The following is a 57,671-nucleotide window of genomic DNA, read 5'->3' on the forward strand; positions in this document are numbered from 1 at the left end:
ATCCAGCTAAACTTTGTTCAATAGTCGCAATTTTCGCTAATGAATCTGATTCTTTTTGTTTTTCATTTGCTAGAACTTTCTCTGGTGCACCAGCTACAAATTTTTCATTCGCTAATTTGTTTTGAACTGATTTTAAAAAGCCCTTAATATAAAGTAACTCTGTATTAAGTTTAGCGATTTCAGCCTCAACGTCAATACTGCCACTGATTGGAATAAAATACTCATTCGATTTTACTCTAAAAGATAAAGCACCATCCACTTTCTCAGAAACATATTCTAGTGCAGTAATATTTCCTAATTTGATTACAACCGAATCAAAATAGGTAGAAGTTTGATCATTATTCATCACCTTCAATTCAATTTCATCTTTGAAAGGTATGTTCTTGTCTTTACGAATGGTTCTGACACCTGAAATTACGTCGATCGTATGATCAAAATCTACGATTAATCTAGCATTAAAAGATTTTATTTCTGGCCAAGTAGAAACAATTAAAGCTTCATCAATAGTTCTTTCTGCGATTATTTGCCAAATTTCCTCAGTCAAAAATGGCATAAACGGATGGAGTAATTTTAAATTATTTTCCAGCATTTCTATTGCTTTCGCAAAAGTTACGCTGTCAATTGGTTGCTGGTAACTTGGTTTAATCATCTCTAAAAACCAAGAACAAAAATCGTCCCAAACCAGTTTATAGATCGCCATTAGAGCATCAGAAATTCTATATTTTTCAAAATTATCTTCTATTTCTAATAGTGTCTGTTGCAACTTAGCTTCGTACCATTCTATCGCTACTTTTGACGATTCCGGTTGCGGAATAGAATCTAAAACTTCCCATCCTTGAATCAATTTAAACGCATTCCAAATTTTATTTGTAAAAGCTTTTCCTTGATTACATAATTCTTCATCAAACATAATATCGTTTCCGGCAGAAGCGCTTAAAAGCAAACCTACACGAACACCATCGGCACCAAATTTTTCGATTAACTCTAATGGATCTGGAGAGTTACCTAATGATTTAGACATTTTACGACGTTGTTTGTCGCGAACTAAACCAGTTAAATAAACATTTGTGAATGGTTTTTTACCCGTGTACTCGTAACCTGCAATAATCATTCGCGCTACCCAAAAAAACAAAATATCTGGACCAGTCACTAAATCATTCGTTGGATAATAGTATTTAAAATCTGCACTTTCTGGATCCATAATCCCCCCAAAAACAGACATTGGCCATAACCAAGAAGAAAACCACGTATCAAGAGCATCTACGTCTTGAGTTAAGTCCGCAGTACTTAGTTCATAGTTCTTTGTCTTTTCTCTGGCTAAAGTCAGAGCATCATTTATGTTTTCAGCAACTACAAAGTCCTCCTTCGCGTCACCATAAAAATAAGCAGGAATTTGTTGTCCCCACCACAATTGACGCGAAATATTCCAATCCCGGATATTGTTTAACCAATGTGCATAGGTATTATTAAAACGTGCTGGATGTAATTTTATATCTCCATCAACTAAAACAGATTGAATAGCTGGTTTGACTAAATCCTCCATTTTCAAGAACCATTGATCTGATAATCGGGGTTCTATAACCGCCTTTGTTCTCTCAGAAGTACCCACTTTATTTAAATGAATCTCCGTTTTTGCTAAAGCGCCACTCGTTTCTAATTCTGTAGCAATTTCTTCACGAACGACAAAACGGTCTTTACCTTGATAATGCAATCCAAAACTATTTAAAGTAGCATCCTCATTAAGAATATCAACGATCTCTAAATTATGCTTTTCGCCTAGAGCTTTATCATTCATATCATGAGCGGGAGTTACTTTCAGGCAACCAGTTCCAAACTCAACATCAACATAATTATCTTCGATAATAGGAATTATTCTCCCACAAATAGGTACAATAACTTTTTTACCTTTCAAATGAGCAAATCGCTTATCATTAGGATTAATACAAATAGCGGTATCTCCAAAAATTGTTTCGGGACGTGTTGTAGCAATCGTTAGAAAGTCTTCACTTCCATCAATTTTATATTTTATAAAATACAATTTACCTTGTTGTTCCTCGTAAATAACTTCCTCATCAGACAAAGTTGTTTTTGCTTCGGGATCCCAATTTACCATACGGTAACCTCTATAAATCAAACCTTTGTTGTATAAATCCACGAACGATTTAATTACAGATGCTGACATATCAGGATCCATAGTAAACTTTGTACGTTCCCAATCGCAAGAAGCGCCCAGTTTTTTAAGTTGTTCGAGAATTACGCCACCATATTTATCAGTCCATTCCCAAGCATGTGCCAAAAATTCATCCCGCGTTAAATCATTTTTATTAATTCCTTCGGCTTTTAACTTAGCCACTACTTTTGCTTCTGTCGCGATCGAAGCATGGTCTGTTCCTGGGACCCAGCAAGCATTAAATCCTTTTAGACGAGCTCTCCTAATTAAAACATCTTGAATAGTATTGTTTAACATGTGACCCATATGTAAAACTCCAGTCACATTTGGTGGTGGAATTACAATGGTATAAGGAGTTCGATGATCTGGCTTTGAATGAAAATAATTGTTTTTCATCCAGTAATCATACCACTTATCTTCTATAGTTTTAGCGTCAAATTGTGCGGGAATAATCATATAATGCAACTGTTAAAACCAAAACATTATGTTTGGTGTGATATTTGTAATTGGAATTGGCAACAAAAGTAAATAATTAAGTACAGTATAAAAAGAGAAATAAATATTTGTGCATTAATTAAAACAAAGTATATTTACTAAATGATCCCAAATAAACAAACATGAAAAAAAATATAATTTTACTCGCAATAATACTAATTAGCACTATTAGTTTTGCTCAAAATGGTCCTAAAATCATATTTTCTGCCAAGGATAATACAATAGATTATGGCACGGTTAATAAAACAGAAAATGGAGCACGTGATTTTATTTTTACAAATACAGGTAATGCTCCCCTAATAATTACAAATGTACTATCTACTTGTGGTTGTACAGTTCCTACTAAACCAGAGGAGCCTATTATGCCAGGTAAGACTGGTAAAATTACTGTAAAGTACAACATGGCTCCCGGACCTATTAGAAAAACGATTACAGTTGAATCGAATGCCGTGAATTATGACAACGGTAGAGTTGCCCTGAAAATAAAAGGTGAGGTAGTTTCAAACTAATATTATTAATTCTAAAGTGCTTTTAAAAAAATAATTATAAGCACTTTTTTTTATAAAATATTAGTAAGTTCAAATCTAAACTTTAGGATTACATTATTGCGTTCCACTTCAAGACTAATCCATTTATCGTTTTCAGATCTAAATATAGAGTTAATAGTTTGCAATGAATACTTGATTGTGGACACATTGTTTATTTTAATAATAATATCGCCTTTCTCTAATCCTGCTAACGCTGCTGGAGAACTCTTTCTAACATTCGAGATTTCAAAAACGGGTTTTAGCTTAAATTTATATTTAAAGTCTGACCTCGAATGGTACACTTCAATTCCATTTGACTGAGAGTTTACTGGTACAGTTTCTAATGGAACGGTCTCTTGAACCCATTGTAAGCCATTATGCTGAATATCTACACCACTTTTGTTGTAATTAAAGACAAAGGAGTAATTTCTATTCTTTTTTAGGTACAACTGCTGATTTTGATAATCAAAAACCACATCAAATCTCTTCATAATTTCGCCCCCAACTGATCCCATCCTATCAGCGACCATAGTAACGTGTTTTGTTGAAATGGAATCGGGAAAAGCAGCTATCAGATTTTTAAATTCGAAATTTGCAATTTGAAACTTTTTTATACGCGCTCGTTTACCTTCAATATCGCCACTAAATCCCTTTCCTAAAAAATCACTAAAATTTTTAATTGGAACTTTTATTAGATCAGAGCGATCTTCAAATAACCAAACAGCATCGCTATTGCCGATATCTACGAGTAATTTTACATCAATATCGTGATCATTCAATGTTACTTTACTATTTACATACGGTTTTGATTTTTCGATAGAAATAGGAATTACACTAAACTTTTTCTCAATCCTTTTGCGATTTTTTGGAATATCCTTGTAAACTGAAATACATTTTTTAGCGTAATTAATTTCAACTAAATTATCTCTAAAAAACTGGTAACCAATGATTCCATTAACAGGAATACCTATATGCGAAGACAAATTGAATTCAGGGTCAAGAACAACATACAGCATATGATTTGTAATCTTCAACCCGTCAAATTCTAAAATATTGCTAGTAGATTTTAATCCTTCAACAGCAGTTTGATTACCTAAGCCTTTTAGCAATATTTTTTCGGCATTAAAAAAACGCACTTCTTTTTTATCTTCTAAACTAAATAAAATTGTTTCAGAAACTCCGGTGTCTAGCAGGAAATTCAGTTCAATTCCATTGACTTTGATAGGAACAAAAATTAAATTGTTTATCAACTTAAACGGAATTTTGATCTTAGTACTTTCCTTGTCAAACCTAAAACCTTGTTGTGCAAATACTAAAGTTGCAGTAATAGAAAAAAGAAATAAAAACACTACTCTAATCATTGTTTTTGTTTTTGATAAAAATAATAAAATAATATTATGTTAACTGCAGATTTAACAATTTATACACTTTTAAGTTGCCTAAAATTCAAAAAAAAAATCGCAAATTTGCAATTCAATAATTAATACTATGCCAACAATATCAAGCAAAGGCAGATCAATGCCTGAATCCCCAATTAGAAAATTAGTTCCTTTCTCAGAAATTGCAAAGAAAAAAGGAAATAAAGTATTCCATTTGAATATCGGTCAACCGGATATAAAAACTCCCGAAGTTGCCATGAATGCAGTTAAAAACATCGATTTAACGATTCTTGAATACAGTCATTCAGCTGGAAATGAAAGCTACAGAAAAAAATTAGCTCAATATTACAGCAATCAAGATATTCCGGTAAACATCGAAGATATTATTGTTACAACGGGAGGATCAGAAGCGCTGATGTTTGCTATGGGAAGTATAATGGATCCAGGAGATGAAATTATAATTCCAGAACCATTTTACGCTAATTACAATGGATTTTCAATAGCTTCAGGAGCAGTAGTAATTCCAGTAATTTCATCTATCGAAACGGGATTTGCCTTACCAGCAATTGCTAATTTCGAAAAATTGATTACCGCTAAAACCAAGGCAATACTTATATGTAATCCGGGAAATCCGACTGGATATTTATATTCAAAAGAGGAAATAATGCAACTGGCTGATTTAGTTAAAAAACATGATTTGTTTTTAATTTCTGATGAAGTATATCGTGAATTTACTTATGATGGTGATATTCACCACTCAGTAATGAATATTTTAGGACTTGAGCAACATGCCATCATGATTGATTCTGTTTCAAAAAGATACAGTATGTGCGGTGCTAGAATAGGCTGTATCGTATCTAAAAACAAAGAATTAATGGCTACTGCTATGAAATTTGCACAAGCAAGATTAAGCCCACCAACAATTGAACAAATTGCAAGTGAAGCTGCGTTAGACACTCCACAAAGTTATTTTGATGAAGTTATATCAGAATACAGAGAACGCAGAGATACACTTGTAGAGGAGCTAAATAAAATTGAAGGTGTTATTGTAAGTAAACCTAAAGGTGCTTTTTATTGTATCGCGCAACTTCCTATTGATAATGCTGATGTTTTTGCACAATGGCTTTTAGAAAGTTATGATTTAAATGGTGAAACGGTTATGGTCGCACCAGCAGCCGGATTCTACTCTACTCCTGGAATGGGATCGAATCAAGTACGAATAGCTTATGTTTTGAAAAAAGAAGATTTAATTAGTGCAGTACGAATATTAAAAGCGGCCATTCCAGTTTATAACGCAATACCGAGAAAAGGCTAACAAGAGTTAGAATTTCAAAATTTTTCTAAGTATCGAGTAATTATAAAAAAGCAACAACCTACCAGTTATTGCTTTTTTCTGTTTCAGTGCGTAAATGAAAGGCCAACTCAATATAACTTGACTTATTTTTTAGTCTACACCAAAAATATCTAATAAAAGAAAGTTAATTTTAAGGAGTAGCGGAGCCTTTTTTTATTTTTATAGAAATTCCACAAATTCAATTAATTAACCCTATTATTTCTCCTGTGATCATCGTGCTCCTAGATTAAACTTAGGTAGACCTCACAACATTTGATTCAAAATTAACAAGCATCCATTTAAATAATACAAGCTAAAGAAATTCTTTAATTTTTATTATTTATCTTTACCCCTTAAATAAAATACAATCAATTTAACAGTTGCATTTAATGATAAATAAAGAAGAATTTCAAGACGAAATAGGAGATAATCACGTTAGCTTATCCGCAAAAAATCCACTTAGAGATGATGCATTCGATATTTCTGACGAAGAAAAAATAGAAAAAATCAAAAAAGATTTTGAAAGTATTTTGCAAACGCTTGGAATGGACTTAACTGATGATAGTCTAAAAGGCACGCCAAATCGCGTTGCAAAAATGTTTGTGAAAGAAATATTTGCAGGTTTGAATCCAAAAAACAAACCAAAAGCATCAACTTTTGAAAATAACTATAAGTACGGTGAAATGTTAGTAGAGAAAAATATAATAGTTTATTCTACTTGTGAGCATCATCTACTTCCTATTATTGGTAGAGCACATGTGGCTTATATCTCTAACGGAAGAGTCATAGGTTTATCAAAAATGAACAGAATTGTACAATATTATTCTAAAAGACCTCAGGTTCAAGAGCGCTTAACAATGCAAATTGTTCAAGAATTACAAATTGCTCTTGGAACGGATGATGTAGCTTGCGTAATTGACGCCAAGCATCTATGTGTAAATTCTCGTGGAATCAGTGATATCGAAAGCAGCACGGTTACATCAGAATTCGGTGGAAAATTTAAAGATCCACAGGCTCGTCTAGAATTTTTAGATTACATTAAAATGGATACAAAGTTTTAAATATTTCTAATCTTTGGATAGTAAAAAAGATAAATTAAAGAGAAAAATTACTTACGCAACATCAAAAATGCTCTACTTCAACTTGACGCAGAATCATTTTAATTCGCTCGTTCGAATTAAAAAATCACATTAATTAGTAGTGCATGAGCACAAATAACTGACGAGTTAAATAGTCTCCTAAAATAAAATTGAAATGCCCTTATACGAAACACAGACTTTAAAAATTTACAATTCTTTATCTGGGGAAAAGGAAATATTTATACCTATTCACAAAGGAAATGTTGGGATGTATGTTTGTGGACCTACGGTTTACAGTAATGTACATCTTGGCAACGTTCGTACCTTCATGTCATTTGATGTGATTTTTAGATATTTTTTGCATTTAGATTACAAAGTGAGATATGTACGTAACATAACCGATGTAGGGCATATTGTGGATGATGTAGACGAAGGTGAAGATAAAATTGCGAGAAAAGCACGTTTAGAGCAGCTTGAGCCTATGGAAGTAGTGCAACGTTATACTGTAGATTTTCATGAAATCTTAAAAGCTTTTAATTTTTTACCTCCAAGTATTGAGCCAACTGCCACAGGCCATATTATTGAACAGATCGAAATTATTAAGACTATTATTGATAATGGGATTGGTTATGAAGCTAATGGATCCGTTTATTTCGATGTAGTTAAATTCAATAAGACAAACCATTATGGAGTATTGAGCGGCAGAAATATTGAAGATATGCTTGCAAACACCCGCAATCTTGATGGTCAAACTGATAAAAGGAATCCACAAGATTTTGCGCTTTGGAAAAAGGCAGAAGCACAACATATTATGCGATGGCCTTCTCCATGGAGTGATGGCTTTCCGGGATGGCATCTAGAATGTACGGCAATGAGTACAAAATATTTAGGAAACCACTTTGATATTCATGGTGGCGGAATGGACTTAAAATTTCCCCATCATGAATGCGAAATTGCTCAAAATGAAGCTTGTACTGGTCAAACTCCTGTAAATTATTGGCTTCACGCCAATATGTTGACTTTGAACAGTAAAAAAATGGCTAAATCTACCGGAAATAATATTCTTCCTCGAGAAATTTTGACAGGAGAAAACACAATCTTAAGTAAGGCGTTCTCTGCATCAGTTGCACGATTTTTTATGTTGCAAGCCCATTATAGAAGTATTCTTGATTTTTCTGATGATGCAATTGTTGCTGCTGAGAAAGGTTATAAACGACTGATGGAAGCAGTGAGTGTCTTAAATGATATAGAGTCCTCCGAAAAAAGCTCCATTGCTATTGGTAAATGGAAACAATTGTGCTACGATGCTATGAATGATGATTTTAATACGCCTATTTTAATCGCACAATTGTTTGAAGGAGTGAAGTTTATTAATTTATTAATTGATGGCAAAGAAACTTTAAATGCCATTGATTTAGAACTTTTCAAAAAAGCAATGAACGCTTTTATCTACGATGTGCTAGGACTTGAAAATGAGAAAGTTTCAGGTAGTAACGATGACAAACTAGAAGGAACTGTGAATATGCTTATTGATATGAGAAAACAAGCAAGAGAAAATAAAAATTTTGCATTGTCTGACCAAATAAGAGATCAACTAGTTTCATTGGGAATCCAATTGAAAGATGGCAAAGAAGGAACAACTTTTAGCTTATAATCCCTTGTTTAAAAGTCTATAAAATCGTAAATGAGTAAAATATGATTTCGAAAATTCTCATATTTCCTTTTGTTTTATTAGTTCGGTTTTATCAAGCTGCTATTTCGCCATTTACCCCTGCTGCCTGCCGGTATGAACCTACTTGCTCAACATATATGATAGAGGCTCTAAAAAGATATGGATTATTTTATGGAGGCTACTTAGGATTAAAACGAATTGTAAGCTGTAATCCATGGGGAGGCAGCGGCTACGATCCCGTACCAGAAAATCATTGCAATCATAAACATTAATACTTATTTGCATCTAGGAGTAATTTAAAATCCTATTTTTACTTTTAAAATTAAATTAACATTAAATGACACACGCATTAAACATAGTTTGGAATCCTTCTGAAGGAATTGATTTGGGTTTTTTCATTATAAGATATTACAGCTTAATGTTTGTTGTAGCTTTTGGATTGGGTTGGTATATTATGAAAAATATATTTGATCGTGAAGGCGAATCAATTGAAAAGCTAGATTCCTTATTTATTTGGTCCGTTTTAGCGACCTTGTTAGGCGCTCGATTAGGCCACGTATTCTTTTATGATTGGGAATATTATCGGAATCATCTAATAGAGATATTATTACCAATAAGAGAAAATCCAAATGAATCTTTATTTAACATCGTTGCTGGATGGGAATTCACAGGTTTTCAAGGATTAGCCAGTCATGGAGCAGCGATTTCAATAATTATCGCAATGTATTTTTACAGTAAAAACATTCTACGAAGACCGCAGCTATGGATCCTAGATCGCATAGTAATTCCTGTTGCCAGTGGTGCTATTTTTGTTCGTTTAGGTAATTTTTTCAACTCAGAAATTATAGGTTACAAAACGACGTCGCCTCTTGGTATAAAATTTATTAGAGATCAGTTTACTCCTATGGATGCCGTAAATGCGACGCAGATTCCAAACCCAACTGCTGCTTATGCAGCAATAGCTCATGATCCAAAATTTGCTATATTATTAGAGCAAGTTCCAGCAAGACATCCAACACAACTATATGAAGCTTTTTGCTATGTATTTGTCTTCGCTGTTTTATTTTTATTGTATTGGAAAACAGAAAAAAGAAAATATACAGGATATATTTTTGGTATGTTTCTAGTTCTTTTATTTACCGTTCGCTTTATTGTTGAGTCTGTTAAAGAAAGTCAAGGTGGTTTTGAAAGTGCATTGGGCTTATTTTCGACAGGACAATGGCTAAGTATTCCTTTTGTGATGATAGGTCTTTATTTCATATTTACAGCTAAAAAAGAGATAGCGCGTTTATAATTTAACTCCTAAAATTAAAAAAAGCGTTAACTACATGTCATGTGGTTAACGCTTTTATATTATATAGATATTACTGCTAGTGTATGTAACAGCTAAGTGACAAATAACTTAATATTTTTTCATACAGCAGCTGATCTTAGAAAGCAGAAAAATAATGTTTCAATGGTTTAAATTAGAAATTATAATTGCGTGCTAAAATTTATATTTCCTATAAATCATTGTAACAAACTTCGGGAACTTATTAATTACTTTACAACAAAGTTAATTAAAAGAACGAGTCAAACAGAAATTACTTAATAAATACCCGTTGGGTGTAATTATTCAAAACGTCAGTTCGAGTGTTTTTTGTGCAGTAAAACGGAGCAAAAAATGTATCGAAAACCATTTTTAAAGAAATTTTTCTTGTTCTCGATACATTTTTCTATCGAATAATACTCAAACTGACGAAAAATCACCATCAAATACTAATTACATCCAACCGATTAATAAATATATTTAATATCTATTTATATTCGCTTAAACCTTGTTGTATCATTTGACATTTAAATGGATTAGAGAAAAACCAAAATAGTAAAACAAAAAAAAGAGATTCACCTTGCGGTGAATCTCTTTTATAAATAGTTTTAAAGAATTTTAAGAATCTAAGTGCGCTTTTTCTACTCTATCCTTATCTTCTTTGGAAATAGTATCAACAAGAATCGGTGTAGCAATAAATAGTGATGAGTAGGTTCCCACTAAAATTCCAATAAGCATTGCAAATATAAAACCTCTAATAGATTCTCCACCAAAAATAAACATAATCAACAATACTACTATCATGGTAAGCGATGTATTGATAGTTCTTGACATTGTTGTATTAATCGATTGATTTACAATTTCAGAGAAATTACCTTTAGTTTTTCCAGCTAAGTATTCACGTACTCTATCAAATACAATTACGGTATCATTCATCGAATAACCAATAACTGTAAGGATTGCAGCGATAAAATGCTGGTCAATCTCCATACCAAAAGGCATGAATTTATAACACAATGAATATACTCCTAACACAAAGATAACATCATGTGCCACTGCAGCGATAGCACCTAAACTATACTGCCATTTTCTATAACTGATCATTAGATATAGGAATACCAAAGCCATTGCTCCTATGACAGCCCAATAAGCATTAGTTTTAATATCTTCTGCAACTGTTGGTCCTACTTTTGAAGCTTGTAAAACTCCTAAATTTTTACCATCATACGCGTTTACAAATTTTTCATAAGTCATATCGGCAGAAAAATGCTTTTTCAAAGTAGCAAACAATAGTTTGTTTACTTCTTCATCTGCTTTGCTACCTGCCTCTTGAACTTTAAATTTTGTAGTAATTTTTAACTGGTTGTCGTTACCAAACACCTTCACCTCGGCACTTCCGTCAAATACTTGAGCTAATTCTGCTTTTACAATTTCAGTTTCAATTGGTTTTTCAAAACGTACTTGGAATGTTCTTCCCCCTACAAAATCTACACCTTCATCAAGACCATTAATTGCTAGTGAAGAAAAACTAACAATAACGATAATTGTAGAGATAATATAAGTTATTTTCTTTTTACCTAAGAAATCAAAATTGAATTTAGTGAAAATATTCTTGGAGAAATTAGTAACAAATGTCAAACTATTCCTTTTGCTAATATTCCAATCAATAAAGATTCGAGCAATAAAAATAGAGGTAAACAACGAGGTTACAATACCAATTAATAATGTTGTAGCAAAACCTTTAATTGGTCCTGAACCGAAAATAAATAATACAGCTCCAGTTAAAATGTGAGTTACATTCGCATCGGTGATAGATGACATTGCACCTCTCCAGCTATATGATGTTTTCACAGCTTCCTCAAGAGATTTACCGTCTCTTAATTCTTCTTTAGCTCTTTCATAGATGATAATATTTGCATCTACAGCAGTACCCATTGTTAATACAATACCAGCAATACCAGGTAAAGTTAAGACTGCGCCAAGACTTGCGAGAATTCCAAATAGGAAAAGTAAATTTACTGCCAATGCAATATTTGCATACCATCCCGCCTTACCATAGTAGATCATCATCCAAAGTGATACAATAAGTAATCCTATAATCGCTGAATTTGTACCATTATCAATAGCTTCTTGACCAAGAGATGGTCCTACCACTTCTGATTGAACAATATCAGCAGCAGCTGGTAGCTTACCTGCTCTTAAAACATTCGCTAAATCTTTAGTTTGTGTCACATCAAATGCACCAGATATTTCAGATCTTCCGCCTGAAATCGGTCCACTAGAAACTCCAGGAGCAGAATAAACTACATCATCGAGAACGATCGCGATATTGCTTTTTTGCGTGTATGCTCTTCCAGTTAACTCTTCCCAAGATTTTGCTCCTTGACCATCCATTTGCATAGATACAGCCGGTTTTCCTAATTGGTCAAAAGTATCTTTTGCATCAGTAACAACACCACCGCTCATTGCAGGAACATTATCTCTATTTCCTTTTAAAGCGTATAATTCTACTGCATCAACATCTTTACCTTTTGCATCTTTAATTGGCGTTGGAATACCCCAAACAAATTTAGCATAACGTTGTTCCCCTGATAATAAAATTCTAATATCAGCTCTTTTTAAATATCCGTTAACAACAGCGGTATCTTTTGGTGAAAACAAACCTAATACGGGTCCGCCACCTTGAGCAATAATTTTATCTAATAAAGGATTATTCCCTTTTGAAGCAGTAGCTGAATCTTTACCATCAGACAACAATGCACTTAATGAATCCTTAACAACTGGTTTAGCTTCAGTTGTTTTAATCTCGGTTTTCTTCAATGACTCATTAGCTGCCATTAAAAAATTACCAATTTCATCAATTTTATAAGTTTCCCAAAATTCTAATTGTGCTGTACTTTGTAATAAATTTTTAATTCTATCTACATCTTTTGCACCAGGAAGTTCTACTAAAATTCTACCAGACTCTCCTAATTTTTGAATATTAGGCTGCGTCACTCCAAATTTATCTATACGTTTTCTGAGTACTCCAAAAGCACTTTCTACAGATTCATCAACTTTTCTTGCGATTACTTTTTTTACTTCTGAATCTGTCATTTGAAAATCGACTCCACCCTCACCTTGCAAACTTCTATTTGCAAAAATATCAGGAGAGGCAAGTTTTACAGTTCCTTTTGAATTTGCATCAAAAGCATCGTAGAAAGCATCCAAATAAGTTTGATTCCCTTTTTGATTTGCAGTTGCATCAGCCAAAGACTTATTAAAAACTGGATTTTTAGAATTATTAGATAATCCTTTCAAAATATCTTTAACCGAAATTTGAAGAATAACATTGATTCCTCCTTCTAAGTCAAGACCTTTATTGATTTGTTTATCACTAACTTCATTGAAAGTGAAATTGGTAAAACCAAGATTAAATACTTTCTCTTTACCAATAGAGTCTAAGTATTTCACTTCCTTCTCAGAATCGCCGTTAGCAAAAGATTTTGCATCGTTTTTTACTTTACTTGCAACAAAAGTGAAAGAAAGTTGGTAAATACTTACCAATGCAAATAGAATTGCGAAAAATTTAATTAGTCCTTTATTCTGCATTATTACTAAAAATTAATTATTTTTTATTTATTTATTTTTGCTTTAAACCCTATACAGCAATGCATTACATTCATTTTCGAAATCAAAAGGAAGTGATAACAATTACCTAATTTTTTTAAACCGAGCAAATATATAATTAACGCAAAGATTAACCAATTTATTTGTTAATTAATCTCAAGAAAAAAGACTGCAAAGCTGCAGTCTTCTATTTCTTATGTGTAATTTTTATATTAAAATCGTTTTTAGTGCATCATTCATTTGTCTAACAGCATCTGCGCTTTTAGCAAATAATGCTTTTTCAGTGTCATCAAGTTCAATAGCTAGAATTTCTTCGACTCCATTTTTGCCTATAATACAAGGAACACCAATGCAAATATCATTTTGACCGTATTCTCCTTCCACGAATACAGAACAAGCAATCATTTTCTTTTGGTCATTTAAAATACTATCTACTAAAAAAGCAACTGAAGCTCCTGGAGCATACCACGCTGATGTTCCTAATAACCCAGTAAGAGTTGCACCTCCTACCATAGTATCTGCAGCAACTTTATTTAATTGTTCTTCTGAAAGAAATTGAGAAACTGGAATACCGTTATAAGAAGCTAAACGTGTTAATGGAATCATTGTAGTGTCACCATGTCCGCCAATAACCATTGCCGAAATATCATTAGCAGGTTTGTCTAAAGCTAAAGACAAATAAGTTCTAAAACGAGAACTATCAAGAGCTCCGCCCATTCCTATGATTCTATTCTTTGGTAATCCGGTAGATTTCAATGCTAAATAAGTCATTGTATCCATAGGATTTGAAACTACCACTATAATAGTATTTGGTGAGTGCTTCAATACATTTTCTGCTACAGTTTTTACAATTCCAGCGTTAATCCCTATTAATTCTTCTCTAGTCATTCCTGGTTTTCTTGGAATTCCTGATGTAATTACAACAACATCACTTCCAGCAGTTTTAGAGTAATCATTAGTAACTCCCGAAACTTTTGTGTTAAAACCTGTATTGGTGGCACATTGCATAATATCTAGTGCTTTACCCTCAGCAAAACCCTCTTTGATATCCAGCAATACCACTTCGCTTGCAATTCCTCGATAAGAAATTACATCTGCACAAGTTGCGCCTACATTTCCTGCTCCTACAATGGTAACTTTCATATTTTAAAGTTTATTCGGTTATTTTTTTATGTTTATTTGGTTAATCGTTTATTTAGTTAATCGAAGATCGGTTAAGCAAATAAACAATCAAAGCTATTAAGCGTCAATATTTGCGTAAACTGCATTTTTTTCAATAAATTCTCTTCTTGGCGGTACCTCATCACCCATCAACATCGAGAAAACTCTATCGGCTTCCGCCAAACTATCTATGGTTACTTGACGTAATGTTCTAAAGTTAGGATCCATTGTAGTTTCCCATAATTGCTCCGCATTCATTTCTCCAAGACCTTTATAACGCTGAATTCCTGCGCTTCCGCCCATTCTTTCATTTGCTTGATCACGTTGTAAATCATTCCATGCGTATTCCTTTTTATTTCCTTTTTTAACTAAATACAGAGGTGGAGCAGCTATATAAATATGGCCGTGCTCTATTAATTCCTTCATAAATCTAAAAAAGAATGTCAAAATTAGCGTAGAAATGTGACTACCATCCACATCGGCATCACACATAATAATCACCTTGTGATATCGTAATTTTGAAATATTTAAGGCTTTACTATCCTCTTCAGTTCCTATAGTTACTCCAAGAGCTGTAAATATATTCCGAATTTCTTCATTCTCAAAAACTTTGTGATGCATTGCTTTTTCGACATTCAAAATTTTACCACGTAATGGTAAAATTGCTTGAAATGCACGATCTCGACCTTGTTTTGCAGTTCCCCCCGCTGAATCTCCCTCAACTAAATAAACCTCACATTTTGCAGGATCTTGCTCTGAACAGTCAGATAATTTTCCTGGCAATCCGCCACCACCCATTACGGTTTTGCGTTGCACCATTTCACGTGCTTTTTTAGCAGCGTGGCGAGCCTGAGCAGCAAGAATTACTTTTTGAACAATGATTCGAGCATCATTAGGATTTTCTTCTAAATAATTTTCAATCATTTCAGAAACCGCTTGCGAAACTGGAGAAACAACTTCTCTGTTTCCAAGTTTGGTTTTCGTTTGCCCTTCAAATTGTGGTTCTTGAACCTTAACAGATATGATTGCAGTTAATCCCTCACGAAAATCATCTCCTGAAATATCAAATTTCAGTTTGTCTAACATTCCAGAAGCATCTGCATATTTCTTTAAAGATCTTGTAAGACCTGTTCTAAAACCTTGCAAGTGCGTTCCTCCTTCATGTGTATTGATATTATTTACATAAGAGAAAATATTCTCCGTATAACTGGTGTTATAAATCAACGCAACTTCAACAGGAATTTCTCCTTTATCATTGTCCATAGAAATTACGTGAGAAATAATAGGCTCACGGTTTCCATCTAAATACCTGATGTATTCTTTCAAACCTTCATCAGAATGAAATATTTCAGAAACAAAATTTCCATCTTTATCTACTTCTCTTTTATCTGTAAAAGTAATTGTAATACCTTTATTCAAATAAGATAGTTCACGCATACGAGCAGACAAAGTATCATAAGTGTAATCAACTGTTTGTGTAAATATGCTTGGATCCGGATAAAAAGTTACAATTGTTCCCCTTTTAGTAGTTTCGCCAATTTGTTTTACTGGATATAATGCCTTTCCTTTTTCGTATTCTTGTTCGTAGATTTTTCCATCAGCACTATGCACTGTAGCGCGTAAATGTTTTGACAAAGCATTTACAACAGAAACCCCAACACCGTGAAGTCCTCCTGAAACTTTATAAGAATCTTTGTCAAATTTTCCTCCAGCACCAATCTTGGTCATGACCACTTCAAGCGCAGAAACACCTTCTTTCTTATGAATTCCAACTGGGATACCACGACCGTTATCTTCAACTGTGATGGATCCATCCTCATTTATATCTACAATAATTGTATCACAATGGCCTCCCATTGCTTCATCAATTGAGTTATCTACAACTTCATAAACTAAATGATGTAATCCTCGTACTCCTACATCTCCAATATACATCGATGGACGCATTCTTACATGCTCCATTCCTTCTAATGCCTGAATACTATCCGCTGAATAACTGTCCTTCTTGATTTCTTCGCTCATATTTTTAATTCTAAAAAAATGTAATTTTTGTCTAACACGCAAATATATAAAAACGCAATTTATATAACCGTTAAAATCCTTTTTAAAGACCTTAAGTTATTAACATTTGTTGATACTTGTGGAAAAATAAAAGCCTTCAAGTAGAGGGCTTTTTTGCTACTTAAAAACTAGATCGAAAATATAAAATTATTAGATTTATTTTAGCGATTTTAACATCGACTTGGATATTTGAAATACTAGTTCTAAACCTTTGATTAATGCTTTAAGTAGCGATGTATAATTTTGAAATACTATAATTTCTAAAACTAATTTTTATCAGTAAATTAACAGATAAAACACTCAAGTAATATATCAATTCAATTAAGTACTCCACCATCAATCAACTATTGTTTTTACCTCTACAAAATTTCATTTAAGAAGTTAAGATTATCAGGATTATTACAAACTGCATTTCTATACTTCTCTTTCTGAAACCATAGTTTGCAACCATCTATTGTCCCTTTACAACACAAATCAATACAATTAAAAAACTTTAATTGTAAAATGGGATATTAGATTTTAAACCTAAGATATAGTTCATAAAGAAAATCTGAAGATGATTGCAATAATTACTTCTGGATTATTAAAGGTAAACAAGCAATTTTAGAAAAAATAAATTATACTTAAACTACCTGAGATCAATTTTACAACCAAATAAATTATTTTACTACAAGAAGGTAATTATATTACTGAAAGCCAATTGTTTTATTTTTTTTAACACAAAATTTAAAATACAAGCTTACTTTACTTTAACGCCTTTTAAATAAGTATTAGCTACTTTTAACTTTACTATCTCATTTTCTGGAATTGTCATCAAATCTTGATCAAACATTACGAAATCGGCCCATTTACCAGCCTCTAAACTTCCTTTTTCTTTTTCTTCAAAATTAGAGTAGGCAGCCCAAATTGTCATCCCTTTTATTGTTTCCTCTCGACTTAGAGCATTTTCCATTTGGAATCCATCTTTAGGATATTCTTTACTGTCCTTTCTGGCTACGGCTGCATGGAAAGTTAACATAGGATTTACCTCTTCTACAGGAAAATCAGTTCCAAGAGCAACTATTCCTGCTTTTTGAAGTAATTTTTTATAAGCGTAAGCATTTTTAATTCTTTCTTTTCCCAATCGTTCTTCTGCCCAATACATATCAGAAGTGGCGTGAGTGGGTTGTACGGAGGGAATTATTCCTAGTTTGAAATAATCGAAATCAGCTTCACGCAAAACTTGTGCATGTTCTATTTTCCATCGACGATCTTTCTTATTGGTCAAAACCTCTTTATATATTTTCAAGATAACAGTATTTGCCGAATCGCCAATAGCGTGAGTGTTCAATTGAAAATTAGAAGCTGCAATTTGTTTCGCAACCGCTTTTAGAGCCGGTCCTTTCGCCAACAAAGCCCCAAATTGATTTGGCTTGTCAGAATAAGGTTTGTGCATGCAAGCACCTCGAGAGCCAAGTGCACCATCACCATACATTTTAAAAGAACGCACATTCAAATTATCAGTTTTGTAGACTCCCTTCTTAAAATACAAATCCATATTTTTTTGATTGGCAGTAATCATTGCGTAAATATTGATTTTAAGCAGTTTCGCTTTTTGTAAACTATCCATTAAATCAATAATATCAGGATCTAATCCTGCGTCATTGATGGTTGTCAAGCCATTTTCAAACATTACTTTTTCTGCATCTAATAAAGCTGCTATTTGTATTTTCCGATTCGGTTTTGGAATTATTTTAAATACCAGTTCCATCGGATTATCAACTATAATACCTGTTGGTTCACCATTAACAATTTCGATTTGGCCTCCATCTGCATTAGTATCCTTAGTAATTCCTGCTAACTTTAACGCAACACTATTTACTATAATTGCATGTCCATCAACTCTATTTAGCACTACTGGAATATTAGGAAATGCTAAGTCTAAATCAGCCTTTGTCGGATACTTTTTTATTTCCCAGTCATTTTGATCCCAACCATTACCCACAATAAAAGTTGGATTTTTATCTTTTTGAAATGCTTTTAGACGAGTTACAATTTCATTCATACTTTTTGTTCCTCGTAAATCAGCCTCTTGCAAATTTAAACCATAACCGTAGAAATGACAATGCGCATCAATTAAACCGGGATAAATAAACTTTCCCTTTGCCTCAATTATATTATTAGAATCATACTTTTTAGTAATTTCAGTATCAGTGCCTACTGCTATAATTTTTCCATCTTGAATCGCCATAGCTTCGGCGGTGCTAAAAGAATCATTAACGGTGTAAATTTTTGCATTTTTAATGATAGTGTCAACAGTGATTTTATTTTCTTGATTGCAAGAAAATAATAAAAGTAAAGCAAACAGTAAAGGGATAGATTTCATATTTAGCATTTTGTTTTTGCTAATATAATAAATACTTTATGGTAATATAATAAATACGGCATCTATAATCTTTAAAGTAGAATTATTAACTGTCTATATTTAACACAACTAAAAAGCTCTCAAAATGAGAGCTTTTTGAAAGCTAATTAAATTTGAAATATCTTTAAATTTAAAAAATCAAGAATATCAGACATACCAAAACTACATATTTAACATCATTTTCTAAAATATATGCATGCAACAAAACTTTTTATATAATTCCTGTCTGTTTTTAATTAACTTTTTACATAAGCATCTTCATGTACACTCGCAACTGCTCTACCAGATGGATCATTCATGTTCTTAAAAGCTTCATCCCACTCTAATGCTATTTTTGTGCTACAAGCGACGCTCGCTTCTTGAGGTACGCATAAAGCGGCTGCATCACTCGGGAAATGTTCTGTAAAAATAGAACGATAGAAATACTCCTCTTTAGAATTTGGCGTTTGTAATGGAAATTTATATTTAGCATTCGTTAATTGTTCATCAGAAACCTCTTTAGCCACCACTTCTTTCAAAGTATCAATCCAGCTATATCCCACTCCATCACTAAATTGTTCTTTTTGCCTCCAAGCAACACTTGGTGGAAGCATATCCTCAAATGCTTTACGAAGCACCCATTTTTCCATTGGATGTTCCTTGTTGATCATTTTATCTTGCGGATTGATTCTCATAGCGACATCCATAAATTCTTTATCTAAAAAGGGTACACGCCCTTCAATTCCCCAAGCTGCTAAACTTTTGTTCGCACGCAAGCAATCATACATGTGCAACTTTCCTAATTTGCGAACGTTTTCTTCATGAAACTCTCTCGCATTTGGTGCTTTGTGGAAATACAAATATCCTCCAAAAAGTTCATCGGCACCTTCACCTGATAATACCATTTTGATTCCCATTGATTTTATCACTCTTGCCATCAACCACATAGGCGTTGATGCTCTTACGGTAGTAACATCATAAGTTTCTAAGTTATAAATTACGTCGCGAATAGCGTCTAAACCTTCTTGAATCGTGAATTTAATTTCGTGATGAATTGTCCCTATATGATCTGCAACAATTTGCGCTGCTGCTAAATCTGGAGAACCATCTAAACCAACTGAGAACGAATGCAACTGTGGATACCACGCATCAGCAATATCGCCAGATTCTATCCGTTTTTGCGCATATTTTTTGGCTACAGCCGAAGTTATAGACGAGTCTAAACCTCCAGAAAGAAGTACTCCGTAAGGAACATCACTCATTAATTGTCTATGAACTGCTGCCTCAAGTGCTATTTTTAAGTCGGCTATATTTGTTTCGTTGTCTTTCACTGCATCGTAATCCGTCCAGTCTCTTTTATACCACTGTAAAAATTGTCCCTCTTTACTTGACATATAATGTCCTGGCGGAAACAACTCAATTTTTGTACAATAACCTTCAAGTGCCTTTAGCTCTGAAGCTACATAAAATGTCCCGTGCTGATCCCAGCCGATATAAAGAGGTATAATTCCCATGTGATCACGCGCTACAAAATACTCATCTTTCTCGACGTCATAAATTGCAAATCCAAATATTCCGTTCATTTCGTCTAAAAAGTGAGGCCCTTTTTCTTTATACAATGCTAAAATAACTTCACAGTCACTTTCAGTCTTAAAGTTATATTTTCCTTCAAATTGTTTTCTTAGCGCTCTGTGGTTATAAATTTCACCATTCGCTGCTAAAATTAATTTTCCATCTTCACTAAACAAAGGTTGTTTGCCAGAGGCTGGATCTACTATAGCTAGTCGTTCATGAGACAGAATAGCTTTTTCATTGCTGAAAATTCCACTCCAATCTGGTCCACGATGACGAATAATTTTAGACATTTCTAAGACTTTTGGTCTTAAGGTTTCAGCGTTTTGCTTTAAATCAAAGGCACATACTATTCCGCACATAACTATATATTTTTATAAAATTTACTTATTTTTAATAAGGCAAAGATGCAGAAAAAGTTTAATTTGACAAACACAATTAGTTAAAATAGTTATAATTTAAAACTAAAATAGAGTGCTTACATCTAAATCGTAAGTAAACAGTGAACGAAGCAAAAATATGAAGTAAAAATGAATAAATGATGGAACATATTAAATGCACAACACTATTTATCTTGTGTAATGACTTAACTTTTTACTTCGTCCGAAGAATGTTAGTAAGTCGTTTAACAAGATTTAAATTGAAGTTCGAATTTTTTAAACTAGAATAATTTTCAATTAAGTTTAAAAAATCCTTACAGGGAGTTATCCAAACATTATTTTATTTGATTTCCTGAACTAAATACCTCGTACCGTTAATCTCAAAAGTAAAACCTTCTTGATTACCCATCAATTTACTGCCTAAAGGAGATTGAGGCGAAAGTGCAATTACATTAATACCATCAACAGCTATCTTTGGCAATGCTACGCTTAGATATAAGTAAATCCCGTTTGCCTTAACAAGACTTCCTGAAATAATAGTTTTAGCACTTTTAGAACTATCAATTTTATCTAAGATTATTTTTTGATCTAAAACTTCTCTCAGCTTTCTATTGATTTTTTCTTGCTCGAGATGCATCATTGACAGCGCAGTTTCATGTTTATCACCTGCAGAACCTTTGGCATCATTTTTAGAATCTTCAGTTAAGGCCGCAATCATATCTTTAAAAACATCAATTTTATCTTGAACTAATTGTAAATAGTGGATTTTTATTTTTTCTTTGAAAGTCATTTTATAATAGTTAAAATTCTAAATTGTAGTTGTAAAAAGGATTACTAATAAAGCAAATATCGTGCATTCTACGATTGAAAACCTAATTTAATCGATGATTACAAATACTTAAATTATTTTTAAAACGCTAAAAAAATTAAATGAAAACTTCAATAGGAATTTATAACTTTACCAGTTAAAATTATACATTAACTTTTTAATGATTAAAAAACTATGAAAAAATCAACACTTTTTACTACGACAATCTGCGCTTTAACGCTTTTTTTATCAAGCAATGCCAATGCTCAAAAATTTCCAGATCTTGATAAGAGTCCGCTCGATGCAGCTTGGTATCCCAACGATTATAAAGATGCTAACAAAGCAGCTAGAGTAATTTATGGCCGACCACAATTAAAAGGTCGTAACGTGAGCGAACTAGCTCCAAATGGTAAAGTTTGGAGAACAGGAGCTAATGAAGCTGCCGAAATCACTCTATATACTGACATGTCTTTAGGTAAAACTAAGATCGCAGCTGGAGTTTATACAATGTATACTATTCCCGGAGAGAAAGAATGGACTGTCATTATCAATAAAGACAAAAATGTATGGGGTGCCTACACTTACAATGATAAAAATGATGTAGCACGTTTAGCTATCCCTGTAACAACTTCAACTGATTCTCTTGAAGCGTTTTCAATGGTTTTCACAAAGGCTGATAAAGGAGTAACACTCAACGTAGGTTGGGGAACAACGCGATTAGCAGTACCTTTTACCAACTAAAAATAAAAATTTTAAACTAAAACAGACTATCCACAAAATAGTCTGTTTTTTCATTTAAAAAATTTATAATTGACAATTATACTTCTTAAAAATCAAATTTATAATTGGCACCAAGAATTAATTGAAAACTTTGAACTGGAAAGTTAAGCCATTTTTGATATCCATTGTTAGTTAAATTATTAGCTCTAATGAAAGCAGTTAAGCGATCGTTATAATTATAGCCAACATTAGCATTTAAGTCAAAATAGGATTTTAGAGTTACTGATTCAGGAGCTGTGCTATAAATAATATCAGTGTTTAATTTTAAATCTTTTCGTTCCCCAACATAAAATATATTGGCACCAGCAAACCATTTCTCCGTTATATTAAAATCTAATGTTGATGCTATTTTTATGGCTGGTAAATTCCAAGCTTCACTTTGAAAATCAGTTGTAAAACTGCTAAAACTACCATTGATTCCAAAGCTAACATCTTCAGAAAAATCAGCTTTCAGTTCCCCATAAAAATTTAGGGTTTTTAAGTCATCATAAACCACTTGAAACGAATTCCCAAAAGCATAATTTTCATTTGTATTATTTTCATTGTAATCATTGCTTTTGAACAATGCTTTACTTCTTTCATTCAAATAGGAACCTTTAATATTATAACTTACAGTATTAGATAATTTCCCTTTGAGCCCAGCAAAAAGATCATATTGTTGATCCGTTGGCGCCATAAATAATGTTGGCGATAAAAACGGATTAATATCTACAAAATCTTGATACGTATTTTGTTTTAGATCTCCTTCTGCACCGGCATAAAAAATCATTAAATCTCCAACTACTTTATAAGAAGCATTAAATTTTGGGTAGAGCAATAACTTACTATTGTTGTTTTGGTTATCAAAACTATAAAAGATGGCAGCACCAATATTTAAAGTCCAATCCTCTTTTTGCATTACAAAACTAGGCGAAATTCCTAAATTTGTAAATCCGTATTTTATAGACTGACCGTTGTTGAGATAGTTTTTTTCAAAATTTCCAGCAACATAATCAACAACTAAATCAGTTTTTACTAGATTATCCATGACATTAAATTCAACTGTTGGTTTTGCGTAAAATCTATTTTCTGAAGAGTTATAGATGTCCGTGAATCGATTAAACTGCAAAGTCATTTTATTTAAAATACTTTCATCAAAAGCAATATTGCCACCTAATGAAATAGTATTATAGGATTGTCTTGCGTCAATGCTGCTTAACAAACTTCTTCGATCTTGAGGAGAGAGAACATTACCAAAGTCCGAAGGCAGCCCATACCAGTTGTATATTTGGTTTTTAAATCCTAAATCCAGATTCCATGACACCTCTTTCTGATTAGAACCATACATTAAATTAAGAGATGTATCATAAAATTTATCATCGAGTTCGACCTCTTTTATTCCACCTTGAGATGAATGATGACGAAACATCCCGCCCACATAATCAGTGTTATTTAAATCGTGATTAACAAATAACTCGCCAATAAAGGTTCCATAATTTCCCAAACCAGCGGTTGCGTAATTTTTAAATAAATGAGCTTGCTTTTCTTTTTCAACACCTTCTGCTTTACCTTTAGAAGGCGTAAAAGTAGAAGCGACAGGAAATGAAAAAATAGAATATTTGATTACTTCTTTTTTAGTATTTCCATCGTCATCAAGATCTGCAACTTCTTTTACTTTGGATGCATCCGAAATTTTAGGAGTGTAGGGTTTAACCACATTTACAGTCTCACCTCCTATTTGTTTTTTGTCTTGTGCAAAAGAAAAATGGAAAACGAAAAGAAACAAAATTCCTATAACAGCTTTCGGCAGAAAGAGACTTTTTACAAAATTTGATGCTATAATTTGTTCCGTTTTTATTTTAAAAATTTTAAATGTCATGTTATTTTATTTTACTTTTTAAGTATGTGTTTGTTCTTTTCGCTAAACTTCCCATTCTCCTTTTGCAAGAAATTTTGTTTTGCCACCTATTCGTATATCAAAATCATTGTCTTGTAACTTCCCATCAAAATATATTTGAGAAGGTCTATTTATAAAATCACCTTGATAATTAATAATATTCAATTTAGGTGAATGGTATTTTAAAAGGAAGGCTTGCAAGCAAGCACTTGCACTTCCAGTTGCGGCATCTTCTATTAATTGATTGTTTTCAATGCAAAACATTCTGCTGCTCAGCCTCTCATTTTCTAAACAAAAGAAATAAAATGCACTGTGACTTGTTTTACAATTGACACGCAACCATTCATCCATTTTTACTTTATCTACTGTTAGATTTTCTAACGCTTTTGACGTTTTAATAGGTGTAATTACAAATGCACTTCCAGTAGAAACCTCTTGAATAGGAAATTCAAGATTCATTTCATCACTATTTAAATTAGTAAATGCTAAAAAGTGCTGAGCTGCATGTATATCTAAAAATTGAGGTTGAGCGGCTTGTAACCAAATTAAATCTCCTTCTTGAACAACTGGAATATGACCTATAGGAACTGATAAAGTAATTTCTTGCGGCTTATTTTCAAATACTTTATTCATTAAAACCCATGATGTTCCTATTATGGGATGCCCAGCAAATTGCATTTCATGCTGTGGTGTAAAAATCCGAATTGTAGCCATATTATTTTCTGGATTAAACGCCGTAATAAATGTGCTTTCAGCAAAATTAATTTCTTTTGCAATTTTTAGCATTTCTTCGCCGTTCAACTTCTCAGCCTCTAAAAACACAGCGAGTTGATTACCTGCATATTTATCTTCTGCAAAAACATCAACTATGTAAAAAGGTATTGTCATATTCTTATCTTTTTCTAATGCAATGTTTTTATTTAACTATCGATGAATTGGTTTTAGATTCTTCAATTTTGAATGCTTGCAATGTGTTTTTAGCATCAGCAACTACCTCTGGATAATCCGTGAAATTTTGAATTACATTTTCTAAAATATAAGTTGCCTGAAAACTATCTTTTAAACCATAAAAGTTTTTTGCCATCAACACTAATCCTTTGGCTCCATAGTATTTATAGCTAGAATAGTTTTTTGCTATCTTTTGAACTGACGTATTTGATGCATCATAATTTCCTTCTTTGTTTTTAAAATATGCATCATAATAAAGAGCTTCTGCAGCTAATTCTCCTTTAGCAATTGTCATTACTTTGGCATAAGCAACTTTAGCCTTAGGTTCGTCACCAGTTTCAATTGCTGCACGTGCTATAATTATTTGCGCATCGCTTTTTACTTTATCATCTGATTTAGAATTTGACAAAACTTTCTCAGCATATATTACAGCATTCGAATAATTTTTTTGCTCATAATACGATTTCATTAAATTTGACTGAGCATAGGTTTTATTTTGGGCTACATCAGCTTCATTTTCGAGTCTTAGTAAAATAGCAATTGCTTTATCAGTTTGATTGTTTTTTAGAAATATCTGCGCTAATCTTGACAAAGATTGTTCTGTAAATTCATTTCTAGATTGTGCAATTACATACTCATAATTAGGAATAGATTTGTTTTCAGAACCTTCAGCAAAATATAATTGTGCGAGATTATAGTTCGCTGGCAAAGCATGTATACCACGAGGAAACTGATTAACGTAACTTACAAACCCAGCAACTGCTTGCTTACTATTACCTTGCTGGAACTGCTTCTCTGCTGCTTCATACGTGTCATTATCAAGTTCAACATCAGTAACGGCAACAAAATCTAAAGTACGAACCCAGCTAGCATATTCATCTACTCTACCATTATCTACATAAATTAATCTTGCTGTTGCAACGGCTTCAAGTGCCTCTGGAGTTCTAGGAAAATCAGCAGCGACTTTTTTTAATTTTAATAAAGCTTGATCATTTTTATCAGTATTGTAATACACTAAACCTTGACGCAATATCGCTCTGGAAGTAAACAGTCCTTTTTTAAATTCGACATTTAACCGCTCATAAGTTTTAATTGCTAAGTCGTTTTTATCATTAGCAACATACGTATTTGCTAATTCGAACAAGGCGTCATCTTTGTATTCAGATTTTGGATATAACTGTATAAACGAGTTTAACTCTGTTATTTTCTTATCTGTTTTCGACAAAAATCCGTAAGAAATAGCTTTTTGAAAATAAGCATAATCCGAATCAAGACTTTTTGATTCAATGACTTTATCGTAAGCTTCCATCGCCTCGTTGTACTTTGAAGTTACAAAGCGACAATCAGCCAAACGTAAATAGGAATCATTTAATCTTACTTTATCACTAGCTGATTTCTCAATTTGATTTTGAAAGTAGTTACCTGCTTGATCGTATTCTTTTAATTTAAAATACGAATAAGCAATATTGTAATTATGATTTTTAAATTCTGGCGTTTTTGATGCTTGGTTTGAGCCTGAAAATTGCTTGTAACTCAATAACGCTTCTTTAAAATCATTCAAAACATATTCACATTCTCCTTTCCAGAATGTAGATCGAGTAGTGAAAATTGGATCTTTTTGCTCAGTTGTAGCTTTGGTAAACATTCTTAAAGCATCATTATAATTTCCATCAATATATAATTCTAAGCCTCTGTAGAAAAGCACTTTTTGATAAGCCAGCTTGTTTTCTGCCGACTTATTTTTTTCCAATAGAACCAAAGCTTCCTTGTAGTTCTTTGACGAAATATACGAATCAATAACAAGCTTTTCTATTTCTTGACGGTTTGAATTATTAGGATATTTATTTAAAAAAGCTTGCAAAACTGCAGGTACACTTTGATAAGCATTTCCTAATTCATAGCTCAATTTTGCATAATTTAAACTTGCATCCTCTTGAATGGCTAAATCGAAATCCATTTCAGATGCGTTTTTAAAAGCGTTTAGCGCCTCTTGCTTTTTATTAGTGTTTAAATAACTTTCAGCTAAATGGTAATAAGCATTTTGAGCAACAAAATCCTTACCTCCTACAATTTTATTAAATTGCGAAATTGCACTTTCATATCCTTTCTGTTTGTAATAGGCATATCCTAATTGATAGTAATCAGTGTTATTCCACCTTCCGTTTTTTCCTTTATACGCTACCAAAAATGGAATGGCGGTATCATATTTTTTTAAATTAAAATAGCTTTCACCTATAATTTTATTTAACTCTGATTTTTCAACAGGCGTCGATTTAGCAATTGCTTTTTGACCTAAATCAATCGCTTTTTGAAAATTTCCTAATTTAAAATTCATGTCCGCTTGATAATATGACAGCTTTTCTTTGTATTTTTCCTCCCCCGAAACTTCATCAAAATATTTTGTTGCTTGCTTATAATCATCTCCTTCGTACGCCATAAAACCTAGATAGTATTTAGCTTGGGAGCCATATTCAGTGGAATTTACAACACGATTAAAGTAAGTTGTTGCTTCCTTTTTCTTTTTGGCAGTAAAAAAGCTGTAACCTTTCTGAAAATTGAATTTTTCTTGATCATTGCGACTTAAACTACTTTCGTCAACTTTGTCAAACCATTGCAAAGCTTGTGGATAATTTCCTTGTTTAAAATGATATTGTGCGACTTCGATATACGCCTGATTTTGTTTTACGCTTGTAGGATAATCAGAGACAAATTGCTCCATTAATTCATCGCCATTTAACTGATTTGTTCGAATGGCACAGTTCGCTGCGTAATAGCCACAATCTGATTTTAGTTCTTCAGTAGTAGCACTTTCCTTTACTTTGTTGAAAATAAGCTGTGCAGATGCATACTGTTGATCTTTAAATAAAGAAACGGCTTTGTTAAAATCTTTTAATTCATGTGTGTAGATAATTGATTTTTGTGCTATCATCGCAGCAGCTATGAAGAAAAAAGAAAAGAAGTAGCTCCAAGAAAATTTATTCATTGTGATTTAATTTTTGATAATTCAAATATATCATATTTCGTAGTCTATAACGAACCAAAAATAGGTTTTATTATAAAATTTACTTTACATTTCTCTTTTAAACTTATGATACTTGTACCTTTCATGGTATGAGACTTCTGCCAGACAAATACAATTTACATTTGTTTAAAATCTATTCAATCCAAAAGAATTTATTTTGAATCCAAGCGTTAACTTAGTACTTTTACACGATAAACAAATGCAAAATATGTCACAATCAGTCCTGTCTTTAAAAAATACTACAATCTTTCAAGAATCAAAATCGATTTTAACAGAGGTAAACTTGGAGGTGAATCATGGAGAATTCCTTTATATAATAGGAAAAACAGGATCTGGAAAAAGTAGTTTAATGAAAACTTTATATGCAGATTTACCTTTGACTCAGGGTGAGGGAAGCATTGTAGGATTTGATTTAGCGACTTTAAAAGAAAATGACATTCCTTTTTTGAGACGAAAAATTGGAATTGTTTTTCAAGATTTTAAATTGCTTCCAGATCGTTCAGTAGATGAGAATATGTTGTTTGTACTTAAAGCAACGGGCTGGAAAGACAAAGAACAGATGCAGGAAAAAATTGACGAGGTTTTAAGTAAAGTAGGTATGAAAGACTTTGGTAAAAAAATGCCACATCAACTTTCAGGGGGGGAACAACAGCGTATTGCTATTGCAAGAGCTTTACTTAATGATCCCGAATTAATACTGGCAGATGAACCCACAGGAAATCTCGATCCACAAACAAGTGTTGAAGTACTTGAGGTTCTTAAAAAAATAAATGCTAATGGAAAGACAATTATCATGGCAACCCACGATTATGCATTGTTATTGAAATTCCCCTTCAAAACATTGAAATGTGAAGATTCTAAAATATTTGAAGTAGTACAACAAAGAGCGGTTTAATGCTTTCTATTTTAATCACAATTTATAATTATAATCTTTTACCTCTAGTTGTAGAAATTCATCGTCAATGTAGTGAATTAGATATTTTTTTTGAGATTTTGACTCAAGATGATGCGTCAAATTCAATGCATAATATAAAAAACAAAGAAATTAATTTGTTGTCTTATTGTAACTATGTTTCTTTGGAAAAAAACATTGGTTATCGCCAAAATAAGAATATTTTAGTAAGTAATTCCAAATATGAAAATTTACTAATTATTGATGGTGACTGTATTTTACCAAATACTGACTTTATAAAAAATTATATTGATCAAATTATAAATTATGATGTAGTTTATGGTGGTAGAATTCATGCTGAAAGTGCGCCATCCAAGAACCAATTACTTCGCTGGAAGTACGGTAAATTTATGGAGGATCAAACAGTTCAACAGAGAGAAAAAAATCCGTACGGATCCACTTTATTCAATAATACGTTGATAAAAAAAGCTGTATTTAATGCTATAAAATTTGACGATTCTTTTAAAAAGTATGGTAATGACGATACTCTATTTTCATTCGAACTGAAAAAACTAAATGTCAAAATAAACCACATCAACAATCCTGTCCAACATGATGATATTGACACCAATTTAGTTTATGTTGAAAAAACGAAACATTCACTTGAAAACTTAAAATTGCTCCATCAAAAAAAACTTATTCCTACAGATTATAGTAAAATGTTACGATTAACTTCAAAATTGCATCGTTATAAAGTAACTTATCTTTTAAGCTCTTTTTATGACGTATTTAAACTAATAATGGAATATAATTTAATAAGTAATAATCCGTCCTTATTTGTATTTAATACTTTTAGACTGAGTTATTTTTGTAAACTTTACATAAAATGAAAGTTTTACTGATCAATAATTTCCTGAGCAACAGTCTGGGAGGAGTAGAGAATTATCTACAAACTTTAGTCTTGTATGCAAATGAAAATAAAACCAATATTACATTCAAATGGTTTGGAGTCGCTGAGAAAAAAACAAAAATTTATCAAAAATTTTATAATGCACAAACAACAAAAGCAATAATAAAAGAAATTGATACATTCCAACCTGATCTCATTCATTGTTTTAGCATTGGCGCGACCGTAACGCCACAATTTATGAGCTATGCAAAAAGAAAATCAATACCAATTATACAATCTTTTAGAGATTATTACTACATCTGTCCCAAAGGTTATATGTTAGATATTACAGGAAAAACGATACATGAACACAACAGCTTTATAAATTGCGTACTGCATCATCATCCAAAAAAAAACTTGCTATATGACAGTTTACTTTATTTAAAACAGCACCTACACAAAAAAATAATAAAAGAAAATATTAGCTATTTCCTTACTCCTTCTAACAATTTAACAAAACTCATAAAACATACTTTTAACGTAGAGGGTGAAACACTTCCTAATCCTGTATTAATTTCTAACTTGCTGTTAGAGCAAAAAGAATCTAAACACTTATTATTTGTAGGCAGGCTTGAACCCCAAAAAGGAGTGATGACTTTACTAAAAGCTTTTCAAAAAATCAATAAAGAACTTCCTAACGAACATTTAAAAATAGTAGGTTCAGGTAGTATTAGATTAGAATTAGAAGCATTCGTTTTTAAAAATAAAATCAAAAATGTTAGTTTTTTAGGCACAAAAAACCGTGAAGAATTAACGTTTTTATATGCTTCTGCAAAATTTATTATCGTTCCTAGTGAAATATTAGAATCATACGGTAATGTAATTTTAGAAAGCTTTGCTTTTCAAAAAACGGTAGTAATTAGTAACCTTTTAGGAATTCAGGATGAAATAATAAGAAGTAAAAGTGGTTTAGTATTTCCTCATGGAGATGTAGAAAAATTACAAGAAGCCATTGAAATATTGCTCACTAACCCTGAATTGAAAAAAGAATTAGAAGTCAATTCTTCTTCTTATATAAAAGAATTAACTTTTCAAAAGCACTTAGAAAGGCTTGAAATAATATACAATAGAGTTTTAAAAAGCAATAAAACTATTTCTTAGAAAGTAAAAACTCTTCAAAATCGCGAATATAATCGCTTTCATCAAAAACAGCAGAAGCTATAACTAAACAAACACTTCCTGCCAAAAAATTATTGAGTTCCCGCCAAATTCCTTGATTAATTAAAAGACCTTCAAACGGCCGATTCAAAGTAACTGTTTGTTTTAGTGTACCATCATTTAAGACAACATCAAAGCTTCCGCTTAATGCAATAAGGAACTCTTTTTGCTTTCTATGCGAATGTCCACCGCGCTCTGCAGCACTTGGAACATCATATAAATAATACACTCTTTTAAATTCAAAAGGTAAAATATCATTTTCTATCACGGAAAGATTTCCACGAGTGTCTTCAATTTTTGGAATTTGGATCAGTGTTATATTCATTTTATTTTATCTTATTATTCAATAAATCTAACCATTTTATAGCAACTTTCTCACTAGAAAACTGAGCTATAGATTCAATAGTGTTTTCTTTGCACCTGTCATAAAGCTCGTTGTCATTTTCAATTCGATTCAATGATTCTTGCAATGCCACAAAATTTTGATTTTCAACTAGCAAACCGTTATATTCATTTCTAATTAATTCTCTTGGTCCCGTTTCGCAGTCAAAAGCAATTACTGGTGTCCCGGCAGACAATGCCTCTAACACTACCATTGGAAAACCTTCATATTTGCTAGTCAAAACTAAATATTTTGCGTTTTTTATATAACAGAAAACATCAGACTTAAAACCTAGCAAATGAATAAAATTATTCATTTGCAATTGTTCAATTTGCTTTTGCAAAACCTCTTTTCCGCTTCCGTCACCCAAAATTACTAAATGAATTCCCTTACTAGATAAAACTGATTTGTAATAAGTATCTATTAATTTATCGAATTGTTTTAATTCAACTAATCGCCCAACTGCAATGCAATATTGGAAAGGAAGATTTGCACTATCACAATTTTTATCTAAAGAATTTATAGAAATTGAATTAGGAATTACAACACCTTTTTTAAGCTTATATTTTTCATCTACTATTTCGTTTAAATCTTTAGAAACAGTCACAATTTGATAAGAATTGTTCAAAATTTGACGTGCTATCCAGTCATTTGAGGTCAAATAAACTGCTAATTTACTACTGTGAATAGTATATATAAATCTAAAGCCAAGATATAAATAATGAATAAAAAGTAGTTCCATCCAAGGATTAATGCGATGACGAAAATCTAGAACATAATCAAATTGCTTTATCTTTAGATAGCTTTTTAATCGAAAATATTTCTGAAACCTTGAGTAATTTCCTAAATTAATTAAAATTCCAGAATACGAATACTCGATTTCATTTTCTAATACAATAACATGAACTTCACAATCTGATTCCTGCAACATTTTTGAAACTGAACTAAAAACACGCTCTAATCCGCCTCCGGCTAATTTATATCCTACGATCGCTATTTTAGTCTTTTTGTGTTGCTTAGCCACTAGTTATTATTATTTTCGTACCAAATATAAAAATCTTATCTCATATTTATGCAAAGCAATGCATTAGTTACCGTCATTTGTTTGTGTTTCAATCATGAGAAATTTGTGGTTGAGGCATTGAACTCAGTGCTAAATCAAACACATAAAAATATACAATTAATTGTTGCAGACGACTTTAGTACCGATAATTCAGTCCAAGTAATTGAAAAATGGCTGAAAAAACATCTCGAGATTCCTTTTTTAGTAAATAAACAAAATCTAGGCAATACAAAAACCTTTAATCAATGTTTAAAATTGGCCAAAGGCGAGTACATTATCGACTTAGCCGCGGATGATCTTTTGAATAAAGATTGCATTGCAAATCAACTTAAAGGTTTTAAAGAAAGTAAATATGAAAAATTAGGTTTAATTTATGGAAATGCCGAATTAATTAATGAAAATGGCATACATATAAAAAATTATTTCGAAACAAATAGTAACCTTGAAAGAATAAAAAAACAACCCACGGGAGATATTTATATTGGTTTACTAAACGGCAATAACAATCTTTGTTCTATTAGCTCTTTAGTCAAAAGGGAAGTTTTCGATACTCTAAACGGATATGACGAAAACTTGGCTTATGAAGATTACGACTTCTGGATTCGTGCATCTAGAATTTACAATTTTGATTATGTTGATAAAATTTTAGTTCAAAAGAGGGTATTAAAAGATTCCATGTACACTTTACTTACCAAAAAAAACAACAAAAAGACTCGCCGATTCAACTACTCTACTTATTTAATTCTTCAAAAAGCGTTTAAATTGAATCGTAGTAAAAAAGAGTTTGTTGCAATGCTAAAAAGAATTCATTTTGAAATGACAGTTGCTTATAAAACTCGAGATTTTATAGTACTAATGAAATATTTTGCCTTAGAATTAAAAGTTCGTTTGAAGATAAATATGACCTAATTACTGGTGAATTTATTTTTAATTTTTTGCACATATTGAGTAAGATTAACTCTTTTATTTAGTTCTAAACAAGAAAAATAGATAGAGAATATGCATAGAATCGCGAGAATCCAGTAGGATTTGGGATAGTCAATAAAAAAAACAATAACTGATGCTGCCGTTCCTAAACTCAATGATTTCCAAACAATTCCTTTCGTGTTTTCTCTAAAATGAAATTGAAATTTATTTTTAACTACTTCATAAACATAAAATCCATAAAATATATAGTTAAGAAGCATTGCTAGACCTATTCCCAACAAACCTAAAAGCTCATACAACAGTATAGTAAAACTAATATTCACAAAATCACTCACTAGTTCTTGCTTGAAATATAGCTTTTTCTCCCCTTTTGCAAGAATTATAAAAGCAAGTGGCCATATAATAGCTTTAACAATTATGGCTACTAAAGCAAATTTGAGAATTAAAACTACATCAATAAAATCCTTAGAATAGAGCAATTTTATTACAAGCGGCGCTAAAAAATAAAATAACAAAATAAGCGGTGTGATTAATAATAGTGCAATTTCGATTTGATCGTTTACCATTTCTTTTACTTTTTCATTATCATCGTGCGCAGTAGTTAATCTAGGATAAAAATCAGTAGACATAGCACTAAAAACCATTCCAACATAAGTGATTAATAATGTTGAAGCTACTACATATAAACCTAAAACAGATTCAGATGCATTTTGATAATTAAAATATAATTTTAAAAAATAGGCCATCAAATGACCAAAAATCACATTTATAGAAAGCAAAAAACCCAATTGAATCATTTCTTTTCCGCGAGAGAACGTTTCAGTAATACTAACTTGTACCCGAACTAATTTAATCTTTCTTGCAAAAAACCAGTTGACAAAATAATTTAATACGGCGGTCAAAACTAATACAGCAACAATACCATCCATTCTAAAAAAATAATAAATTGGAACAATACAACACGTAATTAGCACAGCATAAATAACTGTTGAAACAGCAATTTCTTTTATCGATCGGGTACCTTGTAAAAGCACCATTTTATTGACTGCTAAACTTGAAAAAATAAAATTAATGGAGAGAAGAAAAAACCAATTTACATATTTATCAGAACCAAAAGTCCATATACTTAATGGTTGTGCAAGTACTATAGTTAATAAAACACCAAGAAGTCCAGTTGCAACAGACCACCTTTTTAGTACTAAAATAGTTTTTGAAAATTCCTGCTGATCGTTTTTTGAATACGAAATAGCAACCATTCTAACGCCGCTGATATTAATTCCGAAACCAGTGATGGATATAATAATAGCTAGTGTGTTTTGTAAAAGTCCCACAATTCCTATTCCTGATGTACCTAAAAATAAAGCAACAAATTTAGATCCAATTAAACCAACCAAAATTTTTAATAGCTGTGAAAAGCCAAAAACTCCTGTAGTTTTTAAAATGGTTTTATGGGATTCATTTGTTTTTACTTCCACTATTTTTATATATTACACCCAATTTTTTGGAATTGGTTTTTGAAAAGAAATGACCATTTCTTCCAGTCTTTTATTGTTGCTCTTGAATTACTTTCTTGTGACAAAATAGATTCTATTTTTGAGATGTCTAAATCTTGTGAAAAATCATTCTTCACATCAAATTTATCACTTAACCAAGCTTCATTAATTATTTTATTAAATACAAAAATATCAAAATCACCTACTACAAAATCTTTATTTGCTGCCGAAGATAGAAATCCTGTTGCTACCAGCTCTTTGTTAGTTCTTGCAAATTGAATATTTGGATTTTGGTGCAAATATTTAACCGCATTTTTTAATTGTAAATTTTCATCTACTTGATTTTCGTGCTTTTTCCATAAATTGATAAAATAATCTTTTTTAAATACAGCGCCAGCTACACCATATATAGAATAATAATGCAAGGCTTTATCTTTAGAATATAACCCACAAAAACCCATTATTTCCTTTAGATAATAGCGCGTTGTGCCAAAAATAAGCCTATGCTGCAAAGGTTTACTCGTAAAAAATTTAGGCTGATAAATTGTTATATTATCTCTAATTTTTAAAGTTTCCCCGCGAATCAATTTTGGATTATTGAGCCAAATTAATTTTAGTAGATTGATATTATCCTCCTTTAAAATTTTTTGTGTGTTTTCTAAATTAATTGTTTTCGTAAACCAAAAATCATCTTCCAATAATAAAAAATAATCCGTTGCGCCTTTCGCCGCATTAAGCCATAAATCTATTGGTATATTCTTGCTTTTTATCTCTTGATTTTCATTAATTGACTTTGATTTTTCATTATAAAAAGCCGACTTATAAATTACAACATCAGGATATTTAAGTTGGATTTTTTCTAAATAACGGGAAGGTGTGCCGTCATCTAATACCTTAATAAATAAAGTTACATCCTGTACATTAGCGTATATACTTTGCAAACATCGATCTAAATAATAAGGTCTATTAAATGATTTTATTAAAATATCCATTGATTTACTACTTTAATTATGTAATCAACCTCATCTCGGTTTAAAACAGGACTTATTGGCAAACTCAAAACTTCATCATGAATTTTTTCAGTAATAGGAAAAGACAAATCATTAAAAGAATATAATGCTTTTTGCTTGTGTGGCGGAATAGGATAATGAATTACGGTTTGAATACCATTTTGAGTTAAATAATTTTGTAATTCATTTCTATTTTGAGTGCGAATTACAAATAAATGAAATACGTGATTTGAGGAATTATCATAAAAAGGCAAAATAATTTTATCATTTTTTATTTCTGACAAATAGCGCTTTGCAATACTTCTACGAACTTCATTATCCTTGTCTAAATTCGGTAATTTAACATTCAAAAAAGCCGCTTGCAATTCATCTAATCGCGAATTTAAGCCAACGTAGTCATTAAGATATTTAATATCAGAACCATAATTACGTAGCGAACGAATAACTTTGTTCAACTCAAAATCATTAGTAACAACCGCTCCACCATCTCCCAAAGCACCTAAATTTTTTCCTGGATAGAAGCTATAAGCAACTGCAGATTGTCGATTTTCTGAACGAACTATTTTGGAGTTTGGAATTTCTACTTTGGAATTTGAAACTGCTCCCTGAGCCTGAGCCGCATCTTCAACAAGCAGTAAGCCATTTGCAACAGCAACTTCATGTATCGCTTCCATTTCCGTTAATTGACCATATAAATGCACAGCTAAAATAGCTTTAGTTTTTGAAGTGATTTTTTCGACAATCAAATCGGGATTGATGTTGTAGGTTTCTAATTTTGGTTCAACCAATATCGGAATTAAATCAGCTTGTAAAATAGCTAAAATACTAGCAATATAAGTATTTGCTGGAACAATCACTTCATCGCCTTTCTGCAATTTTCCTAATTCGATATATCCTTTAAAAATCAATAGTAAAGCATCGAGACCATTTGCAGTTCCTATGCAATACTTTTTTTCACAATAATGAGCAAAGTTATTTTCAAATGCTGAAACTTCGTTCCCTAAGATATACCAACCAGATGCTAAAACAGTTTTCAATTTTTCCTGAAAAGCTGTTTCATACGGTTCGTTTATCTTTTTTAAATCTAAAAATTGAATCATATTAGAACATTTTCTAAAAGATGAGAATTTGTGGTTGCCAATTCATAGAAATCCTGCACGGCAATATTAGCGCCAAAGCTCTCTTTCCAATAAGATAGCCCGTGATTAAGATTTGTTCCTTGATTGATAGTAGAAGTACCAAAATCAAAATAAGCTTTATTCTTAAAAACAGAAGTAATAAGATGATGGTATAAGAAATCTACACTCCCTAAAATATTCTTATCAGAATTTCCAGAGATATATTGCGCATGCGCGACATTTTTAGTTTCAAAAATAGTAGTTCCCGCGACTATTTTTTCTTTGTAATACACATTAAACTGCCTGATATTACTTGGAAATTTTTGATGTAAATTTTTAATTTCTATTAATGTATGAACTGGTTTTGCGTGATGCGCTTTTTCAAGGTTTGGTATTAAAATTTGGTTCCAGAACATTTCAAAATTAGACTCTTCTTTAATAATTAAATCCATTTTGATCCCCTTTGCAACTCCTTCCATCCGTCCTTTAGCAATTAAAAACTTTTTTTGCAATGCAATAACAGCAAAAGTATCCCTGCGAATTAATTTGGCTTGAGCCAAAAACAATATATAATTGATTTCTTCAGCATGGAAATCAGCATAAAATCCAGGTAACATTTTAAGCTCTAAAGTTTCAATTTTTTGATCCTTTAAAAATAGTAATATCGTTCGAAAAATGATTAAAACGGTCGCTAGTCTAGTCTTTTCGCCATAAACTAAACCTCCGTATGTTAAGCCCAGATGCGAAAAAACACGGTCACTTATTTGATTTGCCGGCAAAACTGCAATTAATTGTTGATTCTCATAAACCAGCAGCGAGAAATCCTCGAACTGCGCTTTATGATATTCCATAAAGTCTCGATAAAATAAAAAAGTAGCATTTTTCGCTTTACCTATAAAGGAATTCCACTCTTTGTAATCATTTTGCTGATATTGTCTAACCAAATAATTTTTCACATTCTAATTTTAAAAATTGTGAAATTAAGCATTTTTCTTATTTGTTTTCTAAAGTAGGCAAATACCATTTGAACTTCACAGCCATTAATCGCACAGAAATTATGACTAATGACGTCGCTAGATACAAAATATCGTTGTCAAAGCTAAGTTCTCGAAGTAAAAAAAACATAACACCACCTAAAATACATATTGTAGCATAAATTTCTTTTCTAAAAATTACTGGTATTTCATTACATAAGATGTCCCTAATTACACCTCCAAAACAAGCTGTCATAGTTCCTAAGGCAATACAGATAACTGGATGAAGTCCTATGTTAATACCTTTTTCGAGACCTATTAATGTAAAAACACCAAGACCAATGGTATCAAACAAAAATAATGATGTTCGTAATCGATCAAATTTCTTTCTAAATATAACAGCTAAAATGAAACCCGCAGCGATTACATAAACATATTTTAAATCTAGCATCCATCCTACAGGAGTTCTACCAATTAACACATCCCGCAGCGTTCCTCCTCCTACGGCAGTCACAAAAGCAATAATAAAAACACCAAAAGGATCCATCTTTTTATTCATCGCCGTTAGTGCACCTGACATAGCAAAAGCTATTGTGCCAATAATGTCTAGTAGTTGAAACATTTTAAATGAAATTTTAATTTTTTGAAAGTTGTGCAAAAATAGACAAAATAGATGGCAAATCAGTTGGAAACTCTCTCAATTACTTAAGAATAAATATTCCAATATGCCCTTAAAAACTGCAATTTCTATATGTATATTTGTAATTATTAATTAAACCGTTCAAAGTCTTGAAACAAATCACTTCGATCCAAAATGCATACATAAAATCGCTACTGCAATTGCAGGAAAAAGCAAGAGCGCGCAGACAATCGGGAACGTTTTTAATGGAAGGAAAACGTGAAATTGCAATAGCTACAAAAGGCGGTTACATAATAGAAACACTCTTGTTTTTACCTGAAATATGTTCGGAAGTGGAAGCACGTCAACTTTCAGAAAATGCTGAATTAATCGAAATTAACAAGGAAGTATATCAAAAATTAGCATATCGCGACACTACCGAAGGCATTTTGGCTGTAGCCAAAATAAAAAATTTCCACTTAACTGATTTAAAATTATCTAAAAATCCCTTAATTTTAGTGGCCGAAGCGCCCGAAAAACCTGGAAATATAGGCGCATTATTAAGAACAGCTGATGCCGCTAATCTTGATGCAGTGATAATTGCCAATCCTAAAAGTGATTTATACAATCCTAATATTGTGCGATCCAGCGTAGGCTGTTTATTTACAAACCAAATTGCAACAGGAACTACATCAGAAATTATTTCTTTTTTAAAAGAGCGAAAAATAAATTTTTATTGCGCCACTTTACAAAATTCCACAGGATATCACACACAAGATTACACAAACCCCACTGCATTAGTTGTCGGTACCGAAGCCACAGGTTTGACTGAAGAATGGCGAAAGCAAGCCACACAAAATATCATCATACCCATGCAAGGCGAAATCGATTCGATGAACATGTCTGTTGCGGCGGCAATACTTATATACGAAGCCAAAAGACAAAGAGGATTTTAGATTGTAGACTTCAGATTGACGTGCCAATAATTATCGAGATTGTTTGCGAATTATCGATTGATGATTGTAGCTTTCAAACTGTGGATTTAAATCTGTAGATTTTAGATACTTTGAGAAAACAAAATTAATTACAACTTATAAAATATGAAAAAAAATAAAATTGCTTCATTACTATTTTTTCTTACTACTATTACAATTACAGGACAAATTAGTTCAACACAAGTAGATGAATTGGTAAAAGAAACATTAAAAACATTTAATGTGCCCGGAATTGCCGTTGCAATAGTAAAAGATGGTAAGGTAGTTCACGCTCAGGGCTATGGTGTAAAATCCATTATGACTAATGAAAAAGTTGATGCAAATACGCTTTTTGGAATAGCTTCAAATAGTAAAGCGTTTACCAGTGCTGCGCTAGCAATTTTAGTGGACGAAGGGAAAATGAGATGGGATGATAAAGTCATAAAATATCTTCCTAATTTTAAAATGTATAATGACTATGTCACTAATGAGTTTACTATCCGGGATTTATTAACGCACCGAAGCGGCTTGGGTCTAGGTGCAGGGGATTTAATGATTTGGCCTGACGGGAGTGATTTTACAGCACAAGATATCGTGCAGAATTTACAGTATTTAAAACCCGTTTCGGCTTTTAGAACGCAATATGATTACGATAATTTACTATATATTGTAGCTGGCGAAGTGGTTCATGTGGCGAGTGGCTTAACATGGTGCGATTTTATAGAGCAGCGTATTATGAAACCATTAGAGATGAATAATAGTGCTTCTTCCTATTTGCGTATAAAGGATTCTACAAACATTATCGCTCCACATGTACCTATTGACGGTAAACTAAAAGTCATTAAAAGATATCAAAACCAACTTTTTGATGCTGCGGCAGGTATTTATTCTAGTGTTAATGATTTGAGTAAATGGACTATTATGCAAATGAATAATGGACAATACGACGTAGATAACAAGCAATTATTTTCAAAAAAAGAGCACAATGAAATGTGGCAATTGCAAACTATAATACCCGTAAATCCTAAACCACCTTACAATACAAATTTTAGTGGTTATGGACTAGGTTGGTTTTTAAGTGACGTAAAAGGACACAAACAAGTTAGTCACACTGGTGGTTTAGAGGGCATTGTTACTCAAATTACACTAATACCAGAAATAAATTTAGGTATTATTGTTTTAACAAATCAGCAATCAGGAGCGGCTTTTAGAGCAATTACAAATACTATAAAAGACAGTTATTTAGGAATACAAGCAGAAAATTATGTTGTAAATTACAGCAAAAGTTTAAAAGAAAATGAGGCTTTAGCTGATAAAAAAACAGATGAAGTGTGGGCAACTGTAGCCAAAAATAAAAAGGAAAATAAAAAAATAAATTTTAAAACGATTGTGGGAACGTATAAAGATAATTGGTTTGGTGATGTTTTACTTTCAGAGCGTAAAGGGAAATTATATTTTGCTTCAAAACGTTCTCCTCAACTTGTAGGCGAGGTTTTTTTCTATACAGACAATAGCTATGTAGTAAAATGGAACAACGCATATTTCCATGCTGATGCACATTTATTTTTTGAGAGTGATACAACAGGAAAAGCAGTTCGCTTGACCATGAAAGCAATATCTGAGCTAACCGATTTTAGTTATGATTTTCATGATTTAGATTTTAGACGGACTTCGATGTAATAAGGTGTATAGTAAAGTAGCATACTATTATGAAAATATGAATAGTATGTGTTTTCAAGTTTCTTTTTTGTTTTTAGGATAGCATTCAATTTTTTTAAGTTAAGCGTAGAGCTCTCTAAACTTGTCATTCTGATAAAGGAAGAATTTTAGTTTGTTGCTCGAGTTTGTTGAGATTGCTTCGCCTAATGGTTAAGCTCTCGCGTACTCTTTAGTCAAAATGACAAAAACAACAACTATATAATTTGTGTTCTTTCCGTAATGACGTTAGGATAATAGTGGAAATCCTTTTATACTATAGAGCGAAATCGAAGTGATATAAAAGATTGAAACGAACATCCCGATTCGCTAACGCGAAAACTCCAAAATAGAAATAAACGTAAGTTTTAAAATTATTTTACTTAATATTTTCTCTTGCGTATATCCTAAAAAATCTCTATTTTTAGGACATCAACTGTGTTGTTATGATAGAAATAGATTTAGAAAAAGAAAATAAAGCAATCGCTCAGGAATATAAAGAATTGCTCCGAATAAGTTACCAAACCTTGACTGATGAGGATAAAAAACTTATCAGGAAAGCATTTGATGTATCAGTAGAGGCGCATAAAGAACAGCGCAGAAAATCTGGTGAAGCTTATATTTTTCATCCCATTGCTGTGGCTAAAATTGTAGCGTCGGAAATAGGTTTAGGAGCGACATCTATAGCAGCGGCATTACTTCATGACGTTGTAGAAGACACTTCCGTTACCGTTCAAGACATTGAACGGATGTTCAATCCAAAAGTTGCGCAAATAGTGGAAGGATTGACTAAAATAGCCTTAGTTCAAAAAGATCTAAACATATCGATGCAGGCGGAGAATTTCCGAAAAATGATATTAACACTCAATGATGATGTACGTGTTATTCTTATTAAACTTGCTGATCGTTTGCATAACATGCAAACAATGGAATCGATGCGAGAAGACAAACAGACAAAAATCGCGTCTGAGACCTTATATATTTACGCACCATTAGCACACCGATTAGGTTTGTATAATATTAAAACAAAATTAGAAGATCTAGGTTTAAAATATACAGAGCCTGCAGTTTATAACGAAATTATAAGCAAAATTAAAGAGACAAAAGAAGAACAAGACGACTATATAAAGTCCATTTCTGATGTTCTAAAAAAGTCACTTAACGATGAAGGAGTTGACTACGTTATAAAAGGACGTCCAAAATCAATTTATTCCATTCGGAGAAAAATGCAAGCTCAAAACGTAAGTTTCGAGGAGGTATATGATAAATTCGCTCTTCGTATTGTTTACAAATCCAATCCGCATGATGAGAAATTCGTTGCTTGGAAAATATACTCAATCGTTACAGACCATTATAGGCCAAGTCCAAGTAGGTTACGCGACTGGATTTCATCACCAAAATCTACAGGTTATGAAGCGCTGCACATTACGGTTATGGGTCCAAAGGGACGATGGGTTGAAGTACAGGTTCGTAGTGAACGCATGGACGAAATTGCCGAAAAAGGATATGCTGCTCATTATAAATATAAGAATGGCGCAACTGAAGAAAGTGGTTTAGATGTGTGGCTAAATCTACTAAAAGAAGCTTTAGAAAATTCCGAGACAAATGCAGTGGATTTTGTAGAAGATTTCAAAATGAATTTGTATTCAAAAGAGATCTTTGTTTTTACCCCAAAAGGAGAAATTAAATCATTACCCAAAGGTGCAACTTCATTAGATTTTGCCTTTAGTATTCACTCTGAAATTGGTATTCGAACCAGAGGAACACGTGTGAATGGAAAATTAGTTCCATTAAATTTCGTTTTAAAAAGCGGTGATCAAATTGAAATAATAACTTCTCAGCATCAAAAACCTACCATCAACTGGCTCGATTACGTGACCACTTCGAGAGCTAAAACAAAAATTAAAAATGTTCTAAATGAGAACACTAAAAAAATAGGTGAAGAAGGAAAAGAGTTATTGACCAGAAAATTAAAGCATTTAAAAATAACATTAAGCGAGCAAGTTATAAACGAACTTGTAAACTTTTTTAAATTAAAAACGAGCTTAGATTTATTTTATCGTGTTGGTGTTGGTGCTATTGAAAATCAGCAGTTAAAGGATTATGCTGCGCAAAAGAGTAATACCTTTATTAATTTTTTTAAGAATAAAATGAAGCGATCTTCCAGCAACACAGCTGACGAAGATATTCATAGGCCAGTAGTTAATAGCAACTATGACATGCTCGTTTTTGGTAAAGACCAGGATAAATTAGACTATAAATTATCACCTTGCTGTAACCCTATACCGGGTGATGATGTCTTCGGGTTTGTGACTATCAATGAAGGTATTAAAGTGCACAAAAAGGATTGCCCAAATGCAATAGGAATGCAATCCAATTACGCTTATCGGATAATGCTGGCAAAATGGATTGATTCAGCTCAGGAGGAATTTAAAGCCATCATTAATGTTACTGGTATGGATATTTTAGGATTGACAAATCAACTAACACGAGTAATCTCAAATAATATGCATGTTAATATTCAAAGTATTGCTCTAAGCACCGACGCTGGAATTTTTCATGGACAAGTAACTGTGATCGTGCAGAACAATACAATTTTAAAAAAAATGATAAGTAATATCAAAAAAATTGATGGAGTCGAAAAAGTAACAAGAGAATATAAGACCTAAAAAGTCTTAAAGAGCCACTTTCATCACCTTATGACTAACAATCTTTGAACATAACAAACCGGAAGTTTTAAACTTCAAACTAAAAATTTTATCTTTGCCAGCATATGACACTCATTTCCATAGATAACAGCAAAAATCAAGAAATTGTAAAAAATGTTTTTACAATGTATCTTGAGAAAAAAGGACATCGCAAAACACCTGAGCGATACGCAATCCTACAGGAAATCTACGATAGCGAAGAACATTTTGATGTCGAGCACTTATATATCAAGATGAAAAATAAAAACTACCGCGTGAGTAGGGCAACGCTTTACAACACTATTGAATTGCTACTAGATTGCGCTTTAGTTAGAAAACACCAGTTTGGGCAGAATCAAGCTCATTATGAAAAATCATACTTTGATAAACAACATGATCATATTATTATGACTGATACTGGGGAAGTTATAGAATTTTGCGATCCTAGAATTCAGACAATCAAAAAAACTATCGAAGAAATTTTTGATATAGAAATCACAAATCATTCTTTGTACTTATATGGTGTCAAAAAACCTAAAGTAAACTTAGAGTAACAATATTACAAATATAAAATTAACTACAAATAACACACAGAATGACCGTAGATTTATTACTAGGATTACAATGGGGAGATGAAGGAAAAGGAAAAATTGTTGACGTTCTTACATCAAAATATGATATAATTGCTCGTTTTCAAGGAGGGCCTAACGCAGGTCACACTTTAGAATTTGATGGAATAAAACATGTTCTTAGAACCATTCCTTCTGGGATTTTTCACGGAAACAACATCAATATTATTGGAAACGGTGTTGTCATAGATCCGGTAGTTTTTAAAAGTGAGGTTGATGGTCTATCCAAATTTAATTTAGATTTAAAATCAAAATTGATTATTTCACGAAAAGCACATTTAATTTTACCAACCCACCGTTTATTAGACGCTGCATCAGAAGCTTCAAAAGGAAAAGCTAAAATTGGTTCAACATTGAAAGGAATTGGTCCAACTTATATGGACAAAACAGGTAGAAACGGTATTCGCGTTGGAGATATTGAATTAGAGGATTTTGCTGATCGTTACAGAGCTTTAGCTGATAAGCATGAAGCAATGATCGCTTTTTATAATGTGGATATTCAGTATAACTTGCCAGAACTTGAGAAAGAATTCTTTGAAGCCATCGAAGATTTAAAAAAATTAGATTTTATAGATAGCGAAGAATACTTACACCAAGCTCAAAAAGTAGGTAAATCAATTTTATGTGAAGGTGCTCAAGGTTCTTTACTTGATGTTGATTTTGGAACTTATCCATTTGTAACTTCATCTAATACTACAGCCGCTGGTGCTTGCACTGGGTTAGGAATTGCTCCAAATAAAATCAAAGAAGTTTATGGTATTTTTAAGGCATACGTTACTCGAGTGGGTAGCGGTCCATTCCCTACAGAACTTTTTGATGAAGATGGCGCAGCGATGGCACGCGTAGGAAATGAATTTGGATCAGTTACTGGAAGACAAAGACGTTGTGGCTGGTTAGATTTAGTAGCTCTAAAATACGCTGTTCAAGTAAATGGAGTGACACAATTGATGATGATGAAAGGAGACGTTCTTTCAGGCTTTGAAACTTTAAAAGTATGTACAGAATACAATTATAAAGGAGAAAAGATTTCTCATTTCCCATACAATATTGATCCAGAAAATGTAACTCCTGTTTACAAAGAGTTCAAAGGGTGGAAACAAGATTTAACGGGTATGACAACTTATAATGAATTACCACTTGAACTCAAAGAGTACATTGAATTTATTGAAAAAGAAGTTGAAGTACCAATAAAAATTGTTTCAGTTGGACCAGATCGAAAGCAAACTATTCTAAAATAACATACTAAACGCTCTGTAATTCAGAGCGTTTTTTTTATCTTAAAAATAAATAAATCTCAAATGAAAAACCCAACTATTAAAATTCAAGAAACCGAAATACTTTCTGATAACCATTATGTTTTAAACAAAGTAACTTTCGATTATCAAAAAAATGATAACTCATGGATTTCGCATAAACGTGAAGTTTATGATAGAGGAAATGGCGCTGCTATTTTACTATATAATTTAAAAAAGAAAACTGTTGTTTTAACACGTCAGTTTAGATTGCCTACTTATTTGAATGGCAATAAATCAGGAATGATGATTGAAGTGTGTGCAGGATTGCTCGATCAAGATAATCCAGAACAATGCATTATACGTGAAACTGAAGAAGAAACTGGTTATCAAATTTTAAAAGTCAAAAAAATAATGGAAACCTATACTTCTCCTGGAGCAGTGACAGAAATTTTACATTTATTTATTGGAGAGTATGATGATACTATGAAAATCAGTGAAGGTGGAGGATTAGAATCAGAACAAGAAAACATAGATGTAATCGAAATGCTTTTTGATGATGCTTATCAGATGATTAGTAACGGTAAGATTAATGATGCAAAAACAATAATTTTATTGCAGTATGGGAAGATTAATATAAATTTGTAATGTTTTTAAGTTTATGTTTATTTATTAGGTTGCGGTGTCATTCTTAAATATGGCTTTATCACTTCACAACCTTTTGGGAACTTCTCAGCTACATCTTCATCTTTTATAGACGGAGAGATTACAACTTTGTCACCGTCTTTCCAGTTGGCAGGCGTTGCAACACTGTAATGAGCTGTTAACTGTAAGCTATCAATAACTCTTAATAGCTCGTCAAAATTTCTTCCCGTCGAAGCAGGATAAGTCAATGTTAGTTTAACTTTTTTGTCAGGACCTATTATAAAAACAGATCGAACTGTAAAACTCTCGCTTGCATTAGGGTGCATCATGTCATACAATTCCGCTATATGCTTGTCTTCGTCAGCAATTATTGGAAAGTTCACTGTAGTATTTTGCGTCTCATTAATATCTTCAATCCACTTCATATGTGATTCTACGCAATCAACACTTAATGCTATTACCTTAACATTTCGCTTTTTAAACTCAGGGTAGTAATTTGCTACTGTGCCTAATTCAGTTGTACAAACTGGTGTGAAATCAGCTGGATGTGAAAATAAAATACACCATGAGTCCCCAATCCATTCGTGAAATTTTATATTACCCATTGATGTTTCTGCTTCAAAATCAGGAGCAATATCACCTAATCGTACGGTTGCCATAATAATTTGTTTTACTAATTAATGTAGATGTAAGTTATTAAAAATAAACTAATTAATTTCAAAAATAGACCTAAAACTTTTTAAATTGTTAAGATAGACAAGTTCATTATTAATTTTTAATAATTGATTGATAAATTTCAAACACACTAATTACATTGAAATTTTTGGAATTGATCAATACTTTATAATAAAGATTATAAAGTGCGGAACTAAAATCAAAAAGATCCTTTTTTATTTCTTTTTTAGGTTAGGTAAAAAGAAAGCAATGATTCCTATTAATGGCAAGTAAGCACAAATATAATATACGTATGTTATACTGGTATGATCAGCTAGATTTCCTAATAAGGCGGAACCCAAACCACCCATTCCGAAAGCAAAACCATAAAAAAGACCAGAAACCATTCCGAGTTTTTTAGGTAATAATTCCTGCGCATAAACTAGTATAGCAGGAAATGCAGAAGAAATAATTGTACCAATTACAACTGATAAAATACCTGTCCAAAACAGATCAACAAAAGGCAACAATAATGTAAAAGGCGCCGCTCCTAAAACAGAAAACCATATTACATATTTTCTACCAAATTTATCGCCTAGAGGTCCGCCGATTAATGTTCCTACAGCGCAAGAAGCTAAAAATAATACTAAATGAAACTGAGCATCTTGAACAGATAAATTGAATTTTTCCATTAAATAAAAAGTAAAGTAGCTCGACATGCTAGCCATGTAGAAAAATTTAGAAAAAATCAAGACTAAAAGTATTACAACTGAAAGTACAATTTTATTTTGAGACAAATTTGGCAAATCAATAACTGCCTTTTTAGTACGACTTAAACTAAGATGATCTTGATACCAGAACGCAATTCTACTTAAAATTAGTAGTCCAATTACTGCTGCCGCCACAAACCAAACGATATACTGTTGAGAATTAGGAACAACAATCAATGCTACTAACAATGGTCCTATAGCTGTTCCTGCATTTCCTCCTAATTGAAATATTGACTGAGCCAAACCTCGTTTTCCACCTGATGCTAAAAAGGAAATTCGAGAAGCTTCTGGATGAAAAATTGAAGAACCTATTCCAACTAATATTACCGAAACAATAATCATAGAAAAACTGGAAGCATACGCCAACGAAACAATTCCTAACGAAGTAAAAATCATCCCAAAAATTTGAGAGAAAGGCTGTGGTCGTTTGTCAGTATATAATCCCACTAAAGGTTGTAAAAGTGATGCTGCTGCCTGATAAGCTAATGTAATTAGGCCAATTTGGGTAAATGTTAATTTATAGTTTTCCTTCAATATAGGATATGCAGCAGGAATCACCGCCTGCAATAAATCATTGATTAAATGAGCAAAAGCTATTGAAAAAAGAATTGAATATACTGTAGGTTGCAGATCAATTGCATTATCGGCTTTGAGTTTATTAGCAGTAGAAAAATTCATTTAATAAAAAAACTTAATTAATAATTATTGTAAAAATCGGATTCAAAATTTTATAATTAAATACCAAATAGACAGCGTAATAAACGATAAAGGAATTCCATACCCTATCATCATGCTGCTTAACTTTGGTTTCAAACCATATGAGGTGGCTAATATGCTTGCAGTAATCATAGGCGCCATAGCTGACTGCATTACTGCAACTTCAATAGCTTTTGAATGTTGGCGCAAAATTACAACATACAATAAATAGATAAAAGCAGGTGTCACTATTAATTTGTATAAAAGTCCCAAACCCAAAAATTTCCAATGTTTACTTTTACTATCAAATTGTAACTGTAGCCCAACAGATAGCATAGCCAAAGGTGTCATCACAGTAGCAGTATTTTTGAATATAAACTGTACAAAATCATGAAAATCATAGCTTAAAAAATTCAGTAAACAGGCAACAAGAAAAGCAATAAATGGCGGAAAAAATACGATTTTTTTAATTATTTCTCTACCATTCGGCTTTCCTTTTGAATAAACTGCAGCGACTAAAATTGCGAATGTCGAAAGAATCACAAATGAACCTGGTTGATCCACTAAAATAGCTGTTTTCAAACCCTCTTTTCCATATAACGCTTCAATAATAGGATATCCTAGAAATGATGTGTTACCAAGACCAGCAGTAATTATTAAACAACCAATCAACTTTCTAGACCAACCAAAATATTTGCCTAAAAAAGAAAATATCAAATAAGAACCCCCAAAAGCTATCCAAGCGACGCCAATTGGAAATAAAATATCACGACTTATGTCAATCTTGGGAATGTAATACAATGCAATTGCTGGCAAGCATAAATAGATTACAACTTTATTTAAAAATTTATAAATAGAAATTGGGAATCCTTTTATATGCTGAAGAGTAAGACCTAATAATAAAAAAAAGAATATTATAATGAAATTATACATAAAGCGAAGAATCCATATTTATTTTAACATTTTATAAATCATTTGCCGCTCAGATCTTATAAGATTAATCTTGCTCTATGCACAAATAATCTAAATTGTTAATTCTATCTAATTTAACAATAAATTACTAAGCACAACTAAATTTCGTGCCAAGTAAGTTTAATTCTAGAATTGAAGCAATAATTAATGTATTGCTTCAATATTATATTCCGTATCGTTAAATTTGAAAGACGCACCTTTTTCTAGTCCTCTCATTTTTTCATAAATAGGAGCCTTAGTTGATATTCCAAATATAATTTCTCCTCCTACTCCAATCTCTTCAATTGAGACTGATATAAAAAGCTTCATTCTATCCGTTACAACTAGAGCGCCAGGCTCAACAATGGAACTAACTTTTTCAGGATTTAGCATTTTTAGTAAATCCATTTCACGTATTGCGAAGTCAAGTTCTTTACCCACAGCATTTAATAACTCAATTTTACCAGCCGCACGACTCTCGGTTTGACTAGGTGAATGATCAAACTCAAACACATCCGAATTCATAGAATCCAGTTGACTTTTAAAATTATCTATCAAGTCATTTTGTTTTTTTATACAAGCATCAAGAATTAGCTTTTTAGAGATATCCATTTTATTTTTATATTTAAAATTAAAGTTAACATTCGCATAAATGTATGCTATTTAACGAGAGTAATTGTTTGTGACAGTAAAATTAATTGCACAAATATTCAATTGTTAACATTTAAAAACTACGTTCATTTTTGTGTTACTATTTAATTTATTAATGTAAAAAAATAAACCTGAAAATTTATTAGCACTTAAATTGCTAATTGCATTCACTGTATTATTTAAAAAAAATTGATTTACAGTGTTAAAAAAAGTGAAGGTGCGACCACAGTTTATAAATTATATAAAAGGATAGTTTATGTAATTTTACTATTCGAGGTTTTTTCGCAATTGAAGATTATTAAAAAAGGGAAGCGCAAGAAATTTTACTTATTTTTACAATAAAAAAACCGCTTTGTCAGATATAAAACCCAATCATAGCGCGCTTACTGAAAAACCTGGAATTATTGCTCCAGAAATTATTAGCGCATCATCTGCTGGAAATATTCAACATTTTAGAAGAATCCAACCCTCTTCTGATGAATTAATTTCTGGAATTCTTAAAGGCGATATAACCGCTTTGAGTCGATCAATAACATTGGTAGAAAGCACTAATACTATTCATTTGGCAAAAGCCAATACCGTTATCAATACATGCTTATTACACGCGGCAAAATCAATTCGAATAGGAATCACGGGAGTTCCTGGCGTAGGTAAAAGTACGTTTATTGAAGCTTTTGGAAAATACTTAACTGGTTTAGGTAAAAAAGTAGCGGTTCTGGCAGTCGATCCCAGTAGCACTATTAGCCATGGAAGTATTTTGGGCGATAAGACTAGAATGGAAGAATTAGTAAAAGATAAAAATGCGTATATACGGCCTTCTGCTTCAGGCGAAACGCTGGGTGGTGTAGCACGAAAAACTAGAGAGACTATAACGTTGTGTGAAGCAGCTGGATTTGATGTTATTGTTATCGAAACTGTTGGTGTGGGCCAAAGTGAAACAGCGGTCCATAGTATGGTAGACTTTTTTTTATTACTAAAAATATCGGGTGCTGGCGATGAGCTTCAAGGAATAAAACGTGGAATAATGGAGATGGCTGATGCAATTATAATCAATAAAGCCGACGGCGATAACATCAAAAAAGCACAGTTTGCAAAAATGGAATTCAATCGAGCATTGCATCTTTTTCCCGCTAAAAGTTCTGGTTGGACACCTACAACTTCGACCTGTAGTTCCATAACACATGAGGGTATTCCAATTGTTTGGGAAACAATCGAAAAATTTCTAGATTTAACAAAAGGAAATAAATCCTTTTACTCCAAACGGAAAGAACAAAATCAGTATTGGATGCTAGAAACAATAAATGAGCAATTAAAAGCAAATTTTTATAAGCAAAATGAAATCCAGCAGCTATTAGAATCTACAAAAAAAGCGGTGCAAAATGATGAAATTTCACCCTTTGCGGCCGCTCAGTTTTTGCTAGAAAAATATTTTAAATAAAATTCGTTACTTATTTTGTGATGACAAATTCAAATTGAAATCTTTCAAAAACTACTACTCTTTCTCGTAACGCTCCATCTCGCGATCGTAGAAATCATTAGCAAGCACAATTAGTCCTTCCATTTCAGTATTTAATTCTCCTTCATCAAGATCTTCTGCTTCTTCTATAAACTCTACCTCATCATCTTTTAAATTGATAATAAATCGAGGATAATCAAGGTGGATAATAAATATATCTTCAGGAAAATCAGTGTTGTCGCCTAGTAAAAATTTTGGTAATTCCATATTGTCTTTATTTGTTAATGCTTTTATCTGTAGAATCTAAAATTAATTTTGCGGTTAATCTTGCGAAGCGAATATACAAAAATATCGCTGCTGCAGTTAGTCCTGCTAAAAGTCCAATCCAAATTCCGATTGCTTTTAAGTCTGTATATAGTCCCAAATATATAGAAATGGGAAAACCTATTATCCAATATGATATGAAAGTAATATACATAGGTATTTTTACATCTTGCAACCCTCTTAAGGCCCCCAAAACTACAACTTGTATACCATCAGAAATTTGGAAAAATGCGGCCACAAATAATAATTGCGAGGCAATTGAAATAACTTCCTCTGTTTCTATAATGTGACTCATGTCATTAACATCAACAAAAATTTGCGGTAAATATTGATGAAAAACAATAAAAATCATTGCAAATACAATCTCTAGTAAAATAGCTAGTAAAAATATAGATCGCGCAACTATTTGTAACTTTACATAATTCATTTGTCCTTTTTGGTTACCAACTCTTATCATTACTGCCACACTCAATCCCATTGCAAACATAAAAGTTAATGAGGCCAAACTCAGTGCAATTTGGTTTGCAGCTTGGCTTGTTGTTCCTAGAAGTCCAGAAAGCCAAACCGCAGCAGTAAATAATGCAACCTCAAAAAACATTTGCATAGAAGAGGGAAAACCTAAATTAATAATCTTATTGATCATCTTCTTTTTGATCTCTGTAAAATTAAAACTGGCAAAATAAGGAAAAAAATTAGGTTTTCTTGCGAGCGAATAATGGATAAAAATTAACATTACTATACGAGAAACAATTGTACCTACTGCAGCTCCTATTATTCCCATTTTAGGAAAAATCCAAATTCCATAAATCAAAAAATAATTGATTACTACATTAATAATATTACCAATAATGGTTGCCCACATAGAAACTTTAGTTTCTGATTTTCCATCAGCAAACTGCTTATAACCTTGGAAAATAATCAAAGGAACTAATGAAAATGCAACAATATCAAGATATGGCTTTGCCATTTCAACTACAATATCAGGTTGCCCCATAAAAGCAATTAAAGGTTTAAAAAAGAAGATGATTAAAAACAATGTAAATCCTAAGATTGAACAAAGAAATAGTCCATTATGAAATACACTTCTACCTTCATCGATATCATTTTTTCCGTCTGCCTCAGCAGCTAGCGGTGTAATAGCAGTTGAAAAACCAATACCTAGCGACATTGCAATGAAAACAAAACTATTTCCTAACGATACTGCAGCAAGTTCTGTAGGCCCTAATTTTCCCACCATGATATTATCAACAATTCCTACTATGGTATGCCCTAACATTCCCAAAATTATAGGATAAGCCAATCGTAAATTATAAGAAAACTCCTTTGTATACTGAGATAAATTCACTTTTTATTAATTTTTGTGCAAAGATAATTAGATCCTTTGAATTGTATCATTAGAATTGAAGTTATAAACGATTAATTTCTGTGAAAAAAAATTTTATAATGGTAATTCTGTAATAAAGGTGTCAAATTCTATAACTTTTGCGCCGCATCTAGTTTTACCTTTGCACGGTTGTTAATCGCAATAACGAACTAAATAAAAGATAAAATTTAAACAAGAATTATGAAAATCGCAAGAACAATTAAAATCGCACTTACATTTACCATTGCATTATTTTTTGCAAACCAAACACAAGCACAAGAAGTTGAAAATTATGATCAAGGATTTCGTTTAGGTTTTGGAGTTAATGTTGGAGCGCCAACTAATGAAGATGTTTACAACTATGCTTTAGGAGCCGATGTGAGATTACAGTATGATCTTACCAAAAGATATTCAGCAGTATTAAGCACAGGATTTACTAACTTATTCATTAGCAATAACAGACCTGATCTAGGATTTATTCCAATTAAAGCAGGTTTTAAAGCATTTGTATGGGATGATCAATTTTATGTTTTAGGAGAAGTTGGTGGTGGTATTGCTGTTACTAATGGTCAAAAGCAAGACACCTATTTATGGTCTCCAGGCATAGGTTATGCTAGCAAGAAAATTGACGTAAGTTTACGTTATGAATCTTATACAGAATATGATACAAACCAAATTGCTTTGAGAATTGCTTATGGATTTAAACTATAATTCAAAATTAAAGTCATAAAAAAATGCGCTGATTTCAGCGCATTTTTTTTATTCTTTTTCTAACATTTCTTTATACATGGCGATATTAGCTTTAACTTTATCGTCCATTTCTGGCTCCTTAATATCAGTGTATTTTTGCATTTCTTCCCAAATTATTTTACCTACAATATAACGCGCCATTTCTTTGTCATCGGCGGGAATTACATACCATGGTATTGCTGCTGTAGCTGTATTATTAATTGCTTCTTGGTAATAATTCATATATTCGTCCCAGTGGTCACGTTCCTTCAAATCCCCTGTTGAAAATTTCCAATTGTGTTTTCCTTCCTCGAGGCGTCGCATTAAGCGTTGTCTTTGCTCTTCTTTACTCAAGTGTAAAAAGAATTTCAACACAATGGTACCATTTTGCGTGATATGTTTCTCAAAATTTCTAATTTGCTCCATTCTATTTTCCCAAAACTTAGGCGTAATGTCTTCTACTTTTTCAATTCCAGGTAGATTCTCATTTAGAATATATTCCGGATGCACACGAGTAACTAAAACATTTTCGTAGTGGGTTCTATTAAATATTGCAAACTTTCCTTTTTCTGGTAAAGCCAAATAATGACGCCATAAATAATCATGCTCTAGTTCAGTAGAGTTGGGTGTTTTAAAACTATGAACAATTACTCCGCGAGAATTAAATCCTTTAAAAACCTCTCTAATCAGGCTGTCTTTTCCAGAAGTATCCATTCCTTGCAAACAAATAAGTACTCCGTACTTATTATGGGCGTACATTACATCTTGCAACTCGCTGAGTTTTTCAGTTACGCTTTCTAACTTATCTTCTTTTTTATCATCACTTGCTTCAACTTCTAAATTTGTTGGTGATTTTGATAAATCAATTTTATCAATTACTTTAAAATCATCTGGATTAATGGATTCCATAAGAAATAATTTAAATTTGTAAAATCAAATATAGCTAATTTTTCACCTTATTGTGGTTCCACAACATAAATACACAGATAGCCTTAGAGCAGATCCCAAATTTAGAAACTGCCAACGATAGGCTAGACATAATAGAAATAAAAATAAATGGAAATATCACAACTTAAATCACTTTTTAAAATTTCGGGTATCGGCTCTGCATCTGGACTTGTTTATAGAAGTAATACGCTCCTGATTATCAGTGATAATAGTGGCTTTTTATATGAGTACCAGATAAATTCAAAAAATTTAGTACGGCATCCACTAATTGAAAATCCATCTGAAAACATTCTAAAAAAAAACAAACCTGATTATGAAGCAATAACTAATTTTGGCGAAGACCTTTATATTTTTGGTTCTGGTTCTACCACCAGGAGAAATTCAATGGTTCATTTAAATAAATATAAAGTACTAATAAACAATGATTTAAGTGAATTATTTTCAGCAATGCAAGCTGTAGCGAAATTGAAGAAAGAAGATTTCAATTTAGAAGGCGCCATTTACAATGGTAAAAATTGGTATTTATTCAACCGTGGTAATGGAGTCGAGAATAGAAACGTACTTTTTACTATTGGAGGTGAAAATCTAATAAACAAATGGACAATAGAGTTTAGTGATTATACATTACCAGAATTAAATGGAGTTCGCACAAGTTTTACAGATGCTATTCTTGTTGACAATACTATTTATTTTTTGGCTACAGCCGAAGATACTATATCTACTTACGACGATGGCGAAGTGTTAGGAAGCATCATTGGTGGAATAGATGTAGAAACAATGAAAATCACATTTACAAAAAAAATTAGCGATATTCATAAGTTTGAAGGCTTAACTTTGTTCAGTCAATTCAGAGACAAGATCGAATTTCTACTTTGCGAGGACAACGATACCGAAATTTTAGAAACCTACATTTATAAACTGACTTTAGATTTATAGAAAACAAACATGTCTTTTATAAGCTGTAACAATTTCTAAATAGAACATACTAATCCGGTACATAAATTATAAAAAAATGAAAAGATTATCTTTAACGGTAGCAGTGATTTCCGTTCTCTGGAGTTGTAAAACAGCCGGGACAGCCGAAACTTCGCAAAAAGTTGCTGAATCCATAACAGTTGCGATCAACTTAAATGACATCAAAGAGGATAAGGTAATGGTCACTGTAACCGCACCAAAATTTAGCACTGAAGAGGTAACGTATAGCATGCCTAAGATTGTTCCCGGAACTTATTCAGTTGATGATTATGGAAAGTACATCGATGATTTTAAAGCATTTGATAGTAAAGGAACGATCTTATCAACATCTAAAACAGACGATAATACTTGGCTGATAAAAAATGCTAAAAACGTAGCGAAAGTAACCTATTTAGTTAATGACACTTTCGATACTGAAAAGGGAAGCGGTTTTGGTAATAATGATATTTTTTCTCCCGCAGGAACAAACATCGATGATGGCAAAAATTTTATGCTAAACATGCACGGTTTTGTAGGATATTTTCAAGATAAAAAAGAACTTCCATATAATGTTACTGTGTCACATCCAGAAACACTTTGGGGCGCAACCTCCATGACTGATTTTGATTCAAGCACTACAACTGATCTTTTTAAAACATCCCGTTATGCGGAATTAGTAGAAAATCCTGTAATGTATGCAAAACCAGACTATACTACTTTTAACGTAGACGGAATGGAGATCTTAATTGGCGTTTACTCTCCAACTGGAAAAGTTACTGCAGAAAGCATTACTCCTGAGATGAAAAAGATGATGACCGCTCAAAAAACTTTTTTAGGAAAAATAAATGCCACAAAAAAATACAGTGTTTTACTTTATCTATCATCAATGACAAATACTGATGCGAAGGGATTTGGTGCATTAGAGCATCCTACTGCAACAACAGTAGTATTACCTGAACTAATGCCGAAAGAAGAACTTGTAAAATCAATGATTGATGTAGTTTCACACGAATTTTTTCATATTGTAACTCCGCTTTCTATTCATTCTAAGGAGATTCATAATTTTGACTACAACTCACCTAAAATGTCACAACATTTATGGATGTATGAAGGTGTAACAGAATATTTTGCCAATCTTTTTCAAATAAATCAAGGATTGATATC

At 32.1% G+C, this 57,671-nt stretch carries 46 protein-coding genes (2 of these 46 cut by a window edge); 21 read left to right on the forward strand and 25 right to left on the reverse strand.

Annotation, left to right across the window (positions count from 1 at the left end; translation table 11 throughout):
* Nucleotides 1-2,626, reverse strand: partial view of a valine--tRNA ligase gene (locus BUA99_RS06625; protein ID WP_072989897.1) — the 5' portion only. The gene continues 8 nt to the left of window position 1, outside the view; 2,626 of the gene's 2,634 nt are visible here — the first part of the coding sequence; the start codon lies at nt 2,624-2,626; its stop codon lies beyond the left edge, outside the window.
* A gap of 161 nt (nt 2,627-2,787) precedes the next feature.
* Here BUA99_RS06625 and BUA99_RS06630 point away from each other — a divergent pair, with 161 nt between their 5' ends.
* Entirely contained in the window at nt 2,788-3,174 is a 387-nt protein-coding gene (locus BUA99_RS06630; protein WP_072989899.1) for a DUF1573 domain-containing protein, read from the forward strand.
* A gap of 50 nt (nt 3,175-3,224) precedes the next feature.
* Here the strand turns inward: BUA99_RS06630 and BUA99_RS06635 are convergent, their stop codons facing one another.
* Nucleotides 3,225-4,553 carry a retropepsin-like aspartic protease gene (locus BUA99_RS06635; protein WP_072989912.1) on the reverse strand — a complete coding sequence of 443 codons (1,329 nt, stop codon included), beginning with the start codon at nt 4,551-4,553 and terminating at the stop codon, nt 3,225-3,227.
* Between the two features lie 127 nt (nt 4,554-4,680).
* On the opposite strand from BUA99_RS06635, the gene BUA99_RS06640 reads away from it, so the two are divergent.
* The 5 genes from BUA99_RS06640 (at nt 4,681) to lgt (ending at nt 9,949) form a co-directional block, all read left to right on the forward strand.
* Complete coding sequence (locus tag BUA99_RS06640; protein ID WP_072989916.1) at nt 4,681-5,886, forward strand: pyridoxal phosphate-dependent aminotransferase; 1,206 nt, start codon at nt 4,681-4,683, stop codon at nt 5,884-5,886.
* A 407-nt stretch (nt 5,887-6,293) separates the two neighbouring features.
* Nucleotides 6,294-6,965, forward strand: a complete 672-nt coding sequence (gene folE, locus BUA99_RS06645) for a GTP cyclohydrolase I FolE (RefSeq protein WP_072989919.1) — start codon at nt 6,294-6,296, stop codon at nt 6,963-6,965.
* 193 nt (nt 6,966-7,158) lie between these two features.
* Nucleotides 7,159-8,637: a cysteine--tRNA ligase gene (gene cysS, locus BUA99_RS06650; protein WP_072989922.1), complete on the forward strand. Its 1,479-nt coding sequence runs from the start codon at nt 7,159-7,161 to the stop codon at nt 8,635-8,637.
* A gap of 41 nt (nt 8,638-8,678) precedes the next feature.
* Nucleotides 8,679-8,927 (forward strand): membrane protein insertion efficiency factor YidD, encoded by a 249-nt coding sequence (gene yidD / locus BUA99_RS06655; protein WP_072989925.1) that lies wholly within the window; start codon nt 8,679-8,681, stop codon nt 8,925-8,927.
* A 65-nt stretch (nt 8,928-8,992) separates the two neighbouring features.
* A complete protein-coding gene (gene lgt / locus BUA99_RS06660) occupies nt 8,993-9,949 on the forward strand; it encodes a prolipoprotein diacylglyceryl transferase (RefSeq protein WP_072989928.1) in 957 nt (318 codons plus the stop codon).
* Nucleotides 9,950-10,582: 633 nt separating this feature from the next.
* Here lgt and secDF read toward each other — a convergent pair.
* The 6 genes from secDF to BUA99_RS06690 form a co-directional block, all read right to left on the reverse strand.
* Complete coding sequence (gene secDF, locus BUA99_RS06665) at nt 10,583-13,555, reverse strand: protein translocase subunit SecDF (protein WP_072989931.1); 2,973 nt, start codon at nt 13,553-13,555, stop codon at nt 10,583-10,585.
* Between the two features lie 225 nt (nt 13,556-13,780).
* A complete protein-coding gene (gene mdh, locus BUA99_RS06670; RefSeq protein WP_072989935.1) occupies nt 13,781-14,716 on the reverse strand; it encodes a malate dehydrogenase in 936 nt (311 codons plus the stop codon).
* 96 nt (nt 14,717-14,812) lie between these two features.
* Nucleotides 14,813-16,756: a DNA topoisomerase (ATP-hydrolyzing) subunit B gene (gene gyrB, locus BUA99_RS06675; RefSeq protein WP_072989938.1), complete on the reverse strand. Its 1,944-nt coding sequence runs from the start codon at nt 16,754-16,756 to the stop codon at nt 14,813-14,815.
* Nucleotides 16,757-17,534: 778 nt separating this feature from the next.
* Nucleotides 17,535-19,160 (reverse strand): amidohydrolase, encoded by a 1,626-nt coding sequence (locus BUA99_RS06680; RefSeq protein ID WP_072989941.1) that lies wholly within the window; start codon nt 19,158-19,160, stop codon nt 17,535-17,537.
* Between the two features lie 275 nt (nt 19,161-19,435).
* On the reverse strand, nt 19,436-21,112 hold the full coding sequence (asnB, locus tag BUA99_RS06685) for an asparagine synthase B (RefSeq protein WP_072989944.1): 1,677 nt from the start codon (nt 21,110-21,112) through the stop codon (nt 19,436-19,438).
* Between the two features lie 358 nt (nt 21,113-21,470).
* On the reverse strand, nt 21,471-21,920 hold the full coding sequence (locus BUA99_RS06690) for a hypothetical protein (RefSeq protein WP_072989947.1): 450 nt from the start codon (nt 21,918-21,920) through the stop codon (nt 21,471-21,473).
* Nucleotides 21,921-22,133: 213 nt separating this feature from the next.
* Here BUA99_RS06690 and BUA99_RS06695 point away from each other — a divergent pair, with 213 nt between their 5' ends.
* On the forward strand, nt 22,134-22,679 hold the full coding sequence (locus tag BUA99_RS06695; protein ID WP_072989949.1) for a DUF2911 domain-containing protein: 546 nt from the start codon (nt 22,134-22,136) through the stop codon (nt 22,677-22,679).
* A gap of 85 nt (nt 22,680-22,764) precedes the next feature.
* Here the strand turns inward: BUA99_RS06695 and BUA99_RS06700 are convergent, their stop codons facing one another.
* Genes BUA99_RS06700 through BUA99_RS06710 form a run of 3 tightly spaced genes read right to left on the reverse strand, consistent with a single transcriptional unit; the run spans nt 22,765 to nt 28,525 of the window.
* The gene (locus tag BUA99_RS06700) at nt 22,765-24,576 is read right to left on the reverse strand and encodes a TonB-dependent receptor (protein WP_084673493.1); all 1,812 of its coding nucleotides are present in this window, start codon (nt 24,574-24,576) and stop codon (nt 22,765-22,767) included.
* Nucleotides 24,577-24,618: 42 nt separating this feature from the next.
* Nucleotides 24,619-25,482, reverse strand: a complete 864-nt coding sequence (locus BUA99_RS06705) for a PhzF family phenazine biosynthesis protein (RefSeq protein ID WP_072989952.1) — start codon at nt 25,480-25,482, stop codon at nt 24,619-24,621.
* A 28-nt stretch (nt 25,483-25,510) separates the two neighbouring features.
* A complete protein-coding gene (locus tag BUA99_RS06710; protein ID WP_072989954.1) occupies nt 25,511-28,525 on the reverse strand; it encodes a tetratricopeptide repeat protein in 3,015 nt (1,004 codons plus the stop codon).
* A 247-nt stretch (nt 28,526-28,772) separates the two neighbouring features.
* Here BUA99_RS06710 and BUA99_RS06715 point away from each other — a divergent pair, with 247 nt between their 5' ends.
* The 3 genes from BUA99_RS06715 to BUA99_RS06725 all read left to right on the forward strand — a co-directional run bounded on the left by BUA99_RS06715 (nt 28,773) and on the right by BUA99_RS06725 (nt 31,506).
* Nucleotides 28,773-29,459 carry a cell division ATP-binding protein FtsE gene (locus BUA99_RS06715; protein WP_072989957.1) on the forward strand — a complete coding sequence of 229 codons (687 nt, stop codon included), beginning with the start codon at nt 28,773-28,775 and terminating at the stop codon, nt 29,457-29,459.
* Complete coding sequence (locus BUA99_RS06720; RefSeq protein WP_072989959.1) at nt 29,459-30,346, forward strand: glycosyltransferase; 888 nt, start codon at nt 29,459-29,461, stop codon at nt 30,344-30,346. The genes BUA99_RS06715 and BUA99_RS06720 overlap by 1 nt, the downstream gene beginning before the upstream one ends.
* Before the next feature lie 71 nt (nt 30,347-30,417).
* Entirely contained in the window at nt 30,418-31,506 is a 1,089-nt protein-coding gene (locus BUA99_RS06725) for a glycosyltransferase family 4 protein (RefSeq protein ID WP_159430928.1), read from the forward strand.
* Here the strand turns inward: BUA99_RS06725 and BUA99_RS06730 are convergent.
* The gene (locus BUA99_RS06730) at nt 31,496-31,888 is read right to left on the reverse strand and encodes a sugar 3,4-ketoisomerase (protein ID WP_072989964.1); all 393 of its coding nucleotides are present in this window, start codon (nt 31,886-31,888) and stop codon (nt 31,496-31,498) included. The two genes, BUA99_RS06725 and BUA99_RS06730, sit on opposite strands and share 11 nt — an antisense overlap.
* Nucleotide 31,889: 1 nt before the next feature.
* Nucleotides 31,890-32,969: a glycosyltransferase gene (locus BUA99_RS06735; RefSeq protein WP_072989967.1), complete on the reverse strand. Its 1,080-nt coding sequence runs from the start codon at nt 32,967-32,969 to the stop codon at nt 31,890-31,892.
* Nucleotides 32,970-33,017: 48 nt separating this feature from the next.
* Between BUA99_RS06735 and BUA99_RS06740 the strand changes: the two genes are divergently transcribed.
* The gene (locus BUA99_RS06740) at nt 33,018-33,917 is read left to right on the forward strand and encodes a glycosyltransferase family 2 protein (RefSeq protein WP_072989970.1); all 900 of its coding nucleotides are present in this window, start codon (nt 33,018-33,020) and stop codon (nt 33,915-33,917) included.
* Here the strand turns inward: BUA99_RS06740 and BUA99_RS06745 are convergent.
* From BUA99_RS06745 to BUA99_RS06765, 5 genes are read right to left on the reverse strand one after another with little or no spacing between them, the layout of a single operon-like run.
* On the reverse strand, nt 33,914-35,410 hold the full coding sequence (locus BUA99_RS06745; protein WP_072989972.1) for an oligosaccharide flippase family protein: 1,497 nt from the start codon (nt 35,408-35,410) through the stop codon (nt 33,914-33,916). The genes BUA99_RS06740 and BUA99_RS06745 overlap by 4 nt on opposite strands.
* Nucleotides 35,411-35,415: 5 nt before the next feature.
* Entirely contained in the window at nt 35,416-36,420 is a 1,005-nt protein-coding gene (locus BUA99_RS06750) for a glycosyltransferase family 2 protein (RefSeq protein WP_072989975.1), read from the reverse strand.
* Nucleotides 36,408-37,538, reverse strand: coding sequence for a DegT/DnrJ/EryC1/StrS family aminotransferase (locus BUA99_RS06755; RefSeq protein WP_072989978.1), 1,131 nt, complete (start codon nt 37,536-37,538; stop codon nt 36,408-36,410). The genes BUA99_RS06750 and BUA99_RS06755 overlap by 13 nt, the downstream gene beginning before the upstream one ends.
* The gene (locus BUA99_RS06760) at nt 37,535-38,512 is read right to left on the reverse strand and encodes a GNAT family N-acetyltransferase (RefSeq protein WP_072989980.1); all 978 of its coding nucleotides are present in this window, start codon (nt 38,510-38,512) and stop codon (nt 37,535-37,537) included. The genes BUA99_RS06755 and BUA99_RS06760 overlap by 4 nt, the downstream gene beginning before the upstream one ends.
* 37 nt (nt 38,513-38,549) lie before the next feature.
* Entirely contained in the window at nt 38,550-39,152 is a 603-nt protein-coding gene (locus BUA99_RS06765) for a trimeric intracellular cation channel family protein (RefSeq protein WP_072989983.1), read from the reverse strand.
* A gap of 167 nt (nt 39,153-39,319) precedes the next feature.
* On the opposite strand from BUA99_RS06765, the gene BUA99_RS06770 reads away from it, so the two are divergent.
* From BUA99_RS06770 to nudK, 6 genes are all read left to right on the forward strand, one after another.
* The gene (locus tag BUA99_RS06770) at nt 39,320-40,105 is read left to right on the forward strand and encodes a TrmH family RNA methyltransferase (RefSeq protein WP_072989986.1); all 786 of its coding nucleotides are present in this window, start codon (nt 39,320-39,322) and stop codon (nt 40,103-40,105) included.
* 144 nt (nt 40,106-40,249) lie between these two features.
* Nucleotides 40,250-41,803, forward strand: a complete 1,554-nt coding sequence (locus BUA99_RS06775; RefSeq protein ID WP_072989989.1) for a serine hydrolase — start codon at nt 40,250-40,252, stop codon at nt 41,801-41,803.
* A gap of 461 nt (nt 41,804-42,264) precedes the next feature.
* Nucleotides 42,265-44,487: a RelA/SpoT family protein gene (locus tag BUA99_RS06780; protein ID WP_072989991.1), complete on the forward strand. Its 2,223-nt coding sequence runs from the start codon at nt 42,265-42,267 to the stop codon at nt 44,485-44,487.
* Nucleotides 44,488-44,591: 104 nt separating this feature from the next.
* A complete protein-coding gene (locus tag BUA99_RS06785) occupies nt 44,592-45,059 on the forward strand; it encodes a Fur family transcriptional regulator (RefSeq protein ID WP_072989994.1) in 468 nt (155 codons plus the stop codon).
* Between the two features lie 41 nt (nt 45,060-45,100).
* Nucleotides 45,101-46,372: an adenylosuccinate synthase gene (locus BUA99_RS06790; RefSeq protein WP_072989997.1), complete on the forward strand. Its 1,272-nt coding sequence runs from the start codon at nt 45,101-45,103 to the stop codon at nt 46,370-46,372.
* A 60-nt stretch (nt 46,373-46,432) separates the two neighbouring features.
* Nucleotides 46,433-47,014, forward strand: a complete 582-nt coding sequence (gene nudK, locus BUA99_RS06795; protein WP_072989998.1) for a GDP-mannose pyrophosphatase NudK — start codon at nt 46,433-46,435, stop codon at nt 47,012-47,014.
* 17 nt (nt 47,015-47,031) lie between these two features.
* Here nudK and BUA99_RS06800 read toward each other — a convergent pair whose 3' ends face one another.
* The 4 genes from BUA99_RS06800 to BUA99_RS06815 form a co-directional block, all read right to left on the reverse strand.
* The gene (locus BUA99_RS06800) at nt 47,032-47,670 is read right to left on the reverse strand and encodes a peroxiredoxin (RefSeq protein WP_072990001.1); all 639 of its coding nucleotides are present in this window, start codon (nt 47,668-47,670) and stop codon (nt 47,032-47,034) included.
* 231 nt (nt 47,671-47,901) lie between these two features.
* On the reverse strand, nt 47,902-49,113 hold the full coding sequence (locus tag BUA99_RS06805) for an MFS transporter (RefSeq protein WP_072990003.1): 1,212 nt from the start codon (nt 49,111-49,113) through the stop codon (nt 47,902-47,904).
* 42 nt (nt 49,114-49,155) lie between these two features.
* A complete protein-coding gene (locus BUA99_RS06810) occupies nt 49,156-50,064 on the reverse strand; it encodes an AEC family transporter (protein ID WP_072990006.1) in 909 nt (302 codons plus the stop codon).
* A 183-nt stretch (nt 50,065-50,247) separates the two neighbouring features.
* Complete coding sequence (locus tag BUA99_RS06815; RefSeq protein WP_072990008.1) at nt 50,248-50,694, reverse strand: hypothetical protein; 447 nt, start codon at nt 50,692-50,694, stop codon at nt 50,248-50,250.
* A 391-nt stretch (nt 50,695-51,085) separates the two neighbouring features.
* On the opposite strand from BUA99_RS06815, the gene meaB reads away from it, so the two are divergent.
* The gene (meaB, locus tag BUA99_RS06820; RefSeq protein ID WP_072990011.1) at nt 51,086-52,171 is read left to right on the forward strand and encodes a methylmalonyl Co-A mutase-associated GTPase MeaB; all 1,086 of its coding nucleotides are present in this window, start codon (nt 51,086-51,088) and stop codon (nt 52,169-52,171) included.
* 54 nt (nt 52,172-52,225) lie between these two features.
* Here meaB and BUA99_RS06825 read toward each other — a convergent pair whose 3' ends face one another.
* Both BUA99_RS06825 and BUA99_RS06830 read right to left on the reverse strand, forming a co-directional pair.
* Nucleotides 52,226-52,456, reverse strand: a complete 231-nt coding sequence (locus BUA99_RS06825; protein ID WP_072990014.1) for a hypothetical protein — start codon at nt 52,454-52,456, stop codon at nt 52,226-52,228.
* Nucleotides 52,457-52,463: 7 nt separating this feature from the next.
* Entirely contained in the window at nt 52,464-53,858 is a 1,395-nt protein-coding gene (locus tag BUA99_RS06830) for an MATE family efflux transporter (RefSeq protein WP_072990017.1), read from the reverse strand.
* Between the two features lie 219 nt (nt 53,859-54,077).
* Between BUA99_RS06830 and BUA99_RS06835 the strand changes: the two genes are divergently transcribed.
* Nucleotides 54,078-54,587, forward strand: coding sequence for a hypothetical protein (locus BUA99_RS06835; protein WP_200778645.1), 510 nt, complete (start codon nt 54,078-54,080; stop codon nt 54,585-54,587).
* 48 nt (nt 54,588-54,635) lie between these two features.
* Here the strand turns inward: BUA99_RS06835 and BUA99_RS06840 are convergent, their stop codons facing one another.
* Nucleotides 54,636-55,514, reverse strand: a complete 879-nt coding sequence (locus tag BUA99_RS06840; RefSeq protein WP_072990022.1) for a PPK2 family polyphosphate kinase — start codon at nt 55,512-55,514, stop codon at nt 54,636-54,638.
* Between the two features lie 147 nt (nt 55,515-55,661).
* Between BUA99_RS06840 and BUA99_RS06845 the strand changes: the two genes are divergently transcribed.
* Nucleotides 55,662-56,489, forward strand: a complete 828-nt coding sequence (locus tag BUA99_RS06845) for a DUF6929 family protein (protein ID WP_072990025.1) — start codon at nt 55,662-55,664, stop codon at nt 56,487-56,489.
* A gap of 76 nt (nt 56,490-56,565) precedes the next feature.
* Nucleotides 56,566-57,671, forward strand: partial view of a M61 family metallopeptidase gene (locus BUA99_RS06850; protein ID WP_072990028.1) — the 5' portion only. It continues 760 nt past the right edge of the window; only the first 1,106 of its 1,866 coding nucleotides appear in the window; it begins with the start codon at nt 56,566-56,568; the stop codon falls past the right edge of the window.

The sequence above is a fragment of the Flavobacterium segetis genome (genome assembly GCF_900129575.1).
GTDB classification, from domain to species: Bacteria; Bacteroidota; Bacteroidia; order Flavobacteriales; family Flavobacteriaceae; genus Flavobacterium; species Flavobacterium segetis.

Coding starts and splice junctions, on each gene's coding strand:
- BUA99_RS06825 (WP_072990014.1), bottom strand. CDS start 52,456: ATGGAATTACCAAAATTTTTACTAGGCGACAACACTGATTTTCCTGAA.
- BUA99_RS06840 (WP_072990022.1), bottom strand. CDS start 55,514: ATGGAATCCATTAATCCAGATGATTTTAAAGTAATTGATAAAATTGAT.
- BUA99_RS06630 (WP_072989899.1), top strand. CDS start 2,788: ATGAAAAAAAATATAATTTTACTCGCAATAATACTAATTAGCACTATT.
- folE (WP_072989919.1), top strand. CDS start 6,294: ATGATAAATAAAGAAGAATTTCAAGACGAAATAGGAGATAATCACGTT.
- BUA99_RS06845 (WP_072990025.1), top strand. CDS start 55,662: ATGGAAATATCACAACTTAAATCACTTTTTAAAATTTCGGGTATCGGC.
- BUA99_RS06800 (WP_072990001.1), bottom strand. CDS start 47,670: ATGGCAACCGTACGATTAGGTGATATTGCTCCTGATTTTGAAGCAGAA.
- BUA99_RS06720 (WP_072989959.1), top strand. CDS start 29,459: ATGCTTTCTATTTTAATCACAATTTATAATTATAATCTTTTACCTCTA.
- BUA99_RS06750 (WP_072989975.1), bottom strand. CDS start 36,420: ATGGATATTTTAATAAAATCATTTAATAGACCTTATTATTTAGATCGA.
- BUA99_RS06710 (WP_072989954.1), bottom strand. CDS start 28,525: ATGAATAAATTTTCTTGGAGCTACTTCTTTTCTTTTTTCTTCATAGCT.
- BUA99_RS06835 (WP_200778645.1), top strand. CDS start 54,078: ATGAAAATCGCAAGAACAATTAAAATCGCACTTACATTTACCATTGCA.
- secDF (WP_072989931.1), bottom strand. CDS start 13,555: ATGCAGAATAAAGGACTAATTAAATTTTTCGCAATTCTATTTGCATTG.
- yidD (WP_072989925.1), top strand. CDS start 8,679: ATGATTTCGAAAATTCTCATATTTCCTTTTGTTTTATTAGTTCGGTTT.
- nudK (WP_072989998.1), top strand. CDS start 46,433: ATGAAAAACCCAACTATTAAAATTCAAGAAACCGAAATACTTTCTGAT.
- BUA99_RS06815 (WP_072990008.1), bottom strand. CDS start 50,694: ATGGATATCTCTAAAAAGCTAATTCTTGATGCTTGTATAAAAAAACAA.
- BUA99_RS06695 (WP_072989949.1), top strand. CDS start 22,134: ATGAAAAAATCAACACTTTTTACTACGACAATCTGCGCTTTAACGCTT.
- BUA99_RS06705 (WP_072989952.1), bottom strand. CDS start 25,482: ATGACAATACCTTTTTACATAGTTGATGTTTTTGCAGAAGATAAATAT.
- BUA99_RS06740 (WP_072989970.1), top strand. CDS start 33,018: ATGCAAAGCAATGCATTAGTTACCGTCATTTGTTTGTGTTTCAATCAT.
- BUA99_RS06765 (WP_072989983.1), bottom strand. CDS start 39,152: ATGTTTCAACTACTAGACATTATTGGCACAATAGCTTTTGCTATGTCA.
- cysS (WP_072989922.1), top strand. CDS start 7,159: ATGCCCTTATACGAAACACAGACTTTAAAAATTTACAATTCTTTATCT.
- BUA99_RS06775 (WP_072989989.1), top strand. CDS start 40,250: ATGAAAAAAAATAAAATTGCTTCATTACTATTTTTTCTTACTACTATT.
- BUA99_RS06790 (WP_072989997.1), top strand. CDS start 45,101: ATGACCGTAGATTTATTACTAGGATTACAATGGGGAGATGAAGGAAAA.
- BUA99_RS06690 (WP_072989947.1), bottom strand. CDS start 21,920: ATGACTTTCAAAGAAAAAATAAAAATCCACTATTTACAATTAGTTCAA.
- BUA99_RS06635 (WP_072989912.1), bottom strand. CDS start 4,553: ATGATTAGAGTAGTGTTTTTATTTCTTTTTTCTATTACTGCAACTTTA.
- asnB (WP_072989944.1), bottom strand. CDS start 21,112: ATGTGCGGAATAGTATGTGCCTTTGATTTAAAGCAAAACGCTGAAACC.
- BUA99_RS06810 (WP_072990006.1), bottom strand. CDS start 50,064: ATGTATAATTTCATTATAATATTCTTTTTTTTATTATTAGGTCTTACT.
- BUA99_RS06700 (WP_084673493.1), bottom strand. CDS start 24,576: ATGACATTTAAAATTTTTAAAATAAAAACGGAACAAATTATAGCATCA.
- lgt (WP_072989928.1), top strand. CDS start 8,993: ATGACACACGCATTAAACATAGTTTGGAATCCTTCTGAAGGAATTGAT.
- BUA99_RS06715 (WP_072989957.1), top strand. CDS start 28,773: ATGTCACAATCAGTCCTGTCTTTAAAAAATACTACAATCTTTCAAGAA.
- BUA99_RS06640 (WP_072989916.1), top strand. CDS start 4,681: ATGCCAACAATATCAAGCAAAGGCAGATCAATGCCTGAATCCCCAATT.
- BUA99_RS06785 (WP_072989994.1), top strand. CDS start 44,592: ATGACACTCATTTCCATAGATAACAGCAAAAATCAAGAAATTGTAAAA.
- BUA99_RS06805 (WP_072990003.1), bottom strand. CDS start 49,113: ATGAATTTTTCTACTGCTAATAAACTCAAAGCCGATAATGCAATTGAT.
- BUA99_RS06730 (WP_072989964.1), bottom strand. CDS start 31,888: ATGAATATAACACTGATCCAAATTCCAAAAATTGAAGACACTCGTGGA.
- BUA99_RS06680 (WP_072989941.1), bottom strand. CDS start 19,160: ATGAAATCTATCCCTTTACTGTTTGCTTTACTTTTATTATTTTCTTGC.
- gyrB (WP_072989938.1), bottom strand. CDS start 16,756: ATGAGCGAAGAAATCAAGAAGGACAGTTATTCAGCGGATAGTATTCAG.
- BUA99_RS06780 (WP_072989991.1), top strand. CDS start 42,265: ATGATAGAAATAGATTTAGAAAAAGAAAATAAAGCAATCGCTCAGGAA.
- BUA99_RS06755 (WP_072989978.1), bottom strand. CDS start 37,538: ATGATTCAATTTTTAGATTTAAAAAAGATAAACGAACCGTATGAAACA.
- mdh (WP_072989935.1), bottom strand. CDS start 14,716: ATGAAAGTTACCATTGTAGGAGCAGGAAATGTAGGCGCAACTTGTGCA.